The 57671-nt window shown below is 64.1% G+C and carries 43 protein-coding genes (1 of these 43 running past the window's edge); 14 read left to right on the forward strand and 29 right to left on the reverse strand.

What is annotated here, in order from left to right:
- Window positions 1-996: NAD(P)/FAD-dependent oxidoreductase (locus tag ACTHNR_RS21295; protein WP_440549715.1), on the reverse strand; the 996-nt coding region annotated here is incomplete at its 3' end.
- A 322-nt stretch (window positions 997-1318) separates the two neighbouring features.
- On the opposite strand from ACTHNR_RS21295, the gene ACTHNR_RS21300 reads away from it, so the two are divergent.
- Window positions 1319-2137: an IclR family transcriptional regulator gene (locus ACTHNR_RS21300; RefSeq protein ID WP_440549717.1), complete on the forward strand. Its 819-nt coding sequence runs from the start codon at window positions 1319-1321 to the stop codon at window positions 2135-2137.
- A gap of 25 nt (window positions 2138-2162) precedes the next feature.
- Here ACTHNR_RS21300 and ACTHNR_RS21305 read toward each other — a convergent pair whose 3' ends face one another.
- Genes ACTHNR_RS21305 through ACTHNR_RS21315 form a run of 3 tightly spaced genes read right to left on the reverse strand, consistent with a single transcriptional unit; the run spans window position 2163 to window position 4827 of the window.
- Window positions 2163-2900 (reverse strand): ABC transporter ATP-binding protein, encoded by a 738-nt coding sequence (locus tag ACTHNR_RS21305; protein WP_440549720.1) that lies wholly within the window; start codon window positions 2898-2900, stop codon window positions 2163-2165.
- Between the two features lie 28 nt (window positions 2901-2928).
- Window positions 2929-3948: a taurine ABC transporter substrate-binding protein gene (locus tag ACTHNR_RS21310; RefSeq protein WP_440549723.1), complete on the reverse strand. Its 1020-nt coding sequence runs from the start codon at window positions 3946-3948 to the stop codon at window positions 2929-2931.
- A gap of 24 nt (window positions 3949-3972) precedes the next feature.
- Complete coding sequence (locus ACTHNR_RS21315) at window positions 3973-4827, reverse strand: ABC transporter permease (protein ID WP_440549725.1); 855 nt, start codon at window positions 4825-4827, stop codon at window positions 3973-3975.
- A gap of 474 nt (window positions 4828-5301) precedes the next feature.
- On the opposite strand from ACTHNR_RS21315, the gene ACTHNR_RS21320 reads away from it, so the two are divergent.
- From ACTHNR_RS21320 to pta, 3 genes are all read left to right on the forward strand, one after another.
- The gene (locus ACTHNR_RS21320) at window positions 5302-5706 is read left to right on the forward strand and encodes a nuclear transport factor 2 family protein (protein ID WP_440549728.1); all 405 of its coding nucleotides are present in this window, start codon (window positions 5302-5304) and stop codon (window positions 5704-5706) included.
- A gap of 156 nt (window positions 5707-5862) precedes the next feature.
- Window positions 5863-7680 carry a sulfoacetaldehyde acetyltransferase gene (xsc, locus tag ACTHNR_RS21325; protein WP_440549731.1) on the forward strand — a complete coding sequence of 606 codons (1818 nt, stop codon included), beginning with the start codon at window positions 5863-5865 and terminating at the stop codon, window positions 7678-7680.
- Between the two features lie 7 nt (window positions 7681-7687).
- Window positions 7688-8728, forward strand: coding sequence for a phosphate acetyltransferase (gene pta, locus ACTHNR_RS21330; protein ID WP_440549734.1), 1041 nt, complete (start codon window positions 7688-7690; stop codon window positions 8726-8728).
- 36 nt (window positions 8729-8764) lie between these two features.
- Here the strand turns inward: pta and ACTHNR_RS21335 are convergent, their stop codons facing one another.
- Both ACTHNR_RS21335 and ACTHNR_RS21340 read right to left on the reverse strand, forming a co-directional pair.
- Window positions 8765-10486 carry a cobaltochelatase CobT-related protein gene (locus tag ACTHNR_RS21335; protein WP_440549736.1) on the reverse strand — a complete coding sequence of 574 codons (1722 nt, stop codon included), beginning with the start codon at window positions 10484-10486 and terminating at the stop codon, window positions 8765-8767.
- Window positions 10483-11454, reverse strand: a complete 972-nt coding sequence (locus ACTHNR_RS21340) for an AAA family ATPase (protein WP_440549738.1) — start codon at window positions 11452-11454, stop codon at window positions 10483-10485. The genes ACTHNR_RS21335 and ACTHNR_RS21340 overlap by 4 nt, the downstream gene beginning before the upstream one ends.
- A 316-nt stretch (window positions 11455-11770) precedes the next feature.
- Between ACTHNR_RS21340 and ACTHNR_RS21345 the strand changes: the two genes are divergently transcribed.
- On the forward strand, window positions 11771-13411 hold the full coding sequence (locus ACTHNR_RS21345) for a GMC family oxidoreductase (protein ID WP_440549740.1): 1641 nt from the start codon (window positions 11771-11773) through the stop codon (window positions 13409-13411).
- 5 nt (window positions 13412-13416) lie between these two features.
- Here ACTHNR_RS21345 and ACTHNR_RS21350 read toward each other — a convergent pair whose 3' ends face one another.
- The 3 genes from ACTHNR_RS21350 to sauS form a co-directional block, all read right to left on the reverse strand.
- Entirely contained in the window at window positions 13417-14799 is a 1383-nt protein-coding gene (locus ACTHNR_RS21350; RefSeq protein WP_440549742.1) for an MFS transporter, read from the reverse strand.
- Between the two features lie 79 nt (window positions 14800-14878).
- Window positions 14879-16498, reverse strand: a complete 1620-nt coding sequence (locus tag ACTHNR_RS21355; RefSeq protein WP_440549744.1) for an AMP-binding protein — start codon at window positions 16496-16498, stop codon at window positions 14879-14881.
- Window positions 16495-17940 (reverse strand): acylating sulfoacetaldehyde dehydrogenase, encoded by a 1446-nt coding sequence (gene sauS, locus ACTHNR_RS21360; protein WP_440549747.1) that lies wholly within the window; start codon window positions 17938-17940, stop codon window positions 16495-16497. The genes ACTHNR_RS21355 and sauS overlap by 4 nt, the downstream gene beginning before the upstream one ends.
- A 212-nt stretch (window positions 17941-18152) precedes the next feature.
- Here sauS and ACTHNR_RS21365 point away from each other — a divergent pair, with 212 nt between their 5' ends.
- A complete protein-coding gene (locus ACTHNR_RS21365) occupies window positions 18153-18917 on the forward strand; it encodes an IclR family transcriptional regulator (RefSeq protein WP_440549749.1) in 765 nt (254 codons plus the stop codon).
- 30 nt (window positions 18918-18947) lie between these two features.
- On the opposite strand, the gene ACTHNR_RS21370 is transcribed toward ACTHNR_RS21365, so the two are convergent.
- The 7 genes from ACTHNR_RS21370 to ACTHNR_RS21400 form a co-directional block, all read right to left on the reverse strand.
- The gene (locus ACTHNR_RS21370; RefSeq protein ID WP_440549751.1) at window positions 18948-20321 is read right to left on the reverse strand and encodes an MFS transporter; all 1374 of its coding nucleotides are present in this window, start codon (window positions 20319-20321) and stop codon (window positions 18948-18950) included.
- A gap of 352 nt (window positions 20322-20673) precedes the next feature.
- Window positions 20674-21348, reverse strand: a complete 675-nt coding sequence (locus tag ACTHNR_RS21375; RefSeq protein ID WP_440549754.1) for an HAD family hydrolase — start codon at window positions 21346-21348, stop codon at window positions 20674-20676.
- 102 nt (window positions 21349-21450) lie between these two features.
- A complete protein-coding gene (locus ACTHNR_RS21380; RefSeq protein ID WP_440549757.1) occupies window positions 21451-22836 on the reverse strand; it encodes an NCS2 family permease in 1386 nt (461 codons plus the stop codon).
- 409 nt (window positions 22837-23245) lie between these two features.
- Window positions 23246-23815: an Hsp20/alpha crystallin family protein gene (locus ACTHNR_RS21385; protein WP_440549760.1), complete on the reverse strand. Its 570-nt coding sequence runs from the start codon at window positions 23813-23815 to the stop codon at window positions 23246-23248.
- 98 nt (window positions 23816-23913) lie between these two features.
- Window positions 23914-26307 (reverse strand): phosphoenolpyruvate synthase, encoded by a 2394-nt coding sequence (gene ppsA, locus ACTHNR_RS21390; RefSeq protein ID WP_440549762.1) that lies wholly within the window; start codon window positions 26305-26307, stop codon window positions 23914-23916.
- 28 nt (window positions 26308-26335) lie between these two features.
- Complete coding sequence (locus ACTHNR_RS21395; RefSeq protein WP_440549765.1) at window positions 26336-26809, reverse strand: hypothetical protein; 474 nt, start codon at window positions 26807-26809, stop codon at window positions 26336-26338.
- Between the two features lie 109 nt (window positions 26810-26918).
- Window positions 26919-27413, reverse strand: a complete 495-nt coding sequence (locus tag ACTHNR_RS21400) for a BCAM0308 family protein (RefSeq protein ID WP_440549768.1) — start codon at window positions 27411-27413, stop codon at window positions 26919-26921.
- Between the two features lie 269 nt (window positions 27414-27682).
- Here ACTHNR_RS21400 and ACTHNR_RS21405 point away from each other — a divergent pair, with 269 nt between their 5' ends.
- From ACTHNR_RS21405 to ACTHNR_RS21425, 5 genes are read left to right on the forward strand one after another with little or no spacing between them, the layout of a single operon-like run.
- Entirely contained in the window at window positions 27683-28072 is a 390-nt protein-coding gene (locus ACTHNR_RS21405) for a hypothetical protein (RefSeq protein WP_440549771.1), read from the forward strand.
- Between the two features lie 59 nt (window positions 28073-28131).
- Window positions 28132-28986 (forward strand): polysaccharide deacetylase family protein, encoded by an 855-nt coding sequence (locus tag ACTHNR_RS21410; RefSeq protein ID WP_440549774.1) that lies wholly within the window; start codon window positions 28132-28134, stop codon window positions 28984-28986.
- A complete protein-coding gene (locus ACTHNR_RS21415) occupies window positions 28983-30236 on the forward strand; it encodes a putative glycoside hydrolase (protein ID WP_440549777.1) in 1254 nt (417 codons plus the stop codon). Before ACTHNR_RS21410 ends, ACTHNR_RS21415 begins: the two co-directional genes overlap by 4 nt.
- Complete coding sequence (locus ACTHNR_RS21420; RefSeq protein ID WP_440549780.1) at window positions 30182-32563, forward strand: serine hydrolase; 2382 nt, start codon at window positions 30182-30184, stop codon at window positions 32561-32563. Before ACTHNR_RS21415 ends, ACTHNR_RS21420 begins: the two co-directional genes overlap by 55 nt.
- 27 nt (window positions 32564-32590) lie before the next feature.
- The gene (locus ACTHNR_RS21425) at window positions 32591-34402 is read left to right on the forward strand and encodes an adenosylcobalamin-dependent ribonucleoside-diphosphate reductase (RefSeq protein WP_440549782.1); all 1812 of its coding nucleotides are present in this window, start codon (window positions 32591-32593) and stop codon (window positions 34400-34402) included.
- A 42-nt stretch (window positions 34403-34444) separates the two neighbouring features.
- Here ACTHNR_RS21425 and ACTHNR_RS21430 read toward each other — a convergent pair whose 3' ends face one another.
- From ACTHNR_RS21430 to ACTHNR_RS21440, 3 genes are all read right to left on the reverse strand, one after another.
- Complete coding sequence (locus tag ACTHNR_RS21430; protein ID WP_440549785.1) at window positions 34445-35101, reverse strand: dienelactone hydrolase family protein; 657 nt, start codon at window positions 35099-35101, stop codon at window positions 34445-34447.
- A gap of 27 nt (window positions 35102-35128) precedes the next feature.
- Window positions 35129-36085: a 1-phosphofructokinase family hexose kinase gene (locus ACTHNR_RS21435; protein WP_440549788.1), complete on the reverse strand. Its 957-nt coding sequence runs from the start codon at window positions 36083-36085 to the stop codon at window positions 35129-35131.
- 162 nt (window positions 36086-36247) lie between these two features.
- Window positions 36248-38311 (reverse strand): hypothetical protein, encoded by a 2064-nt coding sequence (locus ACTHNR_RS21440; protein WP_440549829.1) that lies wholly within the window; start codon window positions 38309-38311, stop codon window positions 36248-36250.
- A gap of 404 nt (window positions 38312-38715) precedes the next feature.
- Between ACTHNR_RS21440 and ACTHNR_RS21445 the strand changes: the two genes are divergently transcribed.
- Window positions 38716-40107: a diguanylate cyclase gene (locus ACTHNR_RS21445; RefSeq protein WP_440549791.1), complete on the forward strand. Its 1392-nt coding sequence runs from the start codon at window positions 38716-38718 to the stop codon at window positions 40105-40107.
- A gap of 43 nt (window positions 40108-40150) precedes the next feature.
- Here the strand turns inward: ACTHNR_RS21445 and ACTHNR_RS21450 are convergent, their stop codons facing one another.
- The 6 genes from ACTHNR_RS21450 to ACTHNR_RS21475 form a co-directional block, all read right to left on the reverse strand.
- Window positions 40151-41044, reverse strand: a complete 894-nt coding sequence (locus ACTHNR_RS21450) for a transglutaminase family protein (RefSeq protein WP_440549793.1) — start codon at window positions 41042-41044, stop codon at window positions 40151-40153.
- Entirely contained in the window at window positions 41041-43677 is a 2637-nt protein-coding gene (locus tag ACTHNR_RS21455) for a circularly permuted type 2 ATP-grasp protein (protein ID WP_440549832.1), read from the reverse strand. The genes ACTHNR_RS21450 and ACTHNR_RS21455 overlap by 4 nt, the downstream gene beginning before the upstream one ends.
- Window positions 43678-43694: 17 nt before the next feature.
- Complete coding sequence (locus tag ACTHNR_RS21460) at window positions 43695-47141, reverse strand: DUF2126 domain-containing protein (protein ID WP_440549795.1); 3447 nt, start codon at window positions 47139-47141, stop codon at window positions 43695-43697.
- Between the two features lie 40 nt (window positions 47142-47181).
- The gene (locus ACTHNR_RS21465) at window positions 47182-48171 is read right to left on the reverse strand and encodes an alpha-E domain-containing protein (RefSeq protein ID WP_440549798.1); all 990 of its coding nucleotides are present in this window, start codon (window positions 48169-48171) and stop codon (window positions 47182-47184) included.
- Window positions 48172-48244: 73 nt separating this feature from the next.
- Window positions 48245-49717: a circularly permuted type 2 ATP-grasp protein gene (locus ACTHNR_RS21470; protein ID WP_440549801.1), complete on the reverse strand. Its 1473-nt coding sequence runs from the start codon at window positions 49715-49717 to the stop codon at window positions 48245-48247.
- A 417-nt stretch (window positions 49718-50134) separates the two neighbouring features.
- Window positions 50135-51019: a flagellar brake protein gene (locus tag ACTHNR_RS21475; protein WP_440549803.1), complete on the reverse strand. Its 885-nt coding sequence runs from the start codon at window positions 51017-51019 to the stop codon at window positions 50135-50137.
- 338 nt (window positions 51020-51357) lie between these two features.
- Between ACTHNR_RS21475 and ACTHNR_RS21480 the strand changes: the two genes are divergently transcribed.
- Window positions 51358-52878, forward strand: coding sequence for a trypsin-like peptidase domain-containing protein (locus ACTHNR_RS21480; protein WP_440549806.1), 1521 nt, complete (start codon window positions 51358-51360; stop codon window positions 52876-52878).
- A gap of 149 nt (window positions 52879-53027) precedes the next feature.
- Entirely contained in the window at window positions 53028-53720 is a 693-nt protein-coding gene (locus ACTHNR_RS21485; protein WP_440549809.1) for a DUF4396 domain-containing protein, read from the forward strand.
- Window positions 53721-53735: 15 nt separating this feature from the next.
- Here ACTHNR_RS21485 and ACTHNR_RS21490 read toward each other — a convergent pair whose 3' ends face one another.
- From ACTHNR_RS21490 to ACTHNR_RS21505, 4 genes are all read right to left on the reverse strand, one after another.
- Window positions 53736-54641, reverse strand: coding sequence for an Imm72 family immunity protein (locus ACTHNR_RS21490; protein WP_440549812.1), 906 nt, complete (start codon window positions 54639-54641; stop codon window positions 53736-53738).
- Between the two features lie 166 nt (window positions 54642-54807).
- On the reverse strand, window positions 54808-55812 hold the full coding sequence (locus tag ACTHNR_RS21495) for an Imm72 family immunity protein (RefSeq protein WP_440549815.1): 1005 nt from the start codon (window positions 55810-55812) through the stop codon (window positions 54808-54810).
- Between the two features lie 105 nt (window positions 55813-55917).
- Window positions 55918-57006 (reverse strand): Imm72 family immunity protein, encoded by a 1089-nt coding sequence (locus ACTHNR_RS21500; RefSeq protein ID WP_440549818.1) that lies wholly within the window; start codon window positions 57004-57006, stop codon window positions 55918-55920.
- A gap of 83 nt (window positions 57007-57089) precedes the next feature.
- Window positions 57090-57671: the 3' portion of an Imm72 family immunity protein gene (locus ACTHNR_RS21505; protein ID WP_440549821.1), read on the reverse strand. 492 nt of this gene lie beyond the right edge of the window; the window shows 582 of its 1074 coding nt (coding positions 493-1074); its start codon lies beyond the right edge, outside the window — the gene reads right to left on this strand; the stop codon is at window positions 57090-57092.

A 57671-nucleotide genomic window follows, 5' to 3' on the forward strand; every position in this document is an offset into this window, starting at 1 on the left:
AAAGCGATAGTAGAAGCGCAGCGTGCGTGTGTCGGTCAAAACCTGGGTCGTGCGAAAGTTGCAGGCTTGAATTTCCTCGTCGGTGAGCACGCGGGTCACCATCGAATTCGACAGAATCGGCATGACCTTGCTGCGCAGCGATGGGTGAAGCGTCTGCGCGGTATAGGCGCCGGTCGCGATGCCCACGGCCCTCGCCCGCACGATGCCGCCCGGCGTGTGAAGGTGATGCACGCCGCCGATCGTCTCCCATCCCGTCACGGGGCTGCTCGTATGCACGCGCGCGCCCGCCGCGCGGGCGAGACGCAAGTAGCCGAACGCGAGCTTGAGCGCGTGAATGCCGATGCCTTCGGGCTCGTGCAGCGCGCCCGCCGCCTCGTGATCGTTCAGGAATTCGCGGCGGAACGTCTGTGCGCTCAAGAGCTCCGACGGGTAGCCGAACACGTCCTTCCACACCTTCGCCTCGGCCGCCAGCTTTTCCATGATGCGGGCGCGATGCGCGATCAGAAAGTGCCCGCCCGGCTGCGGATCGCAATCGATCTCGGTGAGAAACGACTTGAAATGGTTGAAGCCCTCGAGGATCTCGTCGTGCATCTTCAACGCGACATCCTTGCCCCACCTCTCGATCCACTGAGAACGCGACAAGCGTCCCGATGCGTTCTGCGCCTGCCCGCCGTTGCGGCTGCTGCAACCCCAGCTCGTGCGATTCGCTTCGAGCACGACCGCCTTGATGCCGTGCTCGCGAGCGAGGCACAACGCGGTGGCGAGGCCCGTATAGCCGGCGCCGATGATGGCCACGTCGACGTCGATGTCTCGCGTAATCGGGCCGTCGTCCGGCGGAGGCGAACCCGCCGTCGCGACCCAATACGTGGGAGCGTAGTCCTTGCCTTGGCCGGGGCCCGGCGAGACGAGCGGGTCGTAGGTGGGATCGTAGCGTCTATCGAGCGGCGCGCTCTTGGTGAACCCGTTCGACGCCCGCTCGACTGAGCTGTATTCCATGTCTTCCTCCTAATCGTTTTGTTGGGTCGATCGTGCGCGGACGCACCGACGCGGCGATCCGATGAAGAAAGTGTAGGTAGGGGAATTTCCGCGAGGTAGAACCAGTCGCGCGCATTCGCTTGGACCAGCAAAGCATCGTCCCAGGGGGTCGAACCGCGGGCGAATGCGGCGTCGGCGCCGGGGCCGCGCATCGATCGGCATAAACCAGCATAGCCATATGCGCGTTCTTGGATCACGCTATGAAAGTGGTACGAAACGGTTCATTTTCGCCGCCGTAGGCAACGGTATCCGAGCACGCGGCGAATCATCGAGGGAGACAGACATGCCAGCGAACGCGCCCGCATCGGCCGATGCCGCACCCGCCGACGATGCGCGCGTGCTGCGCGCGCTGGCCGTCCTGGAAGCGTTGGCGTCCGCGGGACAGCCGTACACGCTGTCGCAGCTGTCCGTGCGTTTGCATATCCCGAAGGCCACGCTGCTGCGGATGATCGAATCGTTGGAAACGCGCGGCTATGTGATGCATCTGCCGGACTCGCGCGGCCATGACCGCGCGATCGCCCTCGGCCCGCGCGCCGCGCAGTTCGCGCTGGCGACGCTCTCGAACAACACGTTTACGCGTGGATGCCGATCGGTTCTGCGCGCGCTCGTCGACGTGCTCGGAGAAACCTGTAACCTCACCGCGCTCGACAACGATGCGGTGCTGTACGTGGAGCGCGTGGAAACGACAGAGCCGCTGCGGCTGGAGATGCGTCCTGGGATGCGCGTGCCGTTGCATTGCACAGCCAGCGGCAAGCTGTTTTTGTCGCAAATGACGGCGCTCGAGCGCAACGCGATGCTCTCGCAGCTCACGCTCAAGAAGATGACTTATCGAACGCTGACCGATCCGCAACTGCTGGCCGCCGAGCTGGACCGTCTAGGCGCGCGCGGCGTGGGCATCGACAACGAGGAATTCGTGCGCGGCATGGTGGCCGTTGCCGTGCCGGTGCGCGCCGCCGCGGATGGCCACGTGCTGGCGTCGCTGGCCGTTCATGCGCCCACCGCGCGGGCGACGCTGGACGATCTGCTCAAAGCGGTCCCGCAGATGAAGCAAGCCGCCAGCCGGCTTGCCCCGCTGCTGCATTTGAACGGCAACGGCGGGTGACGCCGGCCGGCGCGGCCGGCTAAGCTCAATGCGCGAGAATCGCCATCGCGCGCTTCTTCAGCTCCAGAAAGTGCGGCTCGAAGGCGACGTTCGGCGTGCGCGGCCGTTCGAGTTCGATTGGGACGTCGAGTGCGACGCGACCCGGCCGCGCGGACAGTACGACAAGACGCGTGCCGAGAAACACCGCTTCGTCGATGTCATGCGTGATGAAGACGATCGTGCATTGCAATTGTTCCCACAGCGAGGTCAAGAACGTCTGCATCGCGCTTCGCGTTTGCGCATCCAGCGCGCCGAACGGCTCGTCCATCAGCAACACCTTCGGCTTCATGACGAGGGCGCGCGCGATCGCCACGCGCTGCTGCATGCCCCCCGACAGCTCATACGGCTTGTGCTTCGCGAAGGCCTCGAGCCCGATGGTGCGCAGAATGTCGGCCGACGCTTGCCGACGCTGGGCCTTGGGCACCGAATGCAGCGACAACCCGAATTCGATGTTCTCCTCCACGCTGAGCCACGGCAGCAACCCAGCCTGCTGAAAGACCACGACGCGATCTTCCCCGGGCTGAGTCTTGACTTCGCCATCGACATAGATGTTGCCGCGCGAGGGCGAAGTCAGCCCCGCCAGCAGATGCAGCAAGGTCGTCTTGCCGCATCCTGAGGCCCCGAGCACGGTGACGAACTCCCCGCCCTGGAAATGGAGATTGATGTTTTCGAGCGCCGATGTGGCGCCGAACGTCTTGTACAGGGAATCGATGACGATGTTCAAGTTCGTCTCCTGCTTGGCGAGTCGGTGGTCAGTGCGCGAGCGATTGCGAATACTGCGGCGCGACGTTGGTCTCGAAGGTTGCGGGCACGGTTTGAATGCGCCCGATGGAGTTGAGCACCTTCGCCGTGTTCACCAACGTCTCGTACGTCGCCGACGTTTTCACGCCCGCACCGCTTCCCATGACGTTCGGCGTCGTTTGATCCGCGCCCGAAAAAAGCTCGTAGCCGGCCAACTCGCTTTGCGCGACGGCCACGGTCACGCCGGTTTGGCGCGCCATTTCGGCAATGGCCTTATCGCGCTCCTTCTGCGTCACTTGATAGCCCTCGTCGAGCGCGGCCACGAAACCGCGCACGAGATCCGGGTGGGCTTTCGCCCAATCGGCGTTGGCGATGCACACGTTGTAGCTCGAGGCGCTGCGCGGCAGATCGCCATCGGTCTTGATCGCCTTGCCGCCCGCCGCACGCAGCGCGCTGAAGACCGGGTCCCAGACGATCGCCGCGTCGATCGCGCCGGTCACCCACGACGTGCGCATCTGCGGCGGCGCCATGTTGATCTGCGTGACGGACGAATACGGCACGTGTGCTTCGGCCAAAAACGTCGCCAATTCGAACGACGCCTGCGAGCCGGCGACGATCGCGATCTTCTTGCCCTGCAAGCCCGCTACGTCGTGGATCCCGCTCTCGGGCTTCACCACGATGCCGGCCGCGTTGGTATAGCGCTCCTGGTTGTAGACGATCGTCATCGGCAGCCCCTGCGCGATCGCGGTGACCAGCGGCGGGATGCCGATTCCGCACATGAACGTCAGGCTATTGGACGCGAGCGCGCTCATCGCGGCCGGGCCCGAGCTGAAGAGCTTGTACTGCACGTCGGCCTTCATCTGCCGCTCGAATAGGTGCTCGGCCATCGACACCATGTAAGGATCGGCGCCGTTGTCCTCGTAGCCGATGATGACTTCGGGCTTGCCCTGGGCGTGGACCGCGCCGCCGAACAGCGCGCTCGCAGCCAGCGCGGCAGCGGCCGCCAATCGAATTGCTCCCGTCTTGTTCATTTTTCGTCTCCTCCGATGGTGGACTTACTCATGGCCGCGCCAAGGCACGATCCAGTTTTCGAATTTGCGAATGACCAGTTCCATCGCATAACCGATCACTCCGATGATGACGATGCCCACGATCACGACGCTGACCTGCAGCGCCTGTCCGGCGAACTGAACCAGCCAGCCCAGGCCGCTGCTGGCCGCGATGAGCTCGGCCGCGACGAGACAGGTCCACGCCACGCCGATACCGACTCGCATCGCGGTAAAGATTTCCGGCAATGCGGAGGGCAGCACGATTCGCCGAAAGATCTGAGCGTTCGTCGCGCCCAGCGTGCGCGCCATGGCAATGCGCAGCGGCGGCGTGCTTTTGACGCCCGACATCGTCCCGATGATGATGACCGGGATCGTGCCGACGAGAATCAGAATCGCCTTGGGCAACTCCCCGATCCCGAACCAAACGACGAGCAGCGGGATATAGGCGAGCGGCGGGACGGGACGCACGAACTGCAGCAACGGGTCGATGATGTCGAACACGATCTTGTTGCGCGACATCAAGAGCCCGACCGGCACGCCGATCGCCACCGCGCCCACGAAGCCGATGACGATGCGAAAGCAGCTGATCATGATGTCGGCGATCAGCGACTGCCCGCCGTATCCGTTGCGCAGGATGTCGACGAACGATTGCCACACCGCCACGGGCGACGGCAGCGCGAACGCCGGGAAGACGCCCGCCAGCGATACGGCCTGCCAAGAAGCGACGGCTATCGCGATGACGGCGGCGGTCAGCCAGTACGAATTCATACCGGCGCGCTCGCGCCGCAGCTTGATTCTCGGTGGGCCGGGCGGAATCATGGGATGTTTGATCGTCTTGCCGAATCGGGGTAGGGCTCTCACTGCCGTCTCCTCCAGTTCCAGATACAGGGCGCGCACCGCGTCGCATTGAATAACGCTTGTCTTATTGCCTTTGACGGGTCTGATTAAAAGTATAGGCAGCGAGTGCAAGGAAGACTTCCGGCCTTGCCCTAGCGCGTTGTCGAATACGCCCGTTCAATCCAGCATTGTCAATCAATAAAAGAGCGGGTAGTGCCAGGCGAAAGGATCCGATGGGTCCAGCCCGTGGGCGCCCTCGCGCCGCCCGCCGCAGGCCGCGCCCGGCCCTGCCCTGGCCCAAGCGAAATAGCCGAACTGGCGCTACCCCGCCACGCGGGCCCGCTTTAACGTATCCCTACCTCGCGCCGCAGCGTGCGGTCGCCCGCCGACGCAGCACCGGCTCGGTATCGGCCCGGTGAGCTGCCCCCTAAGCGGCCCCATAAGCGGCCCCATAAGCGGCGCAAAAAGCAGCCAACCCACATCCCTCAGGAGACATGCATGTCAGTAGCGCCCCTCGCCCCTTCCACCGTCACAGCCGATACGCTCGCTGCGTTCTCGGATGCGTTCAATCGCCACGACGCGAACGCCCTCATGGGCTTCATGACCGAGGATTGCATCTTCGATGCGGCCGCCGGGCCAGAGGTATACGGCGCCCGTTTCGTCGGACGGGATGCGGTCCGGGCCGCTTTCGAAGCGGTATTTCGCACCTTCCCCGACGCGCATTGGGGCCACGGGCGCCACTATGTCGCCGGCGAACGCGGCGTATCGGAATGGGTATTCACGGGCACGCATGCGGAAGGATGGCGCATCGAGGCCGAAGGCTGCGATCTATTCGAATTCCGCGACGGCTTGATCGCGGTCAAGCGCGCCTTCCGCAAGGAACGCCCGAAGCAAACCGCTTAACGCATCGCGCGGCGCTTGGCGTCCGCGCATTTTGAAACGAATCATTTCATTTCATTCCATATTCGTCATCGACATCCGGAATGCCTTGACCCGAGTTTCGCCGTGCTTAGCATCGGCACTAAGGCATCCCGTTAAATGAAGACCGGAGACACACCCATGAGCGACCAATCCTCCTCCCAGCGCGCGAGCGCCAACGCAGCGCAAGACATGACGCCGTCCGAAGCTTTCGTCGAAACCCTTGCCGCCAACGGCGTGACCGACATGTTCGGCATCATGGGCTCCGCGTTCATGGACGCGATGGACATCTTCGCGCCGGCGGGCATCCGCCTCATCCCGGTCGTGCACGAACAAGGCGCGGGCCACATGGCCGACGGCTATGCGCGCGTATCGGGCCGCCACGGCGTCGTGATCGGCCAGAACGGCCCGGGCATCAGCAACTGCGTGACGGCGATCGCCGCCGCTTATTGGGCGCACAGCCCGGTCGTGATCGTGACGCCCGAAGCCGGTACGATGGGCATCGGGCTCGGCGGCTTCCAAGAGGCGAACCAGTTGCCGATGTTCCAAGAATTCACGAAGTACCAGGGCCATGTCACCCACCCCGCGCGGATGGCCGAATTCACGGCCCGCTGCTTCGATCGCGCGACGGCCGAGATGGGTCCGACTCAGCTCAACATCCCGCGCGACTACTTCTACGGCAAGATCAAGGTGGAGATCCCGCAGCCGCGCAAGCTCGATCGCGGCCCCGGCGGCGAACAAAGCCTGAACGAAGCGGCCGACCTGATCGCGCAAGCCAAGTTTCCAGTCATCATCTCGGGCGGCGGCGTGGTGATGGCCGACGCCATCGAAGAATGCAAGGCGCTCGCCGAACGCCTGGGCGCGCCGGTCGTCAACAGCTATCTGCACAACGACTCTTTCCCGGCAAACCATCCGCTTTGGTGCGGCCCGCTCGGCTACCAGGGTTCGAAAGCCGGGATGAAACTGATCTCGCGCGCCGACGTGGTGATCGCGCTCGGCTCGAGGCTCGGGCCGTTCGGCACCTTGCCGCAGCACGGCATGGATTACTGGCCGAAAGAAGCCAAGATCATCCAAATCGACGCCGACCATAAGATGCTCGGTCTCGTGAAGAAGATCTCGGTGGGCATCTGCGGCGATGCGAAAGCCACGGCCGTCGCGCTGACTCAGCGTCTGACGAATCGCACGCTCGCTTGCGACGCCACGCGTGCGGAGCGCGCCGACCAGATCGCCACCGAAAAAGCCGCGTGGGAGAAGGAGCTGGACGGATGGACCCATGAACTCGACCCGTACAGCCTCGACATGATCGAGGAGCAAAAGCACGAGCGCACCTTCAACGGCGGCCAATACCTGCACCCGCGCCAGGTGTTGCGCGAGCTCGAAAAGGCCATGCCGGAAGACGTCATGGTGTCGACCGATATCGGCAACATCAACTCGGTCGCCAATAGCTATCTGCGCTTCAACAAGCCGCGCAGCTTCTTCGCGGCGATGAGCTGGGGCAACTGCGGCTACGCGTTTCCGACCATCATCGGCGCGAAAGTCGCCGCCCCGCATCGCCCGGCCGTGTCGTACGCCGGCGACGGCGCGTGGGGCATGAGCCTCATGGAGACGATGACCTGCGTGCGGCACAACATTCCCGTCACCGCCGTCGTCTTCCACAATCGGCAGTGGGGCGCGGAGAAGAAGAATCAAGTCGACTTCTACAATCGTCGCTTCGTGGCGGGCGAACTGGACAATCAAAGCTTCGCGGCCATCGCGCGTGCGATGGGCGCCGAAGGGATCGTCGTCGACCGGCTCGAGGACGTCGGCCCCGCGCTCAAGCGTGCGATCGACATGCAGATGAACGAAGGCAAAACGACGATCGTCGAAATCCTCTGTACGCGCGAACTCGGCGATCCGTTCCGTCGCGACGCGTTGTCCAAGCCGGTGCGCTTGCTCGACAAGTACAAGGATTACGTTTGAGCCCGGCATGAAAGCCCTGAACCGCATCATCGAAGCCGCGCGTCAGTCACCCACGCGCATCGTGCTCTGCGAGGGCGAAGACCCCCGCGTGCTGGCGGCCGCTGTTCGCGCCAGCCGCGAGGGGGTCGCGCGCATCGTCTTGGTGGGCGATCCGGAGGCCATCCGGAGCGCCGCCGAACGCGATGCGCTGTCCCTGGACGAGATCGCGTTGATCGATCCGGCCGCATCGGAATGGCGCGCGATCCTCGCCGACGAGCTGGTTGCGCTACGCGCCGCGAAAGGGATGACGCATGAACTGGCGCAACAGGAGGTGCTCAAACCGCTCGTATTCGCGGCGTTGATGGTGCGTCTGGGTTATGCGGACGGATCGGTGGCGGGCGCGGTGAATACGACGGCCGACGTCGTTCGCACCGCCATTCAGCTCATCGGCATCGAACCGTCGTTCAAGCTCGTGTCGAGCTTCTTCCTCATGATGCTGTGCGAGCCGTTCCATCGGTACAAGGGCGGGCTGATCTTTTCCGACTGCGCGCTCGTCGTCGATCCGGATGCGGCTCAGCTCGCCGAAATCGCGATGACGGCGGCGGATAGCGCGCGCAACCTCTTGATGGAAGAGCCGCGCGTCGCCATGCTCTCGTTTTCGACCAGCGGCAGCGCGCATCATGCGCATGTCGATAAAGTCGTCGAAGCGACGCAACGCGTGAAGTCGCAGCGCCCTGGCCTCGCCATCGACGGCGACGTCCAGCTCGACGCGGCGATCGTGGCCGAGATCGCCGAACGCAAGATCGAGCACTCGCAAGTGGGCGGGCATGCGAACGTGCTCGTGTTTCCGAACCTCGATGCCGGCAACATCGGCTACAAGCTGGCGGAACGGATCGGCGGCGCGAAGGCCATCGGCCCGTTGCTGCAGGGCCTGAATCATCCGGCCAACGACCTGTCGCGCGGGTGCAGCGCAGAAGACATCTATTACGTCATCGCCGTAACGGCGGTGCAAGCGCAAGCGGCGCGCGAGCGCGCCGCGCATCACACCCAAGAACCGCACGCGGCGTGAGACGAGAGCCGCGCCGATTGCTCCGGCTTCACGGCGCTATCGGCGCGCGCCGACCCATCGCGCCAGGGCGATCAGGCGCTTCGTATCCAGCGGCGCCGCCGGATCCAGCGCCAAGCAATGCCGGAACGACACGCTCAAATCGCGCGCGACGCCTAACCCAATGACATCGACGTCGCGCAGCGATTCATGCCGCCCTAGCACTTCGCTCAGATGCGCGTCGAGATAGCGCGCGTCGTTCGCTTGGACCGTGGCCGTGTCCATCGGGCTGCCATCCGAAATCACGACGAGGATGCGACGCGCCGCCCGATGCGCGGCGAGCCGCGTACACGCCCACTCGATCGCCTCGCCGTCCACGCCTTCGCGGAACAGATCGGGCTTGAACAGCGCCGCGATGTCGCCGCGCGCACGCCGCCAACTGTCGTCAGCGCTTTTGAACACCATATGGCAAAGCTCGTTTAGACGGCCCGGTCGGGGCGGCCGTCCCTGCGCGAGCCACTCGTTGCGCGCGCGGCCGCCGTTCCAACGCCCCGTCGTGAAACCCAGGACTTCCGTGGCCAGACCCGCTTGTTCGCTCGCCCGCGTGAGCGTATCGACCAGCATCGCCACCGTATCGACATGCGCCTTCATCGAGGCCGAGCAGTCGATCAGAAATCCGAGCACGCAATCGCCGCGGGGGCGAAGCCGCTCTTGCACGAATACGCGGCGTTCTCCGGGCGAACTGACGACCTGCGCGAGGCGCCGTCCGTCGATGCGCCCCTCTTCCTCGCCGAACGACCAGCCATCGGGTACGGGCACGGCGAGCGCCGCTTGTATCGCTCGCGCAACCCTTGCCACGTTGATCCCGCGCGCCGCGATGCGCTCGTCGAGTTGCTCGCGGTACTCGCGCAGCAATGCGGCGCGCACGAGGGCGCCTGCCCGCACCTCGCGGTCGAACTGCGTCGTGTAGGCGCGATAAGCATGCGCGACCGCAAAAGGCGCGCGGCCCTTTTCCGTCGCATCCCCGCCCGGCAGTAGATCATCCGATTCGTCGAAGTCCACCCACAGCGAAAACGACGTCAAGGGATCGTCGGGGTCGCGCGCATCGGCTTCGTCTTCGAGGGCGGAACCGGCGCGGGCGTCCTCGAGCATCGCCGCGATGCGCCGCGCCAACTCGCGACCGACTTCTCCATAGGCGCGCTGATCGAAGCGGCGCCGGCGCAGGCCTGCGAGCGCCGAGCCGATGTGCGGCGTAATGCCGGCCCTCGTTGCCTCGATGAGGCCCTCGCTTTCGGCAAGCACGGGCCAGCCGGTCACGCGCGACCATACGAGCTGCAAGACGGTATAGACGAGGATGCCGAGATCGCCGTCGATCAACCCCGAGCGGCAATACGCCCGCGACCAGGACTCGAACCGGTACCGCAAGTTGCGGCCGAGGCCCTGCATACCGGGCGCGGCCAGCGCTTCGCAGCGCACTTGCTCGAACAGTTCGAACAGCAGCCGTTCGAGGCGATCTACAGGCGCGAGCAGTCGATGCAGCGCCGCATCGGAATGCGTGAGCCGCGCGGCGGCGCCGTCGGCCGCACCGCGCAGCGAGGCGAAATCGTCGGTATAGGCGTTGCCGTGAACATGCGGCGCATGCAACGGCACCGGCCGCCGCTGCCGGCACAACCGCCCGCCGCGATAATGCAACGCGGCATCGCCCGTTAGTGCGCGCACGACCGCCGCGCACAGGGCTTCGCGTCGCAGCGCGGCGCTGACGTCCTCGCGCGGCGGCGTCATTGGCGCAGTCCTGCGTCTGCCGCCGGCTCCGCGGCAAGTTCGACGCCGAAGCAGCGCTGGTAATACTCGGCCACGATCGAGCGTTCGGCCTCCTCGCACTTGTTCAAAAACGTCAGCCGAAAAGCGAGCGCCGGGTCACGAAAGATCTGACAGTTCTCGGCCCAATTGATCACGGTGCGAGGCGACATCAACGTGGAAAGGTCGCCGGCCGCGAAGCCCTTGCGCGTCAGCGCCGCCATCTCCACCATCGATCCAACGAGCGCGCGGCCCGCTTCGTCGGCCATTTCCGGCACGCGCGCGAGCACGATACCCACCTCCTCGTCGTGCGGCAAATAATTGAGCGTGGCCACGACGTTCCATCGGTCCATCTGCGCGTGATTAAGCAATTGCGTACCGTGATAGAGGCCGTTCACATTCCCGAGCCCGATCGTGTTCGTCGTCGCAAAGAGCCGGAAATAGCGATGCGGACGGATCACGCGATTTTGATCGAGCAGCGTGAAACTGCCGTCGCGCTCTAGGATCCGCTGGATGACGAACATCACATCGGGCCGGCCCGCATCGTATTCGTCGAAGATCAGCGCCACCGGCCGTTGCAGCGCCCAGGGCACGATGCCTTCTTGGAATTCCGTTATCTGCCGCTCGTCGCGCAAAACGATCGCATCCTTGCCCACGAGGTCGAGCCGGCTGATATGACCGTCGAGGTTCACGCGCACGCACGGCCAATTCAGTCGTGCGGCCACCTGCTCGATGTGCGTCGACTTGCCGGTGCCGTGCAGACCCTGCACCATCACACGCCGGTTGAACATGAAACCGGCGAGGATCGCCAGCGTCACCTCGTCATTGAATCGGTAAGCCGGATCGATGTCGGGCACATGGTCGTCGCGTTCGCTGAAGGCGGGGACGGCCAGGCTCGAATCGATGCCGAAGCACTCGCGCGCCGACATCGTTTTGTCGGGCGTTCTTTGCATGAACTCAGTCGTCACCTCACACTCCTCGCTGCCGCAATCGTTGGATGCAATCCCGCATTTCGGAACAAATTGTATCGATGGGAAAGCTGTCCCCGGTAGCACCAGACACGCGCTTTCGTCTGGTACAGCCAAGCTGACGCGGCTCTGATGCTGCGCATCCACCGGGAATTTTTGATGCCGAATCGGCACTTTCCGTTTCAGTTTCGTCTTCAACCCCGCGCCGCGCTTGCGAACCGCGCGGGCATCCGCGACATTGAGCCGAAAAGCGCGCGACGCCGTCGCGGCGCCGCGTGCGCACTGTCAGGAGACGATTGTCATGGAACGGGAAGTCGACTATTTGATCGTCGGCGCGGGATCGGCGGGATGCGTGCTGGCCAATCGCTTGAGTGCGGACCCGCGTCGATCGGTTTTGCTGCTGGAAGCGGGCGGCGCCGACACGAACCCCTGGATACACGTGCCCGTGGGTTACTTCAAGACCATGCACGACCCGAAGCTCGATTGGTGCTATCGCACCGAGCCCGACGCGAACGTGGCCGGACGTCAAATCGACTGGCCGCGCGGCAAAGTGCTGGGCGGCTCGAGTTCGCTGAACGGCTTGCTCTATGTACGCGGCCAACGCGAGGACTACGATCGCTGGGCCGCGCTCGGCAATCGCGGGTGGAGCTATGCGGACGTCCTGCCCTACTTCAAGAAATCGGAAGATCAGGCGCGCGGCGCCGACGCATATCATGGCGTAGGCGGACTCTTGAAAGTCTCCGATCTGCGTCTGCGGCGCCCGATCGCCGATCATTTCATCGCCGCGGCGCAGGAGATCGGCATTCCGCTCAACCCCGACTACAACGGCGCGAGCCAAGAGGGCGTCGGCTATTTCCAGCAAACCGCGCATAAGGGGTTTCGCTGGAGCACGGCGAAAGGGTTTCTGAAGCCGGCCCGCATGCGATCGAATTTGCACGTCGTCACCCGTGCGCAAGCGTGCCGGGTGCTGTTCGAGGGCAATACGGCCGTCGGGGTGGAGTATCTGCACGAAGGCGTGCGCAAGACCGTACGCGCCCGCATCGAAGTCATCTTGGCTTGCGGCGCCATCGGCTCGCCGCAGCTTCTCCAGCTCTCGGGTATCGGCCCCGCGAAAGTGCTGCAGCGCGCAGGTGTACCGGTGCGCGTCGATCTTCCGGGCGTGGGCCAAAACCTGCAGGATCACTTGCAGGTCCGGCTCGTTTTCCGCACACGAGAGCGCACGCTCAACGACGAGGTCAATCATCCGCTGCGCAAAGCATGGATCGCCATGCAATACGCGCTTTGGCGCACGGGCCCGCTGACGCTGGCCGCGAGCCAAGTCGTCATCTTCACGCGCTCGAACCCCGCGCTCGATCGGCCCGACATCCAGTTCCACATGCAGCCGCTCAGCGCGGATAAGCCGGGTCAAGGCGCGCACCGATTTTCGGCGTTCACGTCGTCGGTCTGCCAGTTGCGGCCGTTCAGCCGCGGCCACATCGAGATCCGCTCGGCCGATCCGCTGCAGTATCCCGCCATTCATGCGAATTATCTGTCCGACGAACGCGATCACCCGGTCGTCGTCGGCGCAATCAAAGTCGCGCGACGTATCGCCGCCGCGCCGTCGCTTGCGCCGCATATCGTGTCGGAGTTCATACCGGGCGCGCAGTACCGCAGCGACGCGGAACTGCTCGATGCGGCGCGCCAATTCAGCCAGTCCATTTATCACCCCGCCGGCACCTGCAAGATGGGCAACGATCCGCTCGCCGTTGTGGACGAACGTTTGCGCGTACGCGGCGTCGCGCACTTGCGCGTGGTCGACGCGTCGATCATGCCCGAACTCGTCTCGGGCAACACGAACGCCCCGGTCATCATGATTGCGGAAAAGGCCGCGGACATGATCATCGAAGATCGTGTCGCGCAGGCCAGTTTGCAGCCGGCGTACGCCGAAGCCGCCGGCATGTGACATGCTCAACGACGCCAGCGCAGCGGGCGGCGCAGCGTGTGGCGCTCCAGGCGCACGGCAGGCACGGCGTCGAGAAAAGCGAACGCACCGCTTTTTGCCCCGCCCTCGCGCCGCTCGCGTTCCTCGTCCGCCTCGACGGTGCGGCTCGTATCGATAAACAGCGCCGCAACGATTCCCATCGCCAGCAGCGCCGCCGACACGGCGAACGGCACGTCGTAGCTGCCCGTACGCTCGATCAGGTAACCGAATACCACCGGAGAGAGCATCCCGGCCACGCCGAAGCCGGTGTTCATCATTCCCCCCGCCGTGCCCGCATACTTGCCCGCGATATCGAGCGGCAGCGTCCATAGCACCGGGTTCGTGATCTCCAAGAAGAAGAACGAGCCCGTCAGCAACCATACGGCCGTGAGCGGATTGCCGACGGAAATCATCGGCAACAGAAAGGCCAGAGACCCGCCCATGCCGACCACGAGCACCGCGCAGCGCGCGAAACGCAGCCGCCCCGTGAGCTTGAAGATGCGATCCGACACCACGCCGCCGAGCGTGTCGCCCACCACACCGGCCAAGAGCGGGAGCGCCGTGAACAGCGCGAGATGCTTGAGGTCGAAGCCGCGCGATTCCTTCAGATAGGAAGGCAGCCAGGTGAGATAGACCCACAGCAGCCAGCCGTAGCAAAAGTCGACGAACGTGACGAGCCACATGCGGTGAATCAGCTTGCGCCAGGGCGTCGGCTGCCGTTTGGCGCGATCGCAGTCGCCTGCCCGGTAGCCGATTTCCGCCGTCTCTTCAGGCGTAATACGACGGTTGTGCTCGGGCGAATTCGTAAATACGAACAAATAGAGCACGGTCCAGGCAAGGCTCGCCACGCCGAGCAGGATGAACGCATCGCGCCATCCGCCGGCCACCACCACCGCCAGCACGAGCGGCGGCGTCACCGCGCCGCCCAGCCGCGCGAAGCTATGCGTGATGCCTTGAGCGAAACCGCGCTCGCATACCGGCATCCAGTATGTGAACGCACGTGTCGCCGTCGGAAACGCGCCGCCTTCGCCAATCCCGAGCGCGAAGCGCAGCGCCACGAGCATCGCGACGCTGCCGGCGAACCCTGTTGCGAAGGTCGCCACGCCCCAGATGAGCGACAGCACCGTCAGCACGAGCTTCGGGCCGAATTTGTCCGACAGCCACCCGCCGATGATTTGCATCGCGGCGTAGGGATAGGCGAAGGCGGAGAATACGAGGCCGAGTTGCACGGTGGTCAGCCCCATCTCGTGCCGAATCAGCGGCCCGGCGACCGCGATGTTGACGCGGTCGATGTACGAGATGAAATACATGAGGCACATGACCGCCAAAATGATGTGGCGCGTCTTCACGCGCTGCGCACGCTGTTTCATGCTGTTGTCTCCCACTGTCTCTATCGTATTGGCTTGCGAGGTGGATGGCGAGCCGCTCGGCCCGGCCTGGCGGCGCGGATCAGTCGGGCGCCGGGGCGACGAGCTTCAAGCGCTGCACCTTGCCCGAGGGGCCGCGCGGCAGTTCGCTGACGAAGCGAATTTCTTTCGGTGTCTTGTATCGGCCGAGTTCGCGCAAGCAGTGCGTGCGCAGTTCGTTGGAATCGGGCGCCCCCGGCCAGTGCGTCTCGCGCGGCACGACGAACGCGACGATCTCCTGCCCGTACGCGGGATCGGGAACGCCCACCGCCGCGGCGTCGAGCACGCCCGGATGGCGCAGCAGCGCCTCGTCGATCTCGCGCGGCGCGATGTTCTCGCCGCCTTTGATGATCAGTTCCTTCGAGCGGCCATTGATGTAGAAATAGCCGTCCTCGTCGCGATAGCCGAGATCGCCCGTGCGCAGCCAGCCGTCGGCGGTAAACGCCTTGGCCGTCTCTTCCGGGCGCTTGTAGTAACCCTGCATCACCTGATCGCCGCGCAACACGATCTCGCCGACCTCGTTCGGCCCGCATTCGCGCCCTTCTCGATCGATCACCTTCGCCTCGCTGCCCGACGGCAGCCCGATGCTGCCCACGCGCCGACGACCCGGTTCGTAAGGATTACTGAATACCGGTGCGGCGGTTTCGGTCATTCCCATCGTCTCGACGATGCCGATGCCGAACCGGGCCTCGAACGCTCGGTGATGATCGCCGGGCAACGCCGCTGACGCACTGCGGCAGAACTTCAACGCCGAGAAATCGAAGCCGCGCGCCTCGTCGCCGTTGAGCAGATAAGCCACGATCGTCGGCACGACGTTGATCCACGTGCAGCTCGAGCGCGCGACGTCCCGCCAAAACGTGCGGGCGGAGAACCGAGGCGTCAGAACGACGGACCCCGCGTGATAGAGCGGCGCGAGCAGCGTCACGACCAGGCCGTTGATGTGATAAAGCGGCAGCGACGCGAGCACGCGATCCTGCGCGCCGAGCCGATGCTCGAGGCTGATGTTGCGCGCATTCGCCAGGAGATTGCGATGGCTGAGCAGGACGCCCTTCGGCGCGCCGGTCGTGCCCGAGGTGTACATCAGCAGCGCGATGTCGGTCGGCTGAACGGGACGCTGCCCGGCCGCATCGGGCAACATGGCGTCGACCGCGCCGTCGTGGCCGCCGTGGGCTTCGGCGAGCGCAGCCTCCCGCGCCGGGAGCGCGGGCAATTCCACCGCATTGGGCGCCGTACGCACGAGCGCGACGTCTCGTCTCGCCTCCTGCTCGGATAAGGTGTTGCGGCCGGCGATCAGCGCTTCGATCGTGTCGTCGCAGACGAAGATCATGCGCGAATCCGAGTGCGCGACGATATAGCCTAGTTGCGACGGCTGGCACAGCAAATTCAGCGGATGGGCCACGAGGCCGCTATACATCGCCCCGAGCAGGAGCGTGGCCGTTTGCGTGCCGTTTCCCATGAACACCGAGACGACGTCGCCGGGGCGCAGGCCGGCCGAGCGAAAATGCGCCTCGAGCGCTCTGCACCGCTCGCGCAGCATGCCGAAGGTGATCGCTGTGCCGCCCGCGTCCCCGTCGTCCTCCGATACGGTCAGCATGAACGGCTTGTCGGGGTATTGATTGGCGCGCGCGTCGATGAGCGCACGCAGCGTCGTGACGGTACTCATCGGCCCACGCTCCTGAAATAGTCGCCCAGGACATCGTCGAGATCGGGCACGCGTTCCTCGATCGGATACGCGACGCGCGTCACGTTCAGGTATTGACGAAAATCGAGGTTGCTCGAGAAATTGTTGCGGCCCCATGTGCCGCACCCCATCGACAGCGAAAACGGCAAGCCGTTGTCGAAATTGCCGCCCGTCGCGAAGCAATGGGCCTGATTGACGATGACGCGCGCCACTGGCAAACGCTCGCCCAAGGCGACGGCCAAATCCGGTTGGGCGGTGTGCAGGCCGACTGAATGGCCCGCGCCCATGTAGGCGTAAAGGCTGGCTACGATGCGCTCGGCATCCGCGAAATCGCCGGCGCGATAGACCGCGAGCACCGGCGCGAGCTTTTCGCCGGAGAACGGGGCGTCGGGGCCGAACGCGCTCTCCTCGACCATCAAGAACTTCGGCTCACGTGCGGCCACCTCGTCCAGCCCGGCCGCTTGCGCGATTTGCGTGGCCGATTTTGCGGTGCAGCGATCGGAGAGCTTTCCCTCGCGCCACATCACTTCCTGCAGCTGCGTCTTTTGCCGCGCGTCGAGCATCGCCCCGCCGCACCGCCGCAGCGCGTCGAGCATGGCGTCGTAGACGGCGTCCTCGATCACCACGCTGTTTTCCGATGAGCAGCTCGTGGCGTTGTCGAACGTCTTGGACAGCGAGATCTTGTGCGCCGCATCGAGCAGATCGGCGGAACGCTCGACGATGGACGCTACGTTCCCGGCCCCGACGCCAAAAGCCGGGGTACCGCTTGCGTAAGCCATGCGCACGTTCGCCTGCGAGCCCGTCGCCACGACCAGATCGGCCGCTTGCATCAGCGCGGCTGTCGCGGCCTTGCTGACCGGTTCGGGCACCATCTGCACGAGCGCCGGATCGAGGCCAGCCTTGCGAAACTCGGCGTGAATGAAGTCGATCAGCAACGCGCACGACGAATAGCCCTTCGGCGAAGGGGCGACGATCACCGCATTGCCGCATTTGAGCGCGTTGACGATCTTGTTTGCCGGGGTGGCAGCCGGATTCGTCGACGGCGTGATCGCCGCCACGACGCCTACGGCGCGCGCAATTTCGACGATGCCCTTCGCGCTGTCGCGCGCAATCACGCCGCACGTGGGCCGCCCATGCAGATCGCGCAGCAACCCGAGCGTCTTGCGGAAATTCTTGCGGACCTTGTCCTCGACATTGCCGAGCCCCGTATCGCGCACGGCCAGCTCCGCGAGCCGGCGATTGCGGGCCGGCTCCATGATGGCCCAGGCGGCCGCGGCGGCGGCCGTATCGAGCGCGGTTTGGCCGGCGAATTCGAAGCTGTGCTGCGCCTCGCGAGCGCGAGCAACCAGCGCGGCGATGCTCGCTTTCGTTTCCTCTTGTGCTGGCGGACCAGCCACTTCGGCTGCTGTGGCCCTGACATTCATACGAGTCGCTCCCGTGGGAAAGAATTGGCGTTACTGCCAATCTATTCGGCGCCAACGCACGGCGAGTCCCGTTTCCCGAGCATTCGTCGACTGCGTCGCGACGTGCTGGGGAAAACGCAAAATTCGGGACTTCCCCGAGTCCCGAAAACCGCACGGGCCGATGCACAATGAACGGCAGAGAGCGGCGGCGACCGCCAAGATCAGGAGACACGATGTCCACATCGAATCAATCGAATGCAGCTGCCGTACGTGCGTTCCGCGTGCTCGAGACGCTGGCTCAAGCCGGCCACCCGCTTTCCATGATGGATCTCGTGAACACGCTCGGTTTGCCCAAGCAAACCGTGCATCGCATCCTCGTGCAGCTATCCGATGCGTGGCTCGTCACGCGGGGCGCGGGCGACAAGCGTTACGAATGCTCCCCGCGCGTGCGCATGCTCGCGGTCAACGTACTCATGCACGCGGGCCCCGCGGCGGCGCGGCACGTGTTGCTCGAGCAGCTGGTGGCGAAGATTGGCGAGACCTGCAATCTGACGATGCTCTCGGGCAACGATGTCGTCTATGTCGACCGGGTGGAAACGGAATGGCCGCTGCGCATGCATCTGCAGCCCGGATCGCACGTGCCGCTGCACTGCTCGGCCAGCGGCAAGCTCTTGATCAGTTTCCTGCCGAAGGATCGGCGCGAGCGGATGATCGAAACATTGCCGCTTCGCGCGTACTCTGAGCGCACGATCACCGATCGCGACGCCCTGCGCAAGGAGCTCACCGCTACGCGGCGTCGCCGGCTTGCCGTCAACAATCAAGAGCACCTTCAAGGGCTCATTGCGATCGCCGTGCCCGTCATGCTCGACCGCAACCGGGCTTGTGCGGCCATTGCAGTGCAAGCCCCTGTCGGCCGCGCAACGCTCGACGACCTTCTCGCCTTCGAACCCGATCTGCGCCGCGCCGCCGACGAAACGGCAAAGACGTTCCGCGCTTGAAAAGAGGCCCGCTGCGGGCCCCTTGCGCACCTACGAGGCGTTCGCGATGCGCTTGCCGCCGGTATCGCTTGCGTCGTTTGCGTCGCCGGTGCGGCCCGCGGGAAGCTCGCCGCCGCGACGCCTGCCCCGATCGATCGCATGCGCCGAATAGGCCGAGACCAGCGCGGCGAACAGCACATAGGCGCAAATCGTCCACCACTTGGCGCCGCTCATTTTCCACAGCGCCGTGGCGACGATCGGCGTGATGCCGCTCGCGAAGATTCCCGAGAATTGATAGACGAACGAGATGCCTGTGTAGCGTACGTTCGCATCGAACAGTTCGGCGAAGAGCGCGGCTTCGGGCCCGTACACCATCGCGTAGCAAATACCGAACGGGATCACGATCGCAAGCCAGATCAGCATCGTGTTGCCCGGTTGACTTTCGATCAGCCAAAACGCGGGATACGCGGACACGCCGCAGATCAGCGAGCCCCACATGTACACGCGTGCGCGGCCGACACGATCGGACAGACTGCCGAACAGCGGGATGAAGAAGCACATGACCAGGGCCGCGATCATCACGCCTAGAAGAGCGTCGGTGCGATCCATCTTGATGTGCTGCGTCAAATAGCCGATCGAGAACACCGCGAAGATGTTGAAGAACACCCCGTCGATATAGCGTGCGCCCATCCCGATCAGCCACTCGCGGCGGTAACTCACGAACATTTCCACGAACGGCAGCCGCGCTTCGCGGCGCGTGCGCTTGAGCGCGAGGAACTCCGGTGTCTCCATCACCTTCAGACGGATATAGAGGCCGATGAACACGAGCAGGAGCGACGCGCCGAAGGCGATACGCCAGCCCCAGGCGAAGAAGGCCTGCTCGGAGAGCAGATGCGAAACGGCTGCCACCATGCCCGAAGCGAGACACAAGCCGATCGACAGGCCGATCTGCGGCAAGCTCGCGTAGAGCCCGCGCCGGCGCGGCGGCGCATATTCGTAGGCCATCAAGACCGCCCCGCCCCACTCGCCTCCGAGCCCGATGCCCTGCAGCACGCGCAGCGAGAGCAGCAGCACCGGCGCCCATATCCCGATCTGCGCATAGGTGGGCACGACCGCGACGCCGGCCGTCGAGATCCCCATGATGAAAAGTGTGAGGATAAGCGCGGACTTTCTTCCGATGCGATCGCCAAAGTGGCCGAACAACACACCGCCGATGGGTCGCGTGACGAAGCCGACCGCGAACGTCGTGTAAGCGAGCAGCGTCGAGACGAGTGGATCGCCGGCCGGAAAATACAGCTTGTTGAAGATGATGCCGGCCACGACGCCGTATAGAAAAAAGTCGTACCACTCGACGGTCGCGCCGATGACGCTAGCCAGCGCGACGCGCCGCAGCATGCGGGAATCGATGTGTGGATCAGATGCCATGAAACGCCTCCTCCATTGGATATCCGTATGCGTGCGTGCGCATCGGCATGGGGGCCCCGCGTTCGTCTCCTCCGGGGCGATTGTCGTACCGCGTGGCCAAGCGCCAGTCGGTCGTTGGTTTCTATGTACTGATCCGAAATCGGCACTTCAAGGGAAATTGGTCATGGCAAACCGTTATGGGACGAAACAGGACATTTCGTTCCAATTTTGTTGCACCGGCGGGGCAATGGGAGGAAGGGATTCGACTGCGCGACATGCTCGCCGTTAACGACGGCTATAGGGGCGTCGGCAATTCATAGCGGATGAAGAGTGAGAGCCGGCGACGAGGGCTGCGTCGCCGGCAGCGAAACGCTTACGGACGCGCGGCGATCTCGTCCAAGTGGTAAAGCAGATCGGCGGGATCGTCATAGACGCGCAGCGCGCCGGAGCGTTCGAGTTCGTCGGTACCGTACCCGCCCGAGAGCAGTCCCACGCCCAACGCGCGGCACCGCTTGGCCGCGAGCATGTCCCAGATGCTGTCGCCCACCACGACCGACCGTTCGATCGGCACGCCCAGGCGCTCCGCCGCCGCGATGAAGAGGTCGGGGTCGGGCTTCGCGTACTTGACGTCGTCGCGCGTGACGACCACGTCCTTCGCGGGATCGACGCCGAGCGCCTCGAGGTTCAGCGCAGCGGTCTGCATGCGGCCGCTCGTGGCGATCGCCCACGGTATGCCCGCTTGCGACAGGGCATCCAGGAGTTCCCTAGCACCAGGAAGCGGACGTACCTCGCCGCGGTAACGTTGATAGGCGACGGCGTGTGCTTGGCGAAGGCGATCGACGGCTTGCTCGCTGACGTCCGCGTTCGTCTCGCGCAAGAGCTGTGCCGTGAAAAGGCCGCCGCTCATGCCGATCTTGCGATGAATTCGCCAAACCGACAACGGAATGCCTTCCGCGTCCAGCGCCTCCTTCCAGGCCAGCACGTGCTGATAGACGCTATCGACGAGGGTGCCGTCGAGATCGAATAGGAAGGGCGTTTGGAATCGCATGGGGGGCCTTTGGATGGTCGAGTTCGGGGAGGACTGCGGCAAGCTTCGGCGCGGTCAATTGTAACGCGCCGACCTGGATTTCGCGCCGCCCCGGACCCAGCGTCAAATGGCCCAGCCCCCGACGTAAAACGCCACCAGCACGACCGCGATCGACACGGTGCCGATGTTGAGCTTGCGAAACTCGCCGCTCACGACGCGCCCGATGACCAGCGTCGCGAACCCGAGCATGATGCCCGTGACGATGTTGGCGGTCAGCACGATGAACACCGCCGTGACGAGACCCGACATCGCATCGACCCTGTCGTCCATGTGCAGCTTGCTCACGCTCGATAGCATCAAGAGCCCTACATACATCAGCGCCGGGGCCGTCGCATACGAGGGAACGAGGCCCGCCACCGGCGAGAAGAACATCACGACGAGAAATAGCAGCCCGACCACGGCGGCCGCAAGACCCGTCTTCGCGCCGGCCGCCACGCCGACGCTCGATTCGATATAAGCCGCGGCAGGCGCGCCGCCGAGAAAACCCGAGAAAATCGAGCTCAGCGAATCGGCCGTCAACGCCCGCGCGCCGTTGACGATGCGGCCATTCTCGTCGAGCTGCCCCGACTGCCCCGCGACCGCGCGAATCGTGCCCGTGGCGTCGAACACGGCCGTCATGACGAGCGCGAACACGCTCGGCAACACGGCGGCAGACAGCGCGCCCTTGATATCCATCGCGCCGATCAGCGACGCATGCCCGGGCGCGCTCAACGAAGGCAGCGCAAAGATGCCGTGGTACTTCACGCCGGGATCGAACGCTAGACCGATCGCCGACACGGCCACCACGACGAGCAGAATGCCGCCGGGCACGCGACGCTTTTCCAGCCCGAAGATCGCGGCCAGGCCGATCACCGACATGATCACCGGAAACGCCGTGACGTGACCGAGCGCGAGCGGCAAGCCGCCGCCCGCGTTCTTGACGACGAGACCGACGTCGTTCGATGCGATCAACAGCAGAAAGAGGCCGATACCGATGCCGGTGCCATGCGCCACGCCCGCAGGCAGATTGCGCAAAATCCACGAACGCACGCCGGTAATCGAAATGCCGGTGAAGATGAGTCCCATCAAGAACACGGCCCCAAGCGCCACGGGCGGTGCGATGCCTTTGCCGAGCACGAGACCGAACGCCGTAAACGCCGTGAGCGAAATCGCGCAGCCGATCGCGATCGGCAGCTTCGCCCACAAGCCCATCAACAGGGAACCGAACGCCGTTGTGAGGCAGACTGCGACGAATACGGCGCTCGTATCGAAGCCCGCGCGGCCGAGCATGCCGGGCACGACGAAAACCGAATAGACCATCGCGAGGAAGGTAGTGATGCCCGCGACGATTTCGCCTCGCGGCGTGCTGCCGCGCGCGGAAATGCCGAAGTAGCGATCGACGACGCCGTGGTTCGCGACGTCGTCTGTCGCGCCAATGCCGACGACCGGCTGCGCGTGGGTATCACTCATGAGCTTGCTCCTTTATCAGCATGCTGAAACGGCCCTTACGGGCCGTCGTCAGGTTCGTCTCGAATCTATTGGGTCTATTGGGTCTATTGGATCTATTGGATCTCGTGGGCTCGGGCTTGTCCGCGACATGCGCGAGCCTTGGCGAAGGTTAGGCGAACGGCGCCGTGCGTCCCATCAGGCGACGGACATGCAGCCCATGTCGTAGCGCTTATATCGCCGTGAAACCGCGCTTTCGCGTCGCGCACCCGGTGTTTACGCCTAGTGCGGATCCGTTAAGGCCAGTATTCGAAGCAAGGAATGACAAAGAAGAAGCCGGGCCCGGCGAAGGCGGACGCCTTCGCGCGTGCGGCCCGAGCGGAGGTCGATCGACCGCCTGCTAGTTGGCGGGATCGATGATACTGCGTGCGCGTCAAGCGCCTTTCACGGGGATCGTTTTCTCAGGTTTTTGGGCTTCCGGCGTCTTCGGCAGCGTGACGGTCAGCACACCCTTGCTGAACGTGGCCTCGATCTTCTCGGGGTCGACGCCTTCGGGCATTTGGAAATACCGCTCGAACGAGCCGAAGCGGCGTTCATGCAGGTAGTAGTCCTTCTGCTTCTCTTCCTTTTCCTCGTGCTTTTCGCCCTTGATCGACAAGCCGCCGTTGACGAGCTTCACTTCCACGTCCTTTTCGTCGAGGCCGGGCAATTCCGCCTTGATCTCGTAGGCCTTGTCGGTTTCCGCCACGTCGACGGCCGGCGCGGCCAACCCCGCCTCGGCAGCGCGCTCGCGACGCCAGAACGGACTTAGATCGAACGACGAATGGCGAAACGGCATCATCGAGAATCCGCGATCGAAGTCCTCGAAGATGCGGTCGATCTCGTGACGCAAACTTTCGACGGGACGCCAGGCCGACAGCGCCCAGGGATGCGCACCGCTTTCGACGGCTTTCGGCACGGAGGCTTGTTGCTTGACAGGGACTTTGTTGCCAGACTCAGCCATGATCGAACTCCTCATCGGTGGGGGTAGGAAATTTCATTGTGGGCGCACGCTCCGGTTTTGCTTTGATCGCAGTCAAACCGGCATGCATCGCACGTCGCTCATCGCGTTGCCCTTTCGGCCTCGGCTTGCGCGATGCGGCGCTTGACCTTAACGAAGCTGTCGGGTGTGACGGACACCGAGTCGATGCCGCGGTCCACGAGAAAACGAGCGAACGCCGGCCGGTCGCTAGGCGCCTGACCGCACAGGCCGACCTTCACCCCGCACCGGTGCGCGCGATCGATCACGTGCGCGATCATCCATTTGACGGCTTCGTCCTCTTCGTCGAAAAGTGCCGCCAAATCGGCCGAATCGCGATCGACGCCCAGCGTCAGCTGCGTCAAATCGTTGCTGCCGATCGAAAACCCATCGAAGCGGGCGGCGAATGCTTCCGCCAGGATCACATTCGAAGGGATTTCGCACATGACGTAGACCTCGAGCCCATCCTTGCCCCGTTCGAGCCCCTCCTCGGCCATGACGGACAAGACGCGATCAGCTTCCTTCGGCGACCGGCAAAACGGAATCATCACGACCACGTTCGTCAGCCCGATCAATTTGCGCAGCCGCGCGATGGCTCGGCATTCGAGGGCGAAACCGGCGCGATACCGCGGCGAGTCGTAGCGCGACGCCCCACGAAAACCGAGCATCGGGTTTTCTTCCTTCGGTTCGAACGACGCACCGCCAATCAGGTTCGCGTATTCGTTCGTCTTGAAGTCGCTCATGCGCACGATCACGGGGCGCGGATACTGCACGGCCGCAATCCGCGCCAGGCCCAGCGCCAGGCGTTCGACGAAATAGGCCGTCTTGTCCGCGTAGCCCGTGGTCAGCGCATCGATCGTTTTCTTCGCTTCGCCCTCCGGCAGCGTGTCGTAGCGCGCCAGCGCCATCGGGTGAATCTTGATGTGATTGCCGATGACGAATTCCATGCGCGCCAGGCCCACACCGTCCGCGGGCAGCCGCCACCAGCGCAGCGCAGCCGCCGGATTGGCGAGGTTGAGCATGACTTGCGTATGCGTGCGCGGCAGACTCGCGAAGTCGATGTCCTCCACCGTGAATTGCGCGCGCCCTTCATAGACGAAGCCATCGCTGCCCTGGGCGCAGCACACCGTCACCTCTTGCTCGTCGCGCAGGATATGGGTGGCGTTTCCGGTGCCGACGATCGCCGGCAAGCCCAGTTCGCGGCTGACAATGGCCGCGTGCGACGTTCTGCCGCCATGATCGGTGACGATTGCCGCCGCACGCCGCATGAGCGGCAGCCAATCGGGATCGGTCGTGCGCGTGACCAGAATCGAGCCGTCGATGAAGTGCCCGGCGCGCTGCGGGCTGTCGATGACGCAGACGGGGCCGGCCGCGATCGCCTCGCCCACCGCCACGCCGCCCAGCAGCTTGCGGCCCGCTTGCTGCAAGCGATAGGTCTTGACGGCGCTAGCCTCGCGGCGCGACTGCACTGTTTCCGGACGGGCCTGGACGATGTAGAGCTCGCCCGTCACGCCGTCTTTCGCCCACTCGATATCCATCGGCTGGCCGTAGTGCCGCTCGATCGCGCACGCCCAGTGCGCCAGCGTCAATATCTCGTGATCCGCCAGCACGAACGCGCGGCGCTCGGCTTTCGAGGTCGGCACGTTTCGGGTCGGCGTTCGCGCATCGTGTGCGTAGATCACCTTGAATTGCTTTTCGCCCAACTTCTTGCCGACGATCGGCGCGAACTGCGCATCGTCGAGCAGTGGCTTGAATACCTCGTACTCGTCGGGTTCGACGATTCCTTGGACGACGTTTTCGCCGAGCCCCCACGCCGCGCTGATCACGACGACCTTGTCGAAGCCCGTCTCCGTATCGATCGAGAACATCACGCCCGCACCGCCTAGGTCGGCTCGCACCATGCGTTGAACGCCGATCGACAACGCCACCGACATATGATCGAAGCCCTTTGCCTCGCGATAACTGATCGCGCGATCGGTAAACAGCGAGGCATAACAGCGCCGGCAAGCCGCTAACAAGGCCTGTTGGCCGCGCACGTTGAGGTATGTCTCCTGCTGCCCCGCGAAGCTCGCGTCGGGCAAATCCTCGGCCGTCGCGCTGGAGCGCACGGCCACATCGGTATCCGCGGCGCCCGCTTGATCATTCAGTTGTCGATAAGCCGCGCAGATGGCGTCGGCGATTTCCGTCGGCCACGCTCCGTGCAAGATGGCTCGACGGATGGCTGCGCCGGCCTGCGGCAGCGTCATTCGGCTCTCCGACATGTCTTCGAGCAGCGCCGATATTGTCCGCCGCAGGCCGTTTGCGTCGATGAACGACCAATAGGCGGATGCGGTCGTGGCGAAGCCGGGCGGCACCTTGATACCCGCTTCGAGCAGCGTGCTCGTCAATTCGCCGAGCGATGCGTTCTTGCCGCCCACCCGCCCGAGGTCCGCTCGGCGCAAGCGAGCGAACCACACAACCAAAGCATCGTCGGCCATCGCGACGTCCCCCTTGTTCGGGTACGGCTCAAATGCTGATGTAGCCGCGGAAAATCCAAGGCAACCGCATTTCCAAGCGCTTCGCCGGTTCACCCGTCGCCCCATAGGCCACGCCGAAGAAAACTGGACTGCCGTCTTCGGCGAAAGTAGGGACGAACGACAGCGCTTCGTTTACGGTGACGAGAAAATCGGGATTGAACGTCGACGGCGAAAAAATCGACACGCGGCCGAACAGCGCGGCGTGACCGTCATCGCGCGACTGCGCTCGAGGCGATGCGTCGGGCTCGCCGACCCAGTCGAAATGCGACGGCAGCGCGTACGTGCGCCCTCCCTGCTGGATCACCGCGCCGGGCGAGAAAGCGAGTTCTGCGCCCGGATAAGCAAGTTCGACGACCGGTCGCGACATGGGACCGTCAGGCCCGATCACGAGGGGCGGATACGCCCAGAGCGACAACGCCAGACGACTCGTCCGCTGCTCGAAGTATTGGGCCAACCAGTTCATGCGGACCTCCATGGGTGTCGCACGGGGCAAACGCGCCCCTGCCTCGCCTCACTGCGTCGTGAAAGCGGGGAAAGCCCCAGAAGCGGCCAAAGCGCGAAAAGCGGCGCGGCTAGCGTTGCCAATACACGCGCACGAGATACTCGTCTTGCTGGTAATGCAAATCGAGCGTGCCTTGAAACGCCGACTTCAGCGCCGAGCCGATACCGCGAGCGAGATGAACATCTGTCGTCGTCACGACCATCTTCTCGTCACCGGGCTCGATCGACATGACACGCTGCATCGGATGCGCCGCTCGAGCGCGCTCGGCATGACGATCGATCAATTGCAGCAACTCGGCACGATGGGCTAGTGCGAACGGACCGTCGATATAGACATACCCCGCCGGCACCTGATCGGCGATGCGATGGCAGGCCGTGCAAATCGCCTCCTCGGCGTCGGCCGGGCGCGCAAGCCACTGCCAATGGCCGTCGTGATAGACGGCGCCGCACTTCGAACACACCGTCGGTTCCGCATGCTTGCGTCGAAGCCTGTACGGGTCGCCATGCAGGCCCGGAAAGACTTCCCTTTGCTCGCTTGGTTTGAAAGGTCTCGCGTGATCGCTCATGAGGCACTCTCTCGGTGATGGGGCGCATTGCGCGTGGTAACGATGATTCGCTTTCAGCGTATTCGTCGCCACTGCCGGCGTTTTGACTTGCGTCAAGCCCGCGATTCGTTTGCCGAGCCTGCGTTCTGGCGCGACGTGCTGGCTCGTCTGGACGACGCGCGCGGATGAGTTTGACGAGAATCAACGTTCTCGCCTTCTTCCGAACATACGATTGGATCGTGGGACAGCAAGCACGGTCCGACCCGCAACGTTGACAGGTGGAACATCCGATGAATGACGCATACGAACGGCGCGCGCTCCTGCAGTCTCTGGGCGGCACGCTGCAGACGTTGAGCCTGATCGAGGAAGCGGAATCCGACGACGAGACGATCGGCGATCTGCTCCTTAAGCAACCGATCCTTTCCGACGTGCCGTTGCTCGAGTACGTATCCGCGCGGTTGACGGTTCGCGAATTCACCGCCGCCGCGCTCCACGCATTTTGCCTTTGGCCGCAGCGGCTGCTCGACAATCCGCTCGACCGCGTCGCACTCGCCGCCTCCGTCCGCGACCATCTGTTCGCATCGAACCCAGAAGGCTGGAATGCCTTTGCGGCCACGCTTCGCTCGGACGTGCCCTGGTTTGGAGAAAGTCTGCCGTCGAAGAAAGACGGGCTTCACTGAGGGGAAGCATCTCGCACAAGGGCGTTCCGGCGTTGATCCTGACGATTCAAACAATACCTATGCACGATAAGAAAAGCACACCTCGGCCGATCCGTAACAGGTTCATCTATGTCCTAGCACTCGTCGTGGTTCTTCTCGGGCTTGCAGCCAGCGACGACGTCGAAGCATCCCCCACGGCCGACCATTCGGAGCAGGTAGCCGTTCTCGTCTATCACCGCTTCGGCGAATCCGCTCTCGACTCGATGACCGTGCGCGTCACGACCTTCGAAGCGCAAATGCGCTTCTTGCGCGAGCACGGCTACGAGATCGTGCGGCTGCGCGACGTCGTGGACTGGCTCAGCCTTCCCGACGCGAAGCTCCCCCCGAAAGCCGTGGCATTGACGGTCGACGACGGACACCGCAGCGTGTACGACATCCTGCGCCCCATCGCTTTGCGCGAGCGCTTGCCGTTCACGCTCTTCGTCTATCCGTCGGCCATCTCGAACGCCTCGTACGCGCTCACGTGGGAGGAAATTCGGCAGTTGCAGGCAAGCGGTCTTTTCGACGTGCAGTCGCACACCTACTGGCATCCGAACTTCAACATCGAGCGAGCGCGTCGTGCGCCGGCGGACTTTCATCGGTTCGTCGAACGGCAGCTCGTCGATTCGCGCACGCGCATCGAATCCGAACTCGGCACGTCCGTGGACATGCTCGCGTGGCCGTTCGGCATTGTCGACGACGACCTCATGGCGTCCGCGAAAACGGCCGGGTACCGCGCCGCATTGACGATCGAAGGTCGCGCCATCGATAAGCAAGCGCGCCTTCTCGCGCTACCGCGCCTGCTGATCACCGATGCCGACAGCCCCGCGGTGCTCGCAAGACGGCTGAACGAGCGCGACCTGCAAGGCGCTGGCGAAAGGGCCCGGCTGCCATGAAACGCGCATGGCGCATCCTGTTGGCCGCCCTGATCGCCGCACATTTCACGGCAAGCGCGGCGGCGCTCTCGGGTGTCGTGATCGACGCACATACCCGCACGCCCATCGCCGGCGCGATCGTCACGATAGCCGATCGGGTCACGCGCGCCGACGCCCAAGGTCGTTTCTCGTCGGAGGCAAGCGGCATCGAGACGGTGAAGGTCCGCGCCCCCGGATACGGGCGAATCGAAGCGGCGGCGACCGGCACAACGCCTCTCACGATTTCGTTGCCTCCGTTTCGCGCGCGCGCCGTCTATCTTTCGGCGTACGGCGTCACGAACCCGTCGCTGCGCGACGCCGCCGTCAAGCTTGTCGGCGAGACTACCGTCAATGCGCTTGTCATCGACATGAAAGGCGATCGGGGGATGACGCCCTATCGCAGCGCCGCCCGCATCGCGATAGGCGCCGCGGCGCACGTCGGTCCGCATCCGCCGACCCTGGACGACTTTCAGCCGATCATCGACGACTTGCATCGCCGCGGGCTCTATTTGATCGCCCGCATCGTCGTCTTCAAGGACGACCCGCTCGCATTGGCCCACCCGGAATGGACCGTACTCGGCGAGGACGATCAACCGTGGCGCGATCGAGAAGGCCTGCACTGGGTCGATCCGTTCTTGCCCGCTGTCTGGCGGCACAACCTCGACGTCGCGGAAGAGGCGGCGCAAGCGGGCTTCGACGAAATCCAGTTCGACTACGTCCGCTTTCCGGATGCGAAAGGGCTGCGGTTCGCCCGCGCCAACACCCGAGAGAACCGCACCGCGGCGATCGTGGGCTTTCTCGGCGCGGCGCGCGCGCGGCTCGCGCCGTATAACGTCTTCCTCGCGGCCGACATATTCGGCTACGTTTGCTGGAATCTCGACGATACGGCGATCGGCCAGCAACTAGAGACGCTGACCACGCCGCTCGACTACATCTCCCCGATGCTGTATCCCTCGGGCTTCACATGGGGTTTGCCCGGCTGCACCAACCCCGTCGCCGACCCGGGACAGATCGTCCGGCGCTCCTTGGCCGAGGCGAAGCAGCGCACCGGGCTGCCCGGCGTCCGGTTCAGGCCATGGCTGCAAGCGTTTCGCGACTATGCCTTCGATCGTCGCGAGTTCGACGCCAACGACATACGCGCCCAAATCGACGCCGCTCAGGCGGCCGACACCGACGGATGGATGCTGTGGAATCCGCGCAACCGATACGATCCCGCGCAATTGCCTCGTTGATCGCGGCGCTCGCGACTGCCACGGCGCTCTTCGCCTGGGCGCCGCGCGTCGCGCTCGCAGCGGACGTCAATGCGGCGGCTCGCGAGTCGCTCGCGCATATCGTCGAAGGGGAAATCGCGGCCGGGCGCATTCCGGGCGCCGTCATCGTGGCGGGCGATGCGCAAGGCGTGCGGTATCGCGAGGCCTTCGGATACCGGTCGGTCACCCCCGTTCGCGAACCGATGACGCTCGACACCGAGTTCGATCTGGCCTCCCTCACGAAGGTCATTGCGACGACCACAGCCGTCATGCAACTCGCCCAAGCGCGGCGAATCGACCTCGGCGCGCCTGTCGCCCGGTATTGGCCCGCCTTTGCCGAGAACGGAAAAAGCCAAGTCACGATACGCGATCTGCTCGCTCATACGTCGGGGCTCGCGCCCGATTTGCCGCTCGGCCCCCGCGCTCGCAACCGCGCCGGCGTGCTGGCCGAGGTCGTCGCGCAACCGTTGCAGGCAAAGCCGGGCGAGCGCGTCATCTACAGCGATATCAACTTCGTCGTGCTCGGTGAAATCGTGCAACGCCTCACGCATCGCTCGCTAGACGCGTATTGCATGAGGACGATATTTGCTCCGCTGCGCATGCGCGACACGATGTTCAAGCCCGACGCGGCGCACAGCGCGCGCGCGGCGCCGACGACAGACGACACGCGCGGCATGCGCACCGGGCGCGTGCACGATCCGACGGCCTCGCGCATGGGCGGCGTAGCGGGCAATGCGGGACTCTTCTCCACCGCGGACGACCTGGCGCGTTTCTCCCGCATGATCCTCGAGGGCGGCCGGCTCGACGGGCGAGCGATCTTGACACGGGAGACGATCGACTCGATGGCGACTGTCGCTTCGGCGCCGGGCATCGAGCCGCGGCGCGGCCTCGGATGGGCGCTGGATGCGCCGCTCGCGTCGAATCGGGATCGGCTGCCCCCGATCGGTTCGATCTATCACACGGGATACACCGGGACGGCCCTATGGATCGATCTGGCTTCGAAGCGATTCATCGTCATCCTCACGAATCGCGTTCACCCGGATGACCGCGGCGACGCGCGGCCGCTTCGCGATCAAGCGACGGCATGGCTCGCGAGCATGAGCGGGCCCATGTCGACGGACGACCTTGCACATGCGCTGCCATGGACTGCGCCGTCGACCGAAATCGCCACCCGTTTGCCGACGTCCATCGGCCCAGTGAAAGCCGGCATCGACATGCTCGAGGCCGAGCAGTTCGCACCGCTCGCGGGCCTACGGATCGGACTCGTCACGAATCGAACCGGCTTCGACGGCGCGGGCAGGCGAACGATCGACGTTCTCGCCCATGCGCCAGCCGTTACGTTGGCTGCGATCTTCGCGCCCGAGCACGGCATCTCCACCGACCGCGACGAGTCGATACCCGACACACGGGATGGCCCGACCGGTATCGCGGTCCACAGCTTGTACGGCGCCACCCGCCGATTCGACGAGGCATGGCTCGCGGGTTTGGACGCGCTCGTATTCGATCTTCAAGACGCGGGCGTGCGCTTTTTCACGTACGAAACCACACTCGGTTACGCCCTCGAAGCCGCCGCGGCCAGAGGCATTCCGTTCTTCGTCCTCGACCGCCCTGCCCCGCTCGGCGCCGATCGGTTCGGCGGTCCGATGTTGGATCCGGGGCGAACGTCCTTCACCGGCTACTTTCCCTTGCCGCTCGAACCGGGCCTGACGGTGGGTGAGCTTGCCACGCTGTTCAATCGGGAACGCGCGATAGGCGCCGATCTGCGCGTCATTCGCATGGACGGTTACCGACGCTCGATGCGCTACGGCGAAACCGGTCTCGGGTGGGTGCCGATCTCGCCGAACCTGCGCACGCCGGCGCAGCTCGACCTGTATCCCGACGTTGCATTGATCGAAGGCGCGAACGTCAGCGTGGGGCGCGGCACCGCGCACCCGTTCGAGCGGATCGGCGCGCCGTGGATCGACGGCATTGCGCTTGCCGACCGGCTCAATGCGCTTTCAACAGGCGCGCGTTTGGCGCCGGTCGATTTCGTTCCGACGGAATCGGCGTTTCGCGGCGTGCAGTGCCACGGCGTAACGATCGAGCGTACTGGCCCTTCCCCGCCCGGAAGGCTCGGCATCGCACTGCTCGTGGCGCTGCATGCGCTGTATCCCGATCGATTCGATCTCGCGGCCACACGGGAGTCGATCGGTTCTACGCCGGTTTGGCAAGCGATTCGCGACGGCGCGGATACCGATACGGTCGAAGCGATCGACACGGCGAAACTGGCGGCATTCGCCGCATTGCGTCAGCGATATCTTTCGTATTAACTAGAAGCGCCTTCGTGGAGGGCCCCCATGAGCGACGCCCTGCCGCCGATCGGCGAATTGGTTTTGGCGGACCGCTATCTCACCCCTGGCGAAACGGTCCGCCGGCACGTCTTCAAGCGTGTTGCGCGCGCACTCGCCTCTTGCGAGCCGCCCGAGCAACGCGAGCGCTCCGCGCGCTCGTTCTACGCGAACATGCTGCACGGCGCGATCGGCGCCGGCCGCATCATGGCCAATGCCGGGACCGCGCATGACGCGACGATGATCAATTGCTTCGTCCATCCGATCGGCTCGGCGGCGACGGGCGACGGCGTCGCCGACGCAGCCGGCATCGATCGCGCGCTCGATGCGGCGCGCGCGACGCTCGCAATGGGCGGCGGCATCGGATACGACTTCTCCCCCGTACCGCCCGCGCAAGCCGCGCTCAGCGCCGGAAGCGGCGACGCACGCGATGTCTGCGCCTGTATCGATCGATTCGATGCGGCCTGCGCGGCGCTATCGTTCGTCGGCTCACGGCGCGGCGCGCAGATGGCCGTCCTGCGCTGCGATCACCCCGATCTGCCGGCGTTCGTGAAAGCCAAACGCGGGCGCCGCCGATGGTCGACATTCAACGTTTCGGTCGGCGTATCCGACGCCTTCATGCGCGCAGTCGAACGCGACGCGCCGTGGACACTGTCCCATCGGGCGATGCCTAGCCGCGCCGCTCTCGCCTCCGGTGCGGCGCGCCTCGCGGACGGACGTTGGCGCTATGCGACGGTACCGGCACGGGCCATGTGGGAAGACATCGTCGAATACGCGCGCGACAGCGCCGAACCCGGCCTGCTGTTCATCGATACGATCAATGCGGCCAACGACCTCGCCTCGATCGAAACGATCGCGGCGACGAATCCCTGCGGGGAGCAACCGCTGCCGCCTTGGGGCAGTTGCGTGCTCGGTCCCATCGATCTGTCGCGCCTCGTGCACTGTCCGTTCGGCGTAGGCGGCGAGCCGGCATTCGACTTCGCAAGGCTCGGCCATTGCGTCCGCGTTCAGGTTCGCATGCTCGACAACGTGCTGGAAATCACGCGCTGGCCGCTTCCCGAGCACAGGCAAGAGGCGCTGTCCAAACGGCGAATCGGCGTGGGCGTCACGGGGCTGGCCGACGCCCTCGCGATGATGCGCCTTCGCTACGACGGCGAGCCGGGCCGCGCCTTGGCTGCCTCGATCGCGCGATGCATGCGCGACGAGGCGTACGCTGCCTCGTCGGCGCTCGCGGCCGAGCGCGGTCCTTACCCGCTCTTCAATGCGACCCAAAGCCTTTCCACCGGCCACTTCGGTTCGCGACTGCCGGCCCATGTGCGCGAGGCGATTGCGCTGCACGGGCTGAGAAATAGCCACTTGCTGTCATTCGCGCCAACGGGCAGCGTGAGCCTAGCGTTCGCGGGCAACTGTTCAAGCGGCGTCGAGCCAGTATTCGATTGGACCTATCGGCGCGCGGTGCGCATCGGCCGCGATGCGCCTCGAGTTTTCCAAGTCGAGAATCGAGCCTACCGCTTGTATCGTCGATTCTTCGGCGAGGGCGCGCCACTGCCCGCCTATTTCCTCAAGACAAACGACGTGTCCCCCTCCGCTCACGTCGACATGCTGCGCGCGTTGCAGCCGTTCGTCGACGCGGGAATATCGAAGACCGTAATCGTGTCGCCAAACGTCACTGCAGACGACGTCGCCGCGCTGTTCTTCGAGGCCTGGCGGGGCGGTCTTAAAGGCATCACCGTGTTCCGACCCGACGAAGCACTCGACGCGATACTTTCACCGGGCACGCCCGAATCGTCGGAGCGCTCCCTGCGCTGCTCCGGTTGCTAGCGCTGCGGCGTCGGAACGCTTCGCGTCGCTCAATCGTCCCAATCACTGCTCGCCCAGGCGCGGCGCGAACCAATCGACGGCGAGCGCCGCGGCTTGTTCCAGCGTGCCCGGCTCTTCGAACAGATGCGTTGCGCCGGACACGAGCACAAGACGATGCTCGCAGGCGAGTTGAGCAGCTGCCTGGCGATTCAAACGAATCACCTCGAAGTCGAGTGCGCCGACGATCAAGAGCGTCGGCGCCTTGACGAGCCGCAATGCGTCGCGCGCGAGGTCCGGCCGCCCGCCGCGCGACACCACGGCGCGAATCTCGTCCGGACGCTCGGCCGCCGCGCACAGCGCCGCCGCCGCGCCGGTGCTGGCGCCGAACAATCCGATCGACAGCCGCGCCAGCTCGGGCTGCCGATGCACCCAATCGATCGCGCCGACCAATCGCCGTGCGAGCAGCGGGATATTGAAGCGGTATTCGGCGGTCAAGGAATCGTGCTCGTGTTCCTCCGCCGTCAATAGATCGAACAGCAGCGTGGCCAATCCGGCCCGCTGCAAGGTGCTCGCGACGTCCTGATTGCGTGGGCTCAACCGGCTGCTGCCGCTGCCGTGGGCGAAGACGACGATGCCGCGCGCCCCTTGCGGCAGGGCGATCGATCCGCGAAGCGGAACGACGTCGCTCGTGATTTCGATTTCGTCGGGCTGCGCGTTCATTTCATTCTCCTTCACGTCGCGCACCGCTCATCGATGAAGATCATCGACAGGGGCCAGCGCGCACGAATCCCGATAAAGATGAGCGACATCCGCTGGATCGCACAGCGCGGTGCCGGGTCGCATCACCGCGGCGCCGCCGGCCGCAATGGCGTAGCGCAACGCTTCCTTCGAACTGGCGTCGTGATCGAGCGCCCACATGAGGGCCGCGAGAAAGCTGTCGCCGGCGCCGACCGCGCTGACGACCTCGACCGGCAACGCAGGCAGGCTCACGATCTCGTCCTTCGTCGCGAATAGCGCGCCGCGAGCCCCGAGCGTCAGGGCCACGCCCCACGCCTTGCCGCGCCGCACCAGCGCGTCGGCTGCTTCGCGCCATTGCGACGGCGTCTCGAGGGGCGCCCCAACGAGGCCGCTCAGCTCGTCGAGGCTCGGCTTCACGAGAAACACGCCTGCTTCGAGCGCGGCGCTAAGCGCATCCCCCGACGCGTCGAGCGCCATGCGCACGCCATGCGCGTGGGCCCAGCGCGCCACCCGTGCGTAGAAGTCGCTCGGCATGCCCGGCGCCAAGCTTCCGCTTGCGGCGACATAGCGCGGCAAAGGATCGATTGCTTCTAGATAGTCGAGCGCGCGACGCCACGCATCATCGGCCACCGTCGGGCCCGGCAAGACAAACCGGAATTCGCGATGCGTCGATTCGTCTAGCACCGTGACGTTTTCCCGCGTTTCTCCCTCGACTTCGATGCACGCCTTGGGCACCCGCTCCGCATCGAGCAATTCGCCGAGGCGCACGCCGGCGACGCCCCCTGCGAGATAGACGGCCAGGCAATCGCATCCCAAGCGATGCAAGACGCGCGCGACGTTGATGCCGCCTCCGCCGGCGTCCTTGCGAGGCGGGCCGCAGCGAAGCTTGACCGTATCGACGAGACGTTCGACCGAGAACGAAACGTCGACACTGGGATTGGGCGTGATTGTGACGATGTCGGCCATGGCCGCTCCCTTCGCGAAACACGACTGCATTGGCGCACAGAGCGAGTCTATGCGGCCATCGTGCGGTCGAACTTGACGAAGGTCAGTGATTCGACGCCTAGCGGCTGCGGCTTGGGCGTCGGCCCCGCTTCAGTTGCGGCTTGTCCGCGCGCTCCATCGCACTCAATCGCGCCGGACCTTCTGCCACCACATCCTCCCGGCCCGCAGGTGCGGGTCTTGAATTGCGAGGTAGGTCGTGCTCCACAATTGCGCGGCGTTCGCCTCCGTGGCGTCGGCGCTATGCGTGCCGAACGCTTCGGCTTGATAGCCGCCGTTCGCGTACGACCACGTCCACATCTCCGAGGCGCGCATCTCCGACGCATTCGAAATCACCTGCCACACTTGCAATCGCGCGTTGGTGAGCAACGTGCGCACGTCGGCGGGCAGGTCGGTGCGTGCCAATTGCCGATCAAGCCCAGCCACCCACATCGCCTGTTGCCATGACCAGACGACGGTGCCGTGATAGGCCGCATTCGTGAAGCGCGGCCATAGCGACGTGGCGGCATAGGCCGGATTGGCGATCAGCATGCCGGCGCTCGTGATGAGACCCACCGGGAACGGCTGCACCGCCGGTGTCACGATGCGTGTGAGGTTATCGGCCGAAGGCGTGCCGAACAGCAAGGCGAAGCCGCCGTCGGAGTTCAGCACCGAAATCGGGTTGCCTTGCTCGTCGAGCGACAGCGCATAGAACGACACAGGGCCGGCGGGCGGCGTGCCGGCCGGTACGCCCGCTTGAGCCGCGTAGCTCGAGGCCGCTTGAGCGGCTTGCGCCTGGCTAATCGTGACTTCGAACAGCGAGGGCGCCGCCGACTCCCAGACCGAAGCCTCCTGCGCCGCATCGGCGAGCGCGGTCCGGTCGGCCGCGCCCAAGTATGGATCGAGCAGACCGCTGGCGAGAAAGCGGCTGGCCGCACGCAGGGCCGCGGGCACGAGCACCGCATTGACGTCGTAGGGATAGACGCCGCCGCCCAACCCGTCCGTACTGTCGCGCCAGTTGCCGACGATCTCGCCCGGGCGCAGATGGATGAGATTGGTCACCGTGCTCTGCTGCGAAAACGGACGGGCCGTGTTCGCGACGCGCACGAGATTGGCGACGAAGCGCTGCCCGTTGCTCACCCCATCGGCGCCCGTCTGCGCCAAGAAGTTCGCCGCCCGCGCGGCGCCGCGCGGATCGTCGATCAGCCAAGCTCCCATGATCGGGGCCAGCATGTAATCGCCGTCGATCATCTTGTAGTCGTAGGTTGGCGTGGGATCGTTCGGCCTGCCGTTCTTCGCATTGTCGATCAGCGCGAATTCGCCGATGCCCTCCTCGTGCGCCACCTTTCCGTCAGGGGACAGCCGCGTCAAGACCGCGTTCAGCCCCGCTTCCACCGCGGTGGGTTGCAAGACGGGCATCAACATTCGGACAGAAATCAGCGTATCGCGGCCGAAGTACGTATCGTATTGCCACGATCCGGCCAGCAGCTTTTGCTGGTAGCTCAGAAACTCGACGACGTTTTGGCTTTGCGGGTCGACGTTGACCGAACCGTTGAACAAGTCCGCGTGCGTGATCGGCGTCAACGGAGTCTCCCCGCTTTGCGCGTGAACGCGCAATTGCAAACGATTGCTCCCGCTCGGGGCCTGCAGCACGAGCCCGCCCGCGGCGGTCTTGACGACGGCGCCGCCGCCGAGCACCTCGACGGTGAGCGCATAGCCGGCCGCGCCATCCACGCGATCGCGCTGCCAGCGAATCGTGTTGTCGATGACGATGGGCGCGGTCTGCACATTGGCCGGAGCCGGGTAGCCGCCGTTGTAGTCGCGCATGAAGCGAACGGAGGTCAGCAGCGCCTGGCGAATCGACAAGCTGGCGACATCGACCGACACATCGGCGGACACGCCATAGAGCGGGCGCCCGACCGTGTCGAGCACCGTCGAAGGCGCAAGCGGCGCGTCGAGCCGCCAATTGACGGCTTGCGCCGTGTCGTCGAACCAAATGCCGGTTCCGCTATTGCCGGCTGGAAAAACGACAAGCAGGCGAGGCTTCGTAGATGAGCGCATCAACACGTGCGCCGCCACATTGCCTTGCCGAAAGAACGCGTTCGTCTGGCCGCCCGCCTCCATCTGGAATGCGAGCGACGGCGCGGCGGACTGCGGATCGTCCCCGCCACCCCCTCCCGAACAACCCGGCAGCGCGCTCGTCAGCGTCATCAAAAGACAAACCGCACAAGTGGAAATGAACGTTCTCACGCATGCCTCCACGTCATTCGATGCTTATTGCGTTCTCATTGGCCGGACAGCGATCGCGTGTGCTCGACCGAGAAACCAGCGCTCAGGCCGCCTACGGCAGCACCGAGGTGAGCAATCGAAATGCCAGAGACACGTAGCGAGGCGTGAGCGCTTGCGTTGAGTTGGCATTGATCTATATCAATCGGACCGCATTCTCCGGCTCGGCGTCGCAACGAAGCCGTCGCCGTCGCGCGGCAACAACAACGGCGCACCGAACACCCCAAAACAGCCGTTTTTCATTCATCAGCCTAAACTCGCTGCCGATTTGCGCCGTTATAGTGCGATGACCCTGATTGCTTTAGGTCGTCGAGACCACCGGCTTTTGTATGCTGACAACCTTCCTTCGCGATCTTGCGACGCTGGCCGCGCGAGCCCTTCTGCGACCGCAAGCCGCCGGCGGCCCGCTCGGTTCGGCCTCGCGCTTCGAAGAGAACCACAACCTCGTCACGCTCGCCCTTACGGGCAGCGGCACAGGCCTTTGGGACCGCGATGTCGTCACCGGTGAAATTCACTATTCGCCCGCGTGGAAAGCGCTGCTCGGGTATGGGCCGCACGAACTGAGCACGCGAATCGAAGACGCCTACGAGCGCGTGCATCCCGCCGACCTCGCTCACGTACAAGCAACGATGCAGGCGCACTTCGACAACAAGACGGACAGCTATGCCGTCGAACATCGCATTCGCCGCAAGGACGGCAGCTACATCTGGATCTGCAGCCGCGGCAAGGTCGTGAGCCGCGACAGCGAAGGCCGCGCGCAGCGAATGGTCGGCACGAGCACGGACATCACCGCACTGCGAGAAACGGCCGAGAGCCTGCAGCATACGATCGACCTGATCACGAATCTGACCAACGAGGTGCCGGGCCTCGTCTTTCAATATCGGCTGGGCGCCGACGGTCGCGGCGCGTTTCCTTATGCCAGCGACGGCATCCGCGACGTGTACGAACTGACGCCCGCCGATGTCATGCTGAGCGCCGACGCTATCGAGGCGCGTATCGACCCACGCGATATCGCCGCTTACCGGCGATCGCTGCGCGATTCCGCCGCGAACTTGACGCCGTGGCATCTCGAGTACCGAGTCAATCTGCCGAGGCAAGGCACATGCTGGCGTCAAGGCGACGCCCGTCCGCAGCGCATGCCCGACGGCAGCACGCTATGGCACGGCTTCATCTCCGATGCGACCGATCGAAAGCGGATCGAAGCGGAATTGCAGGAGCTTGCGACGATCGACCACCTGACGCAATTGCCGAATCGCCGCCATTTCACGTTTCAAAGCGAAGCGGAACTTACGCGCCTACGCAATGCGGAAACGGGCATCGCCGCCGTGCTGATGCTCGACCTCGATCATTTCAAGGCGCTCAACGATCGCTGGGGTCATGCGCTCGGCGACCGTGCGCTGAGCCACTTCGCGCAATTGCTGCGGGCGGAAGCGCGCATAGGCGACCTCGTGGGGCGGATCGGGGGCGAGGAATTCGCCGTGGTGCTGCCGCATGCCAGCACCGACGAAGCGATCGCCTTCGCGCAACGCGTGCAGCGGCGCATCGACGAAGCCCCGCTCGTCGACGGCGGCTTGCCGATCGCGCTCACGGTCAGCATCGGCATCGACGGCATGCGCTCGACCGACGCCGGCGCCTATCAAGCGCTCTCGCGCTGCGATAAGGCGCTCTACGTCGCTAAGGAGCGAGGCCGCAACCGGATCGAAATCTACGAGGAACAATAACCGCGCGGGTGCTGTCCGCTTAGGCAAGAGGCGCGCTTTCTCCTCAACGCGCCCTGACGTGCACCGCGACTTCCACCTGGTGGTCGCCGCCGCCTAAAATCGTGCCGCGCAGCAACGATACGTCGCTGTAGTCGCGCCCGAGCGCGAGCGTCACATGGTCGAGATCGGCAAGGACGTCGTTGGTCGGATCGAGATCGACCCACCCGCTCGCAGGGCAATAAACCGACACCCACGCATGCGATGCGTCGGCCCCGATCAAGCGGGCCGTCCCCGCGGGCGACTCGTTGCGTAGATAGCCGCTTACGTAGCGTGTGGCGAGTCCGAGCGAGCGCAAGCAGCCGATCATGACCTGCGAGAAGTCCTGACACACGCCCTGCTTCATCGCGAATGCACGCTGTGCGGGCGTATCGAAAGCCGTAGCGCGCGGCTTATATTCGAAGTCGCGGTGGATTCGGTGCATGAGATCGATCGCCCCGGTCACGAGCGGCGCATTCGGTGCGAAGCTCGCCGCCGCGTATTCGCGCAGCGCATCGCTCGCCACGATGTTGGGCGAATCGAAACAGAATTCGCTTTCAGGCCGATAGGTCCCCCCCACACGAAAACGAAGCGCGCTTGCCACCTCTTCCCAGGCTGGAGATGCATCGGCGTCCAGCGCGTGAAAGCGCGGCGATAACCGGACCGTCGTTTCGCACGTGAGCTGCAAGGTGTCGTGCGGCGTATCGAAGGCGAAATACAGAACTTCGTTGCCGAAGGCGTCGATCCGTGTCGAACGATACGAAGGCGACGGATCGATTCGTGTCTCGTGCGCGAGCACGCATTGCCAAGGCAACGAAAGCGGCCGGATCGTCGCCAAGTGCTGAGCCGTCTCGACGGGCGTCGAATAACGATAAACCGTGTCGTGCGACACGCACAGCACGACGTCTTGCAGCGCGCTCATGCGGACACCCTCGACATCGGGCTCGCGTGCGTGAAATACCGCGCGCCGATCGCGTTGGATGCGGCGCCCACGGCGGCCGAGAGTCGATCGCACAACGCGAGCAGCGTATCGAACTTGCCCGCGCGGCCGGCTTGGCACAGGCTCGCCAAATCGGGCAACGCCGATACCGGCGGCAGCAAATCGTCGAAACCCGCGGGCCGATTGCCCGAGCGTTCGGCGATTTCGGCAATCTTTCGCGACAAGCGGTCATAGACGCCGTACAAACCGCGCGGGTTCGTGGGATCCACCACCAGCAAATGGAGCAGCGCCGGCACTTCGTAGCGGCCCGGATAGAGCGATCGATAGGTCAGCGTGCTGTCGAACAGTTGCAGCAGGACATCGAAGGCCGCCGGCGTGGCCAGCATTGCGCTCTCGGCTACCGCATGCAGCAGCGTCGACATGGCGGTCACGCGCTCGATGTGCCGGCCCACGAACAGCAATCGCCATGCGTCGTCGCGCACCATACGGTCCCCTTGCGCTCCGCTGATCGACGAAAGCTGCATCGCCAGCGTCTCGAGCGCGCCCATCAGCGCGACGCGCTCGTACGATTCGTGCCGATCGCCGCGCAGCATCGGCGCCACGTTCGATCGATCGCCCGGCTCGGGGGCCAAGGACAGCGCCCGCAGTGCGTCGCGAAAGTCGTTTCGCGAAGCGAGTACGGCGCGCCAGTGATCGTTCGATAGCCGCGCGCGAATCTCGCCGCAGGCGCGCGCCTGGCTGGCCAAGATTTGCCCGACGCTCGCGCAGCCGGAGCGTTCGTGCAGATTGGCGACGAGCGTACGCTCGAAGGCTTGCCGCGTCGAACGCGCCAGCGTATCGATGCCGGGTATCAATTCCGAACGCGCGGCCAGCTCCGCCAACGTGACCAGCATTTCATCGTCATCGAGGCTGTCGAGCGAACCGAGGATCAAACGCGCCAAGCGCACGCTATTCTCGGCGCGCTCGCCGTAGCGGCCCGCCCAGAACAGATTCTCGGCCGCCCGGCTCGACACCGTGCGCTCATGGCGCGCGACATCGTGCGGTTGCATCGGCGTGGGCAAGAGCGAGGAGGCCGGGGCCGCATGACTCGAGAGCACCCAGGTGTCGACCGTGCTGCCGCCGGCGTGCATCGACAGGTTAGCCTGCCCTTCGCCCGCCACGCGCGTGAAGCTGCCGGGCAGCACGTGCCACTGCCCGTCCACGCCCGCGATCGCATAGGCGCGAAGCGCGCACGCTCGTCGCCAGAGGGCGCCGTCGCGATAGTGCGGCATGCACGAATACCGCATCGGCGCTTGAACCGTGAAAGCGTCGGGATGCCGCTCGATCCGCTCTTTCCAAGCATCCAAGCGCTGCCATCCAAAATTCGCGCGAAGCAGCGACGGCTCGGGCGACGTTCCGCCCTCGAGCGGCCATGTGGGCGACAACCAAGCTTCCTGAAACTGTTCGAAGGCGTCGGCCATCACGGGCGCCTCGCCGCACCACCAGGTCGGCACGCTCGGCAACGCCAACGTTTCGCCGAGCAGCGCCTCGGCAAGCGCCGGCAAAAAGCCGTGTAATGCAGGCGACTCGACGAAACCCGCGCCGGGCACGTTCGAGACCGCGACGTTGCCCGCGCGCATCGCCTGCAGCAAGCCCGGCACGCCGATCGTCGAATCGGCGCGCAGCTCCACCGGGTCGCAAAACGTATCGTCCAGTCGGCGCATCAGACCATGCACGCGTTCAAGGCCCGCGAGCGTCTTCAGATAGAGCATATCGCCGCGCACGGTCAAATCGGTGCCCTCCACGAGGGTCAGGCCGAGGTAGCGTGCAAGGAAGGCATGTTCGAAATACGTCTCGCTGTAGGGCCCGGGGCTCAGCAGCGCGATATGCGGAGAATCGCCCCGGCGGCGGCGCTCTTGCTCGTCCATCGACGCGCTGGCCGCGGCCGCTAGCGCCGCGATCAATTCGGCGTAAAACGGCGCGAGCCGCCGCACGCGCATCGCCCGATAGGGCTCGGCGAACAGGTTCGATACGATGAGCCGGTTTTCGAGCGCGTAGCCCAGGCCCGACGGGGCCTGCGCGCGATGGCCGATCACCGTCCATGCGCCATCCGGCGCACGCGCGAGATCGACGGCGACGATCTGAAGGTAGCGCCCCCCGGCAGGACGATAGCCCTTCAACGCCCGCAGGTAGCCCGGATTCCCGAATACGAGGGCGGGCGGCAGCAAACCGCGCGCGAGCGAGGATTGTTGTCCGTAGACGTCGGCGACGAGCGCGTCGAGCAACCGCGCGCGCTGCGCGACGCCCCGCTCGATCGCCGCCCATTCATGCTCCTCGATGATGAACGGCAGCGCGTCCAGCGCCCACGGTCGAGGGCCGTCGTTCTCCGCGTAGACGTTGTAGGTGATGTCGTTGTCGCGGATCTGCCGCGCAACGGATGCGCAAGCGACATCGAGGCCGGCCACGCCGTCCACCCCCAACTCCCCGAAAAACCGCTGCCAAGGCTCGCGCAGCGCGCCTGCGGCGTCGCGCAGCTCATCCCAATGCCCGGCGCGCGGCGGTACGTCGCGCAGGCGGGCCAGCGCGTAGGCCGCATCGGCACGCGTTTCGAACGGCAGCGTGGATTGGTAAGGCAAGATCGTTTGTGCTCGGTTCAATCATCGTTGGCCGGGTATCGCCGCAGATCGAGCGTGAACGGAAACTCGAGACTGCGCCGGGGCTCCTTCACGACCGCCGGGCCAGGTGTATGGCCGATCGTGAAGAACCGGGCGCGCCGCCGGCTTTGCGCTTCGTAGGCATTGACAGGAAACGCCGCGTAATTGCGCCCGCCCGGATGGCTGACATGATACCGGCATCCGCCCACCGAGCGAGCGTTCCATGTGTCGACGACATCGAACGTGAGCGGCGCGTGCACGCCGATCGTCGGGTGCAGCGCCGATGGCTGTCGCCAGGCGCGGAATCGCACGCCGCCCACGTATTCGCTCGAACGGCCCGTGGGCTGCAAAGCGAGTGGGACGCCGTTGACGGTGACGACGTGCCGGCTCTCGTTCATGCCGAGCACGCGCACCTCCATTCGCTCGAGCGACGAATCGACGAACCGGACGGTGCCCCCGACGGCCCCCTCCTCGCCCATCACGTGCCAAGGCTCGAGCGCGTGACGCAACGTGAGCGTCATGCCGTCGATACGCGTCTCGCCCACGAAAGGGAAGCGAAACTCGAAATGCGGCTCGAACCAGGTGCGATCGAACGCATAGCCGGCCTCGCGCAAATCGGCGAGAACATCGTCGAAGTCCATTCGAACGAAGGTGCCGAGCATGAAACGGTCATGCAGCTCCGGACCCCACCGCGTGAGCCGCGCGCGATACGGCGTGCGCCAGAACCGCGCCACGAGCGCACGCAACAGCAACTGCTGCACGAGGCTCATCCGCGCGTGGGGCGGCATTTCGAATCCGCGCAGTTCGAGCAGGCCCAGGCGGCCCGTCGGCCCGTCCGGCGAATAAAGCTTGTCGATGCAAAATTCCGCGCGATGCGTATTGCCGGTGACGTCGATCAGGACGTTGCGCAGCGTGCGATCGATGAGCCACGGCGGCATCTGCCCACCGGCCGCGCCGTCTCTTGCCTGAAGCAACGCGAGTTGGCGCTCGATCTCGGTGAGGGCGATTTCGAGTTCGTAGACCTGATCGTTGCGCGCCTCGTCGATCCGCGGCGCCTGGCTCGTCGGCCCGATGAACAGCCCGGAAAATAGATAGGACAACGAAGGATGATTGTGCCAATAGGCGATCAGGCTCGCCAGGAGGTCGGGCCGCCGCAAGAACGGACTGTCGGCCGGCGTCGCGCCGCCCATGACCATGTGATTGCCCCCGCCCGTGCCCGTGTGCCGGCCGTCGAGCATGAACTTCTCGGGGCCCAGATGCGATTCGTACGCGACGCGATAGAGGTGCTCCGTATGGTCGACGAGTTCGCTCCAGCTCACCGCCGGATGAATGTTGACTTCGACCACGCCAGGGTCGGGCGTCACCTGCAGCATCTTCAGGCGCGCGTCGCGGGGCGGCGGATAGCCTTCGATCACCACCTTGACGTCGAGTTCGGCCGCGGTGGCCTCGACGGCCGAAAGCAAATCGAGGTAGTCGTCGAGCGTCGCCAGCGGCGGCATGAAGACATACAGCGCGCGATGCCCGTCGCCTCGCGCCAGCTCCTCGGCTTCGGGCCCGGCCGCGCGCACCGTTGCGCGCGCTTCCACGCATAGCGCGGTGCGCTTGATCCCAGCGGCCGATTCGCCCGCTTCGGGAGCTCGCATCCTGTCGCTGCCGCCCACCGCTCGATTTTGCGTTTCGCAAGACGGCGCAGCGTAATGCATGCGCAGTTGCGCCGCGGCGCGCAATGGGGACTGCGGCGCGAACGGATCATGCTCGTGCTGCCACGGATAGTCGGCGGCCGAGACCCAGGGCAGCGAATCGAGCGGCAAGCGATAACCCATCGGCGAGTCGCCGGGGACCAAATACATGCGCTCGTCGCGGAAGAACCAAGGCCCCGTGACCCAACGCGGCCCGGCGAGCGGCGCCTGTTGCGATTGCCCGACGCCGGAATCGGCGGCTTCGCGTCCGATCGGCAATGCGTACCCCGTCACGGCCTGCAGCCCGGCGTCGAATACCCGGCGCAGACGCACGCGTTCGAGCGCGTCGTCAAGACGCGAGTCGAACGGATCGACGTTGACCGGCAAGCGTCGCTCGCGCCACAGGTAGTACCAGACGTCTTCGTAGCCGGCCAGCACGTGCGCATCGTCGAGGGAAAGCTTGCGGGCGAGACATCGAATGAATCGTTCGGCGTCTTGCGCCGTGTAATGCATCGGCTCGCGTTCATCGGCGAAGCGGGCGCTATCTTGCCAGCAGGGCTCGCCGTCGGCGCGCCAATAGAGCGACAGCGCCCACCGCGGCAATTGCTCCCCCGGATACCACTTGCCCTGCCCCATGTGCAAGAAGCCGTTCGCGCCGTAACGCGCGCGCAGCTTGTCCATGAGCGCCACCGCGTAGCCGCGCTTGGTCGGGCCGAGCGCATCGATGTTCCATTCCGCCGAATCGCGCTCGCGCACGGAGACGAAGGTCGGCTCGCCGCCCATCGTCAATCGCACGTCCATTGCCGAGAGATCGGCGTCGACGGCCGCGCCCATGCGAATCACGTCGTTCCAGACATGCTCGGCGTAGGGCTTCGTCACGCGCGGCGCTTCCTCGATCCGCGCGATCGTCATCGAATGATCGAACTCGACTTCGCACGCCTCCAGTTCGCCCGCGATCGGCGCGGCGCTCCCCGGTTGCGGCGTGCAGGCGAGCGGAATGTGCCCTTCGCCGGCAAGCAGCCCCGAAGTGGGATCGAGTCCAATCCACCCCGCGCCGGGCAAGTAGACCTCGCACCAGGCGTGCAGATCGGTGAAATCCGATTGCGCGCCGCTCGGGCCATCGAGCGCCTTCACATCGGGAGCCAGCTGAAGCAGATAGCCGGATACGAAACGCGCGGCGAACCCGAGTTGACGCAATGTCTGCACGAGCAGCCAGCCCGTGTCGCGGCACGACCCGCACGCACGCGCAAGCGTTTCCTCGGGTGTCTGGACGCCCGGCTCCATACGCACGAGGTATCGAATCTCGCCGGCCAACCGCTGATTGAGCGCGACGAGAAAATCGATGGTCGCGCACGGCGTGCGATCGATGCTTTCGACGAAAGCGGCGAAACGCGGCGTCGGAGCGCTGCCCGCCAGGTACGGCGCCAATTCGGCCGCCAGCTCCGGCTCGTAGTTGAACGGAAAGCGCTCGGCCTCGGGTTCGAGAAAGAAATCGAACGGGTTGTAGACCGAGAGCTCCGCGACGAGCTCCACTGTCACGCGAAACGCGTCCGTTCGCTCGGGAAACACGAGCCGCGCTTGATAGTTGGCGAACGCATCCTGCTGCCAATTGACGAAGTGTTGCGCGGGTTCGGCCCGCAGCGAGTAGCTCAAGATCGGCGTGCGGCAATGCGGCGCCGGCCTCAGGCGCACCACCTGCGGCCCAAGCGCCACGAGCCGATCGTAGCGGTACTGCGTGACATGAGTTAGCGCGACGCGAATCGACACGAAGCCACCCCGATAGGAAGAAGAGAAAACGCGTCGGCCGTCATGCGGCCTGTTGCGCGGCGAATTCCGAAGGCGGCGCCAACGGCACGAGGAAGTCGCGGCTGATGCAGCTCGCCAGCTCGTTGACGCGCACGAGGAAATCGGTCAGCCAGGTGTGCAGTCCGCCGTTCAAGATATCGTCGATATGCGACGTATAGACGTGCTCGCGCAATTGCGCGGCCATCGTTTCCGCGGGCGCGCAGCGCCCGTTGCGCACCCGCGCGACGATCTGACAGACCTCATCGAGACTGGCGGCAAGCGAGCGCGGCCAATCGCCGTTCAGAATCAGCAGATCGGCGACGCGCTCGGGCGTCACCACGTCGCGATACAGCTTGCGATAGGCCTCGAAGCCCGACACCGAGCGCAACACCGCCGCCCAGTGGTAGTAGTCGAGCGACGGCGCCGGGGCAGGCGCATTCGCCGCCCGGCACTGCTCGAGCATCTCGTACTTCACGTCGAGGATGCGGGCCGTATTGTCGGCGCGTTCCAAGAACGTGCCGATCCGCATGAAGTGGAATGCATCGTCCTTGAGCATCGTACCGGCTTGCACCCCGCGCGAGAGGTGCGACCTGAACTTGACCCATTCGAAGAACTCCGCGGGATCCATTTCCAGCACACCGTCCGCCAGCCTGCGCAGCGCCTCGAGCCAAGTCGTATTGAGCGTTTCCCAAAGGTCGGTCGTGATCGCGCCGCGTACCGCGCGCGCGTTTTCCCGCGCGGCGCGCAGACAGCTGACGATCGACGAAAGGTTCGTCGAGTCGCTCGACATGAAAGCGATGACGTCGCGGCTTGCCATGCTCGGATGCATGGCTGCGAAGTGATCGACCAGTTCGGAAATCGAGAGCATCGCCCGCCAGCCGAGCGAAGCGTACTCGTCCGATTGCGGCAGCAGCGACAGTTGATAATTGGCATCGAGCATGCGGGCCGTGTTTTCGGCTCGCTCGGTATAGCGCGCCATCCAGAACAGATGGTCGGCGGTGCGGCTTAACATGGACGGCTCCCCAAAATGCATTGATCGACTCGATGCCGCCCGAGCGCGGCAAACCGTTCGGCGGCTGTTGCGCCTACTGCTCGAGTACCCAGGTATCTTTCGTGCCGCCGCCTTGCGACGAATTGACCACGAGCGAGCCTTCTCGCAGCGCCACGCGCGTGAGGCCGCCCGGCACCATCCGCACCTGCTCGCCCGACAGGACGAAAGGACGCAGATCGATATGCCGCGGTGCGATGCCCGCTTCGACATAGGTCGGGCAGGTAGAGAGCGCGAGCGTGGGCTGGGCGATGTACTTGTCGGGGTGCGCGATCAGCGCGGCGCGGAAGGCCTCGATTTCGGCCGCGGTCGACGCCGGGCCCACGAGCATGCCGTAGCCGCCGGCCCCGTGCGTTTCCTTGACTACGAGCTCCGGCAGATGGTCGAGCACGTACCGCAGGTCGTCTTCCTTTCTGCACATGTAGGTGGGCACGTTGTTGAGGATCGGCTCCTCGCCCAGATAGAAGCGCACCATGTCCGGCACGTACGGATAGATCGACTTGTCGTCCGCGACGCCCGTGCCGATCGCATTGGCCAGCGTGACGTTGCCTTGGCGATAGGCGGAAACGAGCCCCGACGCACCGAGCGCGGAATCGGCGCGAAACACGGTAGGGTCGAGAAAATCGTCGTCGACGCGCCGATAGATCACATCGACTCTTTGCGGGCCTTGCGTCGTGCGCATATAGACGAAGCCGCCGTCGACGAACAAGTCCTGCCCTTCCACGAGCTCCACGCCCATTTGCTGCGCGAGGAACGCATGCTCGAAGTACGCCGAGTTGTACATGCCCGGCGTAAGGACGACGATCGTCGGATCGTCGACGTGGGCGGGCGCCGCCGCGCGCAGCGTATCGAGCAGCAGATCGGGGTAATGCTCGACGGGCGCGACGCGGTTGCGCGCGAACAGATCGGGAAACAACCGCATCATCGTCTTGCGGTTCTCCAGCATGTACGAGACGCCCGAAGGCACGCGCAGATTGTCTTCGAGCACATAGAATTCGCCCGCGCCCGCGCGGACGATATCGATGCCGGCGATATGGGCATAGATGTCGCGCGCCACGTTCACCCCTTTCATCTCGGGACGATACTGGCCGTTGGCAATGATCTGCTCGTGCGGAATGACGCCCGCGCGGACGATATCCTGATCGTGATAAATGTCGAAGATGAATCGATTGAGCGCATTGACGCGTTGACGCAGGCCGCGCTCGAGCGCGGCCCACTCGTGAGCCGGGAAGATGCGGGGGATGACGTCGAAAGGAATCGTGCGCTCGGCGCCGTTGCCGCCGTTGTCCTTCGCGCCGTAGACGGCGAACGTGATGCCGACGCGACGGAAGTTGACCTCCGCCTCCCCACGCTTATTGCGGATCTGCTGCTCGCTTTGGCCGCACATCCAATCGAAGTACGCTCGGTAGTGCGCGCGCGGGTCGCCCACCGCATGGAATGCCGCTGTCGGCACGCCCGCGACGGCGCAGGCGTCGCGCTCGAACATCTCGCTGAAGAATGCTTGCGTCATGACCGGTCTTCCGTTCGTTGTCGTCGTACAGTCGTACAGTCGTACAGTCGAACCCGATCGCCGCTGCCCTCTTTGGGCGCATGCACACGCGCTAGCGATGTCGATAGAGGCACGCTGCCAAACCGGCAGGCCTACGTTGCCCGATCGAGTGGCCGAATGCGCTGCGGCTCGACGACGAACCGCGCGCACCGGTCGAAAGCCGCGCATGACAGCACGCTCCGAGGGCAGAAACAACCAGGCGTCGGGCAAGGCAAAGCAACACTCGTGCCGATGACGCCAAGCCTTACTGGGAAAGCGAAAGACGGAAAATTTCGCGTTCGTGCCGCGAAGCGGGCGCACCAATGCGAGGCATGCGAAACCGGGCATGCACTGCATCGATGCGACATGCGAGAAGTTGGGGTGGCCGCACGCCTGGCGTCAAAGCGCGCTTGCGCTGAAGCAATCGAACAAGAACGAGCGCAGGGCGAATTGCTGCTCCGCGCTGACCGTTTCGAATTCAAGGCCGTAGGCGAGCGAACCGTCGACGTCCGCGCTCTCCTTCACGTTGCGCACAACGGCGCGAGCCTCGAATTGCGTATCGACCAGAGCCGTGCTGATCGGAAACGAAACCTGCACGTGCGTCCCGACCTGACTCACCGGCCGTGCGCTCATGAGCGACATGCCTTGCACGCTCAAGTCGCGCCCGAGCCCCAGACCTTCGCTTTCGGTGTCGGCCTCCAGTGTGCGATACCTGACCGCCAGACGCGTGTGCACGCGCGCTGCCGTGCGCTCACGCAGCAAGCGTATGCCGCTGGGCGCCGAAAGCACGAGGTACTCGAGCGGCTGATTGCAGACGGCCAGCACCGTGCACGCGAACTGAAAGACCGCGTGCGCGCCGATGGCGACGACTTGCAGATTCTCCCCTGGTGTGAGCGCGAGCGGCAGCCTGCCCGCGCCGGGGGACGTGACGAACAGCGCCCGGTCGGGACTCGAGCCGATCAGCCGGCTGCGCCGCATGGGGCCGCTCGTCGCGAGCAGGCCTCGCAGCCCGAGCGGCGAACCGATCGACAGTCGCATATCGACCGACTTCAATCGCTCGCTTTGAACGTCGTCCGAATCTGCTTTGACCGGTGCGGCGAGGTTGAGAGCGCCCGCATAAAACGAAAAGTGTTTGAGCAGAAACTCTCTCTCCTGCTGCGTCGCGATGACCGCGCCGGCGCGCAGCAAGAGCCGGCCGTCCTTGTCCAAGACGGGCCAAGCGAGCGGCTCGCCAACGGGAAGTTGTGTTGGGTCGACCAGCTCGGTGTGCTGAACGTCGGACATGATGTGCATCGGCTCCCGCCGCGATCGCGGCTCGGCAAAACATGTGAAGAATCCTACTTGAATCGGCGAGCCGAAAGCGAGGTTTCTTCCACGCCGCCTTCGCATCGATTGATCTACGTCAATCGCGCGGCGTTTCGATGCGGCCGGTTTGTTACTCGCCTACCGTGCGCTCGCTCACAGCGGTGCGTGTCGCCCCGCACGACAATGGTTTCGCTGGTGACCGACATCGATAAAACCATTCAATAACCAGTAGCCCGGCCGCCCGCATGACAATTATTCGATGGGGGTGAGCCGTGCCTAGAGAGACCAGAAAGACCAGAAGGACCCATGCCCAAACGATGCGCCGGAGCGCGGCAACGATCGTGTTGCTCGGGGGCGCGGTATTCATTTCGCTCGCCGTACCTGGCGCTCAAGCGGGGACGCCATCCGCCAAAACCGCGCGTGCGTCGCCGCCGCCCGTCGTCGCCAACCCCGCGCAAATCGATTTTGCGGCGATGGTCGAACGCTATGGACCGGCGGTCGTCAACATCAGCGCGCCGGGGCAAGGCACGCAGGGCATGCAGGGCACTCAAAGCGACCCGCCCGATCCGCAGAGCGGCGCGCTCGGCCTCGACAATCTCGATCCGGACGACCCGATGTTCGCGCTGTTCCGCTCGGCATCAGCCCCGCCTGCGGCGCAGTCGACCGTACCCGATCCGCCACGCGTCGTTTGGGGCACGGGCTCGGGCTTCATCATCAGCCCCGACGGAATGGTCGTGACGACTGCGCATGTCGTCAATCGCGCCGAGCAGGTCACCGTCACGTTGACGGACCGACGCCGATTCAAAGCCACCGTCCTCGGAGTCGATCCGCAAACCGACGTAGCGCTGCTGCAGATCGAAGGTGCGAACAAGCTGCCGGCCATCCGCCTTGGCGATGCCTCGCGTGTACGCGTGGGCGAGCGCGTGCTGGCGATCGGATCGCCCGACGGCCCTCAAAACGCCGCCACGTCCGGGCTCGTCAGCGTCACCCCGCACGCCCTACCCGACGGCAATGCGTTCACGTTCCTAGAAACCGATATCGCCGCCGATCCGGACAACTCGGGCGGCCCCCTGCTCGACCGAACCGGTGCGGCGATCGGCGTCAACGTGCAGGTGTATGCGGACACGGGACGCTATCGAACGATGACGCTCGCGATTCCGATCGATGCGGCGATCAAGCTGCGCGCACAACTGCAGGGCCAGGGAAAGGTGGCCGGGGGGAGCTTGGACATCCAAGTGCAGGACGTCGATCCGGGTCTTGCCGCTGCGTTCGGCTTGCCGCATGCCACCGGGGCGCTCGTCACCGCCGTCGCGTCGACGGGAAAACACGGGGGCGTGGCCAACGGCCTGAAACCCGGCGACGTCATTACGCGCATCAACGGCAAGCTTATCGAGCATCAGGCCGACCTTACCGACTACGTCTCGGCGCTTCAGCCGGGTTCGAAAGTCGCGCTCACCGTGATTCGAAACAAAAGGCCCATGGCGGTGACAGTGGTGGTCGTGCCGCGTGCGGATGGCGGGTCCGCCACCATGGCAGCGACGTTGCCGGGCGGATCGGGGCAAAAGAACGCCATCGAGCGGTTAGGGCTTTCCGTGCATGCGCTCAGCGATGACGAGCGACGTTCCAGCGGTTTGCCCTACGGCGTCATGGTCGATGCCGCGGAAGGGCCGGCCGCCAATGCGGGGATACAAGGGGGCGACGTGGTGCTTTCCGTCAACAGCGAAGCGGTCAACACGCGCGACCAGTTGGAGGCCTTGTTGGAGCGCGGCGGCAAGGAGGTTGCGCTGCTGATTCAGCGCGATAACGCGCGGACGTTTGTTTCGCTTGAAGTTAAGTAGGGTGTATCGCGGTGGCAACGGTCAAAGGCTGAACACGTTGTCCGTCGTTGCATTCTCGGCCCACGCCCATGCGCCTGCAGGTTTTGGGCGTGGACGCAGGCCCGGCAATTGCGCTTCGTCGGCACACCCAACCGACGAGGACAGCGATCATGTTCCACTCGCTCGACGCCGTGGCCGCAGTGTGGCTCGCTCTGTCGATTGCCGCTTCGCTCTATGTTGCCTACGACGTGACGGGCGGGGGGCATCCGCAGCCGATGTGGATCATGTCGGTCGTTTGGCCGCTGACGATACTCTACTGGGGACCAGCCGGGCTGATCTTTTACTTCTGGTTCGGGCGAACGCAACGAGTTCGAGCCGATGGATCCGAGGGGAGCCACGACCCTGCCCACGGCGGCGACCAAGCGCCGATGTGGCAAGCGGTATTCAAAGGCGCGACGCACTGCGGAGCAGGTTGCGCCAGCGGCGACTTTGTCGCGGATTGGATCGCGTATGCGTCCGCCGTCACGCTGGCAGGCTCGAAGCTCGGCGGCAAGCTGTCCCTTGCCTTCGTTTTCGCCTATGCCGTCGGCGTCGTCTTTCAATACTTCTCGATCGCGCCCATGCGCGGCCTAGGCTTGCGCGACGGGCTAATCGCGGCTGTGAAAGCGGACACGCTATCGCTCGTGGCCTACGAAGTAGGCATGTTCGCCTGCATGATCGCGTTCTCTCACGCGTTTCCGTCGCTTGAACCGACCCGGCCCGTTTATTGGGTGCTCATGCAGGCCGCTATGATCGTCGGATTCGCGACTACTTACCCAGTCAATTGGTGGTTGATCTCGCAGGGGTGGAAGGAGCGGATGTGAGGTCGGCCCCGACATTCATGAGGAACGTTCCATGTCGTTCTCTGGGGCCAGCTTCCCTTTGAGAAAGTAGTCGGACTCGTCGGGTATAACTCCGTCCTTATAACGATCGTCTTCCCAAACGAGGCGCCAATAAGTATCGTCGGCGTCGAATCGGTCAATGCTTTCGCGGTATGCACCCGTGACCTTCGGGGCTCTCGCACCCTTTACGAAATAATTGAAACAGCCATCACTAATGATTTCCGGTTTACCTACGGCTATCAGACCAAGCAACTTATCACGCTTCAGCTTTACAGGCTCCCAGATCCCGTCCGTGGGAATGACCCGGCCTGATCGCACAATCGTATTCGTTCCAGCCGGGACCTCGGGCAAAGAATCGGGAAAAACGGGGTATTGCAAGGTGTAGAATCGTCGACGATACGCAGTCGGCGCCAAGAGCCAACCCGGGCTCTCGATGAGCGCAGTCCCTCTCGTCGAACCGAGACCTGCAAGAGGCACCTCTTCACCTCGATATTCGGACGAGCGCATCATCCTGTTAAGCACTTCCACCTTCGGCGGGTATGGTGCCTCTTGGATACCGCGCTCCCAGTAGTCAGCGTGCGGATATAGATACGCGGACACGACCCAGTACGCGCGAAGAGCATTCGAAAACGGTTGCCCTTTCAACCACACCGATCGATTCCCTTTTTCCAATTCGATCAAGCCGGCGTTGTAGCAGCTGAGGATCTCGAAAATTCTCGGCAAATTATCCGCCGGCATCTGCTCCTCGGACTCCGGCGGCCACGTCTTAACCGCCTCCTCGTAGGCGAGCGCGAATTTTTCCCAATCGTCTCTCTTTCTCTTCCAAAGGGAATAGCTCGTCAGACGCTTCAGCAGCCAAAAGATTTTTCGCAGGGCATCACTATCGATATGCTCAGATACCATGTCAGTGCATTAAGAATCGTCATTTGTGCCAGGAATCGCGAGGCGCGCGCGAAATCGCAGTAGATTGGCTTGCGAAGGAGGTACGCCAGACCGACGGCGATTTCATCGTTGGCCACGGCATTCGACTCCTTCGGTTAAGCGTTGGATCGGGATGCGGGGCACGGCCTTAGTCTCGCTTGACCAGGCGCCATCGCACGTAATGCGAAACCATGTCCCCTTTCGCATCTCTAACGCTGAGGTCAGGCATGACAGAGCCAACCACGGCGTGGATCTCGGGATGAGCATAACCGACGGCTTTCCACCATCCGGAGGCGGGGCAAACCGAACCCGTGAGCATGTCGCCAGGATCCGAAGGAGCCACGGCTTTCGACGGGCGTTCAGGTTCAAGAAAGTACTCCGACTCGTCGCCAACGACACCTGTGCCATACCGATCGTCTGCCCACAGCAAACCCCATAGCGTAGGGACTTGCTCGACACGCCTAGTCGCCTCGTTATATTTCCCAATGCGGGGCGCGGTCGTGCCATGAACGAAATAGTTGTATGCCCCGCTTCCGTGAGATTCCTTGCTGGCAGTCTGAGCGAAACCTGTCGCCACACTTTGACAGGCCGCCATTGGCACCCAAATTCCGTCGACCGGTACATCGTCACCCGTAAACACGATCGTATCGCCGCCAATGGGCAAGGCAGGTAGTTCCCGAGGAAACACCGGATGGGGCAGGCAGTAAAAACCGTAGTCGTAGGAGGCAGGGTTTAGTAGTCCGCGTAAGCTGGACCAATACGCCCCGCGATACATTGCGGTCCGAGGAATTTCCAGCGGACTTTGATCGCCATGAAAACGAGCGTCCAGCATCAACTTTTGCAGCCGATCAATATCAGTTGGATATCGATTCAGTTGCATACCACGCTCCCAGTATTCTGGATTTCGATAAAAATTCGCAAAAATCGTTCCGCTAATATGATGCGCTTCGCATAGCGACTGCCCGATCCTCCAAACAAACCGATGGCCTCGCGCAAGGTTAGCTAAACCATCGTCATAGCGCGCCAACGCGTCGTAGGCAGACGGCAGCAAGCGTAGATCTACATGCGCCAGTTCATCGTGCGTCCAGTTCTTGATCGCGTATTCATATGCACGGACGAAAACCTCCCAGGCATCCCGCTTCCGACGCCACAAGCTGTAACTCGTCAGTCGTTTGAGAAGCCAAAATGCCTTTCGCTCGGCGTCAGCTGTTTCGGCTACTCGTCCAACGGACCGGCTACTCACGACGGACCTTTCATATCAGTCCCGGCGAGACAATCGCCACGTCACTAAGTGTGAAATCATCTCGCCTTTAGCGTCCCTTACACTCAGGTCGGGCATGATGGTACCCGCCAAAACATGAACCGGCGGCCTCTCATGGTTGACGGCCTCCCACCAGCCCGAGATCGGGCACAACTCGTGCGCCCTTGCGACCGGAACTTCCGCCTCGTCATGCTCGACGGCTAGCTTTGTCTCAAGAAAGTAATCGGACTCGTCGGGTATAACTCCGTCCTTATAACGATCGTCTTCCCAAACGAGGCGCCAATAAGTATCGTCGGCGTCGAATCGGTCAATGCTTTCGCGGTATGCACCCGTGACCTTCGGGGCTTTCGCACCCTTAACGAAATAATTGAAACAGCCATCACTAATGATTTCCGGTTCACCTACGGCTATCAGACCAAGCACCTTCTCACGCTTCAGTTTCACAGGCTCCCAGATCCCGTCCTTGGGGATGACCCCGCCTGATCGCACAATCGTATTCGTTCCAGCCGGGACCTCGGGCAAAGAATCGGGAAAAACAGGGTATTGCAATGTGTAGAAAGTGAAACGATATGCAGATGGGTCCAACAGCCAACCCGGGCTCTCGATGAGCGCAGTTTCACCCTCGAAATCGAGGTCTTCGAGAGGCGCCTCTTCACCTCGATATTCAGATGAGCGCATCATCCTGTTAAGCACTTCCACCTTCGGCGGGTATGGTGCCTCTTGGATACCGCGCTCCCAGTAGTCAGCGAGCGGATATAGATACGCAGACACGACCCAGTACGCGCGAAGAGCATTCGAAAACGGCCGTCCGTTTAACCACACGGATCGATTTCCCTTTTTCAAGTCGACCAAACCGGCGTTGTAGCAACTGAGAATCTCGAAAATTCTCGGTAAATTATCGGCTGGCATCTGCTCCTCCGACTCGGGCGGCCACGTCTTAACCGCCTCTTCGTAGGCGAGCGCGAACCTTTCCCAATCGTCTCTTTTTCTTTTCCAGAGGGAATAGCTCGTCAGACGCTTTAGCAGCCAGAAGACCCTTCTTCGGGTGTAGGCGTCCTTGGATCTATTTCCCACATTCTCGCTCACAATGCTAGTACCATTACTTTTAGTAGAAAACTTTCAATATTATAACATCGACGGATCATCCTCTCATGATCCGTCGACGACATTTAATCGGGACGCGACAATCGCCATGCAACCAAGTGCGAGACCATCTCGCCCTTCGCATCTCGCACACTCAGGTCCGGCATTAATTCACCGGCGGAAATATGTCTCGATGATTGACTATGACCAACGGCCTCCCACCATCCCGAGATAGGACACACATCATATGCATTTATCGGCCCAACATCTTCATCAGGTTGAGATAGCGGGGACTTCGGTTGAATGAAGTATTCAGATTCATTCGGCACAATCCCGTCTTTGTAACGCCGATCCTCCCACAAAAGCCGCCAATGAACGCCCACCCTTTCGAACCGCTCCGTCGCCTCAATGTAACGGCCGATGATCTTGGGAGCAGCAGTACCATTCACAAAATAATTAAAGCACCCGGCGCTCTCAATCCTTGCTGATCCATGCGGTATGAGACCAAGGATGCGATCACGCTCAACGTGCACTGGCTCCCATATACCAGATACCGGAACAGTCTGCCCGGAACGTACTAGCACATCTTTGGCCTCGGGTATTTCAGGCAAGACCTCCGGGAAGATCGGATATGCGAGAGTATGAAAACCGTATTGATATGACCTCGG

The organism is Trinickia sp. (assembly GCF_051954495.1).
In the GTDB taxonomy this organism is placed as follows: domain Bacteria; phylum Pseudomonadota; class Gammaproteobacteria; order Burkholderiales; family Burkholderiaceae; genus Trinickia.

What these genes read in the sequence shown, in the direction of transcription:
- ACTHNR_RS21300 (WP_440549717.1), top strand. Translation starts at nt 1,319, where the DNA reads ATGCCAGCGAACGCGCCCGCATCGGCCGATGCCGCACCCGCCGACGAT.
- ACTHNR_RS21310 (WP_440549723.1), bottom strand. Translation starts at nt 3,948, where the DNA reads ATGAACAAGACGGGAGCAATTCGATTGGCGGCCGCTGCCGCGCTGGCT.
- ACTHNR_RS21320 (WP_440549728.1), top strand. Translation starts at nt 5,302, where the DNA reads ATGTCAGTAGCGCCCCTCGCCCCTTCCACCGTCACAGCCGATACGCTC.
- xsc (WP_440549731.1), top strand. Translation starts at nt 5,863, where the DNA reads ATGAGCGACCAATCCTCCTCCCAGCGCGCGAGCGCCAACGCAGCGCAA.
- pta (WP_440549734.1), top strand. Translation starts at nt 7,688, where the DNA reads ATGAAAGCCCTGAACCGCATCATCGAAGCCGCGCGTCAGTCACCCACG.
- ACTHNR_RS21335 (WP_440549736.1), bottom strand. Translation starts at nt 10,486, where the DNA reads ATGACGCCGCCGCGCGAGGACGTCAGCGCCGCGCTGCGACGCGAAGCC.
- ACTHNR_RS21340 (WP_440549738.1), bottom strand. Translation starts at nt 11,454, where the DNA reads ATGCAAAGAACGCCCGACAAAACGATGTCGGCGCGCGAGTGCTTCGGC.
- ACTHNR_RS21345 (WP_440549740.1), top strand. Translation starts at nt 11,771, where the DNA reads ATGGAACGGGAAGTCGACTATTTGATCGTCGGCGCGGGATCGGCGGGA.
- ACTHNR_RS21350 (WP_440549742.1), bottom strand. Translation starts at nt 14,799, where the DNA reads ATGAAACAGCGTGCGCAGCGCGTGAAGACGCGCCACATCATTTTGGCG.
- ACTHNR_RS21355 (WP_440549744.1), bottom strand. Translation starts at nt 16,498, where the DNA reads ATGAGTACCGTCACGACGCTGCGTGCGCTCATCGACGCGCGCGCCAAT.
- sauS (WP_440549747.1), bottom strand. Translation starts at nt 17,940, where the DNA reads ATGAATGTCAGGGCCACAGCAGCCGAAGTGGCTGGTCCGCCAGCACAA.
- ACTHNR_RS21365 (WP_440549749.1), top strand. Translation starts at nt 18,153, where the DNA reads ATGTCCACATCGAATCAATCGAATGCAGCTGCCGTACGTGCGTTCCGC.
- ACTHNR_RS21370 (WP_440549751.1), bottom strand. Translation starts at nt 20,321, where the DNA reads ATGGCATCTGATCCACACATCGATTCCCGCATGCTGCGGCGCGTCGCG.
- ACTHNR_RS21375 (WP_440549754.1), bottom strand. Translation starts at nt 21,348, where the DNA reads ATGCGATTCCAAACGCCCTTCCTATTCGATCTCGACGGCACCCTCGTC.
- ACTHNR_RS21380 (WP_440549757.1), bottom strand. Translation starts at nt 22,836, where the DNA reads ATGAGTGATACCCACGCGCAGCCGGTCGTCGGCATTGGCGCGACAGAC.
- ACTHNR_RS21385 (WP_440549760.1), bottom strand. Translation starts at nt 23,815, where the DNA reads ATGGCTGAGTCTGGCAACAAAGTCCCTGTCAAGCAACAAGCCTCCGTG.
- ppsA (WP_440549762.1), bottom strand. Translation starts at nt 26,307, where the DNA reads ATGGCCGACGATGCTTTGGTTGTGTGGTTCGCTCGCTTGCGCCGAGCG.
- ACTHNR_RS21395 (WP_440549765.1), bottom strand. Translation starts at nt 26,809, where the DNA reads ATGAACTGGTTGGCCCAATACTTCGAGCAGCGGACGAGTCGTCTGGCG.
- ACTHNR_RS21400 (WP_440549768.1), bottom strand. Translation starts at nt 27,413, where the DNA reads ATGAGCGATCACGCGAGACCTTTCAAACCAAGCGAGCAAAGGGAAGTC.
- ACTHNR_RS21405 (WP_440549771.1), top strand. Translation starts at nt 27,683, where the DNA reads ATGAATGACGCATACGAACGGCGCGCGCTCCTGCAGTCTCTGGGCGGC.
- ACTHNR_RS21410 (WP_440549774.1), top strand. Translation starts at nt 28,132, where the DNA reads ATGCACGATAAGAAAAGCACACCTCGGCCGATCCGTAACAGGTTCATC.
- ACTHNR_RS21415 (WP_440549777.1), top strand. Translation starts at nt 28,983, where the DNA reads ATGAAACGCGCATGGCGCATCCTGTTGGCCGCCCTGATCGCCGCACAT.
- ACTHNR_RS21420 (WP_440549780.1), top strand. Translation starts at nt 30,182, where the DNA reads ATGGATGCTGTGGAATCCGCGCAACCGATACGATCCCGCGCAATTGCC.
- ACTHNR_RS21425 (WP_440549782.1), top strand. Translation starts at nt 32,591, where the DNA reads ATGAGCGACGCCCTGCCGCCGATCGGCGAATTGGTTTTGGCGGACCGC.
- ACTHNR_RS21430 (WP_440549785.1), bottom strand. Translation starts at nt 35,101, where the DNA reads ATGAACGCGCAGCCCGACGAAATCGAAATCACGAGCGACGTCGTTCCG.
- ACTHNR_RS21435 (WP_440549788.1), bottom strand. Translation starts at nt 36,085, where the DNA reads ATGGCCGACATCGTCACAATCACGCCCAATCCCAGTGTCGACGTTTCG.
- ACTHNR_RS21440 (WP_440549829.1), bottom strand. Translation starts at nt 38,311, where the DNA reads ATGACGCTGACGAGCGCGCTGCCGGGTTGTTCGGGAGGGGGTGGCGGG.
- ACTHNR_RS21445 (WP_440549791.1), top strand. Translation starts at nt 38,716, where the DNA reads ATGCTGACAACCTTCCTTCGCGATCTTGCGACGCTGGCCGCGCGAGCC.
- ACTHNR_RS21450 (WP_440549793.1), bottom strand. Translation starts at nt 41,044, where the DNA reads ATGAGCGCGCTGCAAGACGTCGTGCTGTGCGTGTCGCACGACACGGTT.
- ACTHNR_RS21465 (WP_440549798.1), bottom strand. Translation starts at nt 48,171, where the DNA reads ATGTTAAGCCGCACCGCCGACCATCTGTTCTGGATGGCGCGCTATACC.
- ACTHNR_RS21470 (WP_440549801.1), bottom strand. Translation starts at nt 49,717, where the DNA reads ATGACGCAAGCATTCTTCAGCGAGATGTTCGAGCGCGACGCCTGCGCC.
- ACTHNR_RS21475 (WP_440549803.1), bottom strand. Translation starts at nt 51,019, where the DNA reads ATGTCCGACGTTCAGCACACCGAGCTGGTCGACCCAACACAACTTCCC.
- ACTHNR_RS21480 (WP_440549806.1), top strand. Translation starts at nt 51,358, where the DNA reads ATGCGCCGGAGCGCGGCAACGATCGTGTTGCTCGGGGGCGCGGTATTC.
- ACTHNR_RS21485 (WP_440549809.1), top strand. Translation starts at nt 53,028, where the DNA reads ATGTTCCACTCGCTCGACGCCGTGGCCGCAGTGTGGCTCGCTCTGTCG.
- ACTHNR_RS21490 (WP_440549812.1), bottom strand. Translation starts at nt 54,641, where the DNA reads ATGGTATCTGAGCATATCGATAGTGATGCCCTGCGAAAAATCTTTTGG.